Origin of the sequence: Virgibacillus sp. W0181 (genome assembly GCF_051846915.1) — a bacterium.
Taxonomy (GTDB): domain Bacteria; phylum Bacillota; class Bacilli; order Bacillales; family Amphibacillaceae; genus JBPYCR01.
Map to the genome: position 1 here is coordinate 1 of NZ_JBPYCR010000011.1, position 57671 is coordinate 57671.

The 57671-nt window shown below is 37.7% G+C and carries 65 protein-coding genes, 1 rRNA gene, 2 pseudogenes and 2 riboswitches (1 of these 70 running past the window's edge); of the genes and pseudogenes, 24 read left to right on the forward strand and 44 right to left on the reverse strand.

All coding sequences use genetic code 11. The features are described 5' to 3' along the window. A 16S ribosomal RNA gene (locus ACLIBG_RS06625) occupies positions 1-351 on the reverse strand; the annotation flags it as partial. A 344-nt stretch (positions 352-695) separates the two neighbouring features. Beyond that, positions 696-1007 (reverse strand): rhodanese-like domain-containing protein, encoded by a 312-nt coding sequence (locus tag ACLIBG_RS06630; protein ID WP_439311970.1) that lies wholly within the window; start codon positions 1005-1007, stop codon positions 696-698. 101 nt (positions 1008-1108) lie between these two features. Here ACLIBG_RS06630 and ACLIBG_RS06635 point away from each other — a divergent pair, with 101 nt between their 5' ends. After that, complete coding sequence (locus tag ACLIBG_RS06635; RefSeq protein ID WP_439311971.1) at positions 1109-1867, forward strand: hypothetical protein; 759 nt, start codon at positions 1109-1111, stop codon at positions 1865-1867. 67 nt (positions 1868-1934) lie between these two features. On the opposite strand, the gene leuS is transcribed toward ACLIBG_RS06635, so the two are convergent. Further along, complete coding sequence (gene leuS, locus ACLIBG_RS06640; RefSeq protein ID WP_439311972.1) at positions 1935-4346, reverse strand: leucine--tRNA ligase; 2412 nt, start codon at positions 4344-4346, stop codon at positions 1935-1937. A gap of 535 nt (positions 4347-4881) precedes the next feature. Between leuS and ACLIBG_RS06645 the strand changes: the two genes are divergently transcribed. Together ACLIBG_RS06645 and ACLIBG_RS06650 are read left to right on the forward strand one after the other, a co-directional pair. Continuing rightward, entirely contained in the window at positions 4882-5448 is a 567-nt protein-coding gene (locus tag ACLIBG_RS06645) for a class I SAM-dependent methyltransferase (protein WP_439311973.1), read from the forward strand. Between the two features lie 40 nt (positions 5449-5488). Next, a complete protein-coding gene (locus ACLIBG_RS06650; protein WP_439311974.1) occupies positions 5489-6016 on the forward strand; it encodes a gamma carbonic anhydrase in 528 nt (175 codons plus the stop codon). A 280-nt stretch (positions 6017-6296) separates the two neighbouring features. Here the strand turns inward: ACLIBG_RS06650 and metK are convergent, their stop codons facing one another. Continuing rightward, positions 6297-7496, reverse strand: coding sequence for a methionine adenosyltransferase (gene metK, locus ACLIBG_RS06655; RefSeq protein WP_439311975.1), 1200 nt, complete (start codon positions 7494-7496; stop codon positions 6297-6299). A 127-nt stretch (positions 7497-7623) separates the two neighbouring features. Continuing rightward, positions 7624-7729: riboswitch (SAM riboswitch) on the reverse strand. A gap of 208 nt (positions 7730-7937) precedes the next feature. Between metK and pckA the strand changes: the two genes are divergently transcribed. From pckA to ACLIBG_RS06675, 4 genes are all read left to right on the forward strand, one after another. Continuing rightward, entirely contained in the window at positions 7938-9527 is a 1590-nt protein-coding gene (pckA, locus tag ACLIBG_RS06660; RefSeq protein WP_439311976.1) for a phosphoenolpyruvate carboxykinase (ATP), read from the forward strand. A 181-nt stretch (positions 9528-9708) separates the two neighbouring features. Continuing rightward, the gene (locus tag ACLIBG_RS06665) at positions 9709-10698 is read left to right on the forward strand and encodes an ABC transporter substrate-binding protein (protein WP_439311977.1); all 990 of its coding nucleotides are present in this window, start codon (positions 9709-9711) and stop codon (positions 10696-10698) included. Between the two features lie 12 nt (positions 10699-10710). Further along, positions 10711-11514, forward strand: a complete 804-nt coding sequence (locus ACLIBG_RS06670; RefSeq protein ID WP_439311978.1) for an ABC transporter ATP-binding protein — start codon at positions 10711-10713, stop codon at positions 11512-11514. Continuing rightward, complete coding sequence (locus ACLIBG_RS06675; protein WP_439311979.1) at positions 11504-12310, forward strand: ABC transporter permease; 807 nt, start codon at positions 11504-11506, stop codon at positions 12308-12310. Before ACLIBG_RS06670 ends, ACLIBG_RS06675 begins: the two co-directional genes overlap by 11 nt. Before the next feature lie 46 nt (positions 12311-12356). Here the strand turns inward: ACLIBG_RS06675 and ytkD are convergent, their stop codons facing one another. From ytkD to ACLIBG_RS06710, 7 genes are all read right to left on the reverse strand, one after another. Continuing rightward, positions 12357-12830 (reverse strand): RNA deprotection pyrophosphohydrolase, encoded by a 474-nt coding sequence (ytkD, locus tag ACLIBG_RS06680; protein WP_439311980.1) that lies wholly within the window; start codon positions 12828-12830, stop codon positions 12357-12359. A 116-nt stretch (positions 12831-12946) separates the two neighbouring features. Next, on the reverse strand, positions 12947-13267 hold the full coding sequence (locus ACLIBG_RS06685) for a hydrolase (RefSeq protein WP_439311981.1): 321 nt from the start codon (positions 13265-13267) through the stop codon (positions 12947-12949). Positions 13268-13336: 69 nt separating this feature from the next. Beyond that, the gene (locus ACLIBG_RS06690) at positions 13337-14785 is read right to left on the reverse strand and encodes an o-succinylbenzoate--CoA ligase (protein WP_439311982.1); all 1449 of its coding nucleotides are present in this window, start codon (positions 14783-14785) and stop codon (positions 13337-13339) included. 88 nt (positions 14786-14873) lie between these two features. Further along, positions 14874-15692 (reverse strand): 1,4-dihydroxy-2-naphthoyl-CoA synthase, encoded by an 819-nt coding sequence (gene menB / locus ACLIBG_RS06695; protein WP_439311983.1) that lies wholly within the window; start codon positions 15690-15692, stop codon positions 14874-14876. A 15-nt stretch (positions 15693-15707) separates the two neighbouring features. Continuing rightward, complete coding sequence (menH, locus tag ACLIBG_RS06700) at positions 15708-16523, reverse strand: 2-succinyl-6-hydroxy-2,4-cyclohexadiene-1-carboxylate synthase (RefSeq protein ID WP_439311984.1); 816 nt, start codon at positions 16521-16523, stop codon at positions 15708-15710. Further along, positions 16510-18264 (reverse strand): 2-succinyl-5-enolpyruvyl-6-hydroxy-3-cyclohexene-1-carboxylic-acid synthase, encoded by a 1755-nt coding sequence (gene menD, locus ACLIBG_RS06705; protein ID WP_439311985.1) that lies wholly within the window; start codon positions 18262-18264, stop codon positions 16510-16512. The genes menH and menD overlap by 14 nt, the downstream gene beginning before the upstream one ends. Further along, on the reverse strand, positions 18264-19655 hold the full coding sequence (locus tag ACLIBG_RS06710) for an isochorismate synthase (protein ID WP_439311986.1): 1392 nt from the start codon (positions 19653-19655) through the stop codon (positions 18264-18266). The genes menD and ACLIBG_RS06710 overlap by 1 nt, the downstream gene beginning before the upstream one ends. Before the next feature lie 213 nt (positions 19656-19868). On the opposite strand from ACLIBG_RS06710, the gene ACLIBG_RS06715 reads away from it, so the two are divergent. Both ACLIBG_RS06715 and ACLIBG_RS06720 read left to right on the forward strand, forming a co-directional pair. After that, positions 19869-20798: a 1,4-dihydroxy-2-naphthoate polyprenyltransferase gene (locus ACLIBG_RS06715; RefSeq protein WP_439311987.1), complete on the forward strand. Its 930-nt coding sequence runs from the start codon at positions 19869-19871 to the stop codon at positions 20796-20798. A gap of 13 nt (positions 20799-20811) precedes the next feature. Further along, a complete protein-coding gene (locus ACLIBG_RS06720) occupies positions 20812-21198 on the forward strand; it encodes a hotdog fold thioesterase (RefSeq protein ID WP_439311988.1) in 387 nt (128 codons plus the stop codon). A 92-nt stretch (positions 21199-21290) separates the two neighbouring features. Here the strand turns inward: ACLIBG_RS06720 and ACLIBG_RS06725 are convergent, their stop codons facing one another. Both ACLIBG_RS06725 and ACLIBG_RS06730 read right to left on the reverse strand, forming a co-directional pair. Next, a complete protein-coding gene (locus ACLIBG_RS06725; protein ID WP_439311989.1) occupies positions 21291-21875 on the reverse strand; it encodes an ECF transporter S component in 585 nt (194 codons plus the stop codon). A 166-nt stretch (positions 21876-22041) separates the two neighbouring features. Further along, positions 22042-22189, reverse strand: a riboswitch (FMN riboswitch). A gap of 65 nt (positions 22190-22254) precedes the next feature. Next, positions 22255-23313, reverse strand: a complete 1059-nt coding sequence (locus ACLIBG_RS06730) for a M20/M25/M40 family metallo-hydrolase (RefSeq protein ID WP_439311990.1) — start codon at positions 23311-23313, stop codon at positions 22255-22257. A gap of 148 nt (positions 23314-23461) precedes the next feature. On the opposite strand from ACLIBG_RS06730, the gene ACLIBG_RS06735 reads away from it, so the two are divergent. Both ACLIBG_RS06735 and yugI read left to right on the forward strand, forming a co-directional pair. After that, positions 23462-24019 carry a thioredoxin family protein gene (locus ACLIBG_RS06735; protein WP_439311991.1) on the forward strand — a complete coding sequence of 186 codons (558 nt, stop codon included), beginning with the start codon at positions 23462-23464 and terminating at the stop codon, positions 24017-24019. Positions 24020-24156: 137 nt separating this feature from the next. Further along, positions 24157-24543 (forward strand): S1 domain-containing post-transcriptional regulator GSP13, encoded by a 387-nt coding sequence (yugI, locus tag ACLIBG_RS06740; protein ID WP_439311992.1) that lies wholly within the window; start codon positions 24157-24159, stop codon positions 24541-24543. A 146-nt stretch (positions 24544-24689) separates the two neighbouring features. On the opposite strand, the gene ACLIBG_RS06745 is transcribed toward yugI, so the two are convergent. Then, a complete protein-coding gene (locus tag ACLIBG_RS06745) occupies positions 24690-24935 on the reverse strand; it encodes a DUF378 domain-containing protein (protein WP_439311993.1) in 246 nt (81 codons plus the stop codon). A gap of 503 nt (positions 24936-25438) precedes the next feature. On the opposite strand from ACLIBG_RS06745, the gene ACLIBG_RS06750 reads away from it, so the two are divergent. Further along, positions 25439-26620 (forward strand): MalY/PatB family protein, encoded by a 1182-nt coding sequence (locus tag ACLIBG_RS06750; RefSeq protein ID WP_439311994.1) that lies wholly within the window; start codon positions 25439-25441, stop codon positions 26618-26620. Between the two features lie 147 nt (positions 26621-26767). On the opposite strand, the gene ACLIBG_RS06755 is transcribed toward ACLIBG_RS06750, so the two are convergent. The 3 genes from ACLIBG_RS06755 to ACLIBG_RS06765 all read right to left on the reverse strand — a co-directional run bounded on the left by ACLIBG_RS06755 (position 26768) and on the right by ACLIBG_RS06765 (position 27789). After that, a complete protein-coding gene (locus tag ACLIBG_RS06755; protein WP_439311995.1) occupies positions 26768-27340 on the reverse strand; it encodes a superoxide dismutase family protein in 573 nt (190 codons plus the stop codon). A gap of 87 nt (positions 27341-27427) precedes the next feature. Next, positions 27428-27556: a hypothetical protein gene (locus ACLIBG_RS06760; protein ID WP_439311996.1), complete on the reverse strand. Its 129-nt coding sequence runs from the start codon at positions 27554-27556 to the stop codon at positions 27428-27430. 32 nt (positions 27557-27588) lie between these two features. Next, positions 27589-27789, reverse strand: a complete 201-nt coding sequence (locus tag ACLIBG_RS06765; protein WP_439311997.1) for a hypothetical protein — start codon at positions 27787-27789, stop codon at positions 27589-27591. Between the two features lie 131 nt (positions 27790-27920). On the opposite strand from ACLIBG_RS06765, the gene ACLIBG_RS06770 reads away from it, so the two are divergent. The 3 genes from ACLIBG_RS06770 to ACLIBG_RS06780 are packed head-to-tail and all read left to right on the forward strand — an operon-like array spanning position 27921 to position 29570. Next, positions 27921-28310 carry a kinase-associated lipoprotein B gene (locus tag ACLIBG_RS06770; RefSeq protein ID WP_439311998.1) on the forward strand — a complete coding sequence of 130 codons (390 nt, stop codon included), beginning with the start codon at positions 27921-27923 and terminating at the stop codon, positions 28308-28310. Between the two features lie 28 nt (positions 28311-28338). After that, positions 28339-29049, forward strand: a complete 711-nt coding sequence (gene deoD / locus ACLIBG_RS06775; protein WP_439311999.1) for a purine-nucleoside phosphorylase — start codon at positions 28339-28341, stop codon at positions 29047-29049. Positions 29050-29099: 50 nt separating this feature from the next. Then, the gene (locus tag ACLIBG_RS06780; RefSeq protein WP_439312060.1) at positions 29100-29570 is read left to right on the forward strand and encodes a divergent PAP2 family protein; all 471 of its coding nucleotides are present in this window, start codon (positions 29100-29102) and stop codon (positions 29568-29570) included. 205 nt (positions 29571-29775) lie between these two features. On the opposite strand, the gene ACLIBG_RS06785 is transcribed toward ACLIBG_RS06780, so the two are convergent. The 3 genes from ACLIBG_RS06785 to ACLIBG_RS06795 all read right to left on the reverse strand — a co-directional run bounded on the left by ACLIBG_RS06785 (position 29776) and on the right by ACLIBG_RS06795 (position 32138). After that, positions 29776-30465, reverse strand: coding sequence for a 3D domain-containing protein (locus tag ACLIBG_RS06785; protein ID WP_439312000.1), 690 nt, complete (start codon positions 30463-30465; stop codon positions 29776-29778). An 86-nt stretch (positions 30466-30551) separates the two neighbouring features. Further along, positions 30552-30863 (reverse strand): YuiB family protein, encoded by a 312-nt coding sequence (locus tag ACLIBG_RS06790; RefSeq protein ID WP_439312001.1) that lies wholly within the window; start codon positions 30861-30863, stop codon positions 30552-30554. Positions 30864-30920: 57 nt separating this feature from the next. Beyond that, the gene (locus tag ACLIBG_RS06795) at positions 30921-32138 is read right to left on the reverse strand and encodes an NAD(P)/FAD-dependent oxidoreductase (RefSeq protein WP_439312002.1); all 1218 of its coding nucleotides are present in this window, start codon (positions 32136-32138) and stop codon (positions 30921-30923) included. A 329-nt stretch (positions 32139-32467) separates the two neighbouring features. On the opposite strand from ACLIBG_RS06795, the gene ACLIBG_RS06800 reads away from it, so the two are divergent. Next, positions 32468-33454: an NAD(P)/FAD-dependent oxidoreductase gene (locus ACLIBG_RS06800; RefSeq protein ID WP_439312003.1), complete on the forward strand. Its 987-nt coding sequence runs from the start codon at positions 32468-32470 to the stop codon at positions 33452-33454. A gap of 337 nt (positions 33455-33791) precedes the next feature. Here ACLIBG_RS06800 and ACLIBG_RS06805 read toward each other — a convergent pair whose 3' ends face one another. Beyond that, positions 33792-34088, reverse strand: coding sequence for a hypothetical protein (locus ACLIBG_RS06805; RefSeq protein WP_439312004.1), 297 nt, complete (start codon positions 34086-34088; stop codon positions 33792-33794). A 158-nt stretch (positions 34089-34246) separates the two neighbouring features. On the opposite strand from ACLIBG_RS06805, the pseudogene ACLIBG_RS06810 reads away from it, so the two are divergent. Together ACLIBG_RS06810 and ACLIBG_RS06815 are read left to right on the forward strand one after the other, a co-directional pair. After that, a pseudogene (locus tag ACLIBG_RS06810) lies at positions 34247-34336 on the forward strand (helix-turn-helix domain-containing protein); the annotation flags it as partial. 61 nt (positions 34337-34397) lie between these two features. Next, positions 34398-34751 carry a hypothetical protein gene (locus ACLIBG_RS06815; protein WP_439312005.1) on the forward strand — a complete coding sequence of 118 codons (354 nt, stop codon included), beginning with the start codon at positions 34398-34400 and terminating at the stop codon, positions 34749-34751. Here ACLIBG_RS06815 and ACLIBG_RS06820 read toward each other — a convergent pair. The 11 genes and pseudogenes from ACLIBG_RS06820 to ACLIBG_RS06870 form a co-directional block, all read right to left on the reverse strand. Continuing rightward, a pseudogene (locus ACLIBG_RS06820) lies at positions 34726-34848 on the reverse strand (helix-turn-helix domain-containing protein); the annotation flags it as partial. The gene ACLIBG_RS06815 and the pseudogene ACLIBG_RS06820 overlap by 26 nt on opposite strands. Positions 34849-34858: 10 nt before the next feature. Next, a complete protein-coding gene (locus ACLIBG_RS06825; RefSeq protein WP_439312006.1) occupies positions 34859-35335 on the reverse strand; it encodes a DUF2975 domain-containing protein in 477 nt (158 codons plus the stop codon). Positions 35336-35635: 300 nt separating this feature from the next. Beyond that, complete coding sequence (locus ACLIBG_RS06830) at positions 35636-36571, reverse strand: SDR family NAD(P)-dependent oxidoreductase (RefSeq protein ID WP_439312007.1); 936 nt, start codon at positions 36569-36571, stop codon at positions 35636-35638. Positions 36572-36661: 90 nt separating this feature from the next. After that, positions 36662-37234, reverse strand: a complete 573-nt coding sequence (locus ACLIBG_RS06835) for a TetR/AcrR family transcriptional regulator (RefSeq protein WP_439312008.1) — start codon at positions 37232-37234, stop codon at positions 36662-36664. Positions 37235-37531: 297 nt separating this feature from the next. Next, complete coding sequence (locus tag ACLIBG_RS06840) at positions 37532-37828, reverse strand: TIGR04104 family putative zinc finger protein (protein ID WP_439312009.1); 297 nt, start codon at positions 37826-37828, stop codon at positions 37532-37534. Positions 37829-37898: 70 nt separating this feature from the next. Further along, positions 37899-38222 carry a hypothetical protein gene (locus tag ACLIBG_RS06845; RefSeq protein WP_439312010.1) on the reverse strand — a complete coding sequence of 108 codons (324 nt, stop codon included), beginning with the start codon at positions 38220-38222 and terminating at the stop codon, positions 37899-37901. A 166-nt stretch (positions 38223-38388) separates the two neighbouring features. Then, the gene (locus tag ACLIBG_RS06850) at positions 38389-38556 is read right to left on the reverse strand and encodes a DUF3951 domain-containing protein (protein WP_439312011.1); all 168 of its coding nucleotides are present in this window, start codon (positions 38554-38556) and stop codon (positions 38389-38391) included. 1036 nt (positions 38557-39592) lie between these two features. Continuing rightward, positions 39593-40180, reverse strand: coding sequence for a reverse transcriptase domain-containing protein (locus ACLIBG_RS06855; protein ID WP_439312012.1), 588 nt, complete (start codon positions 40178-40180; stop codon positions 39593-39595). A gap of 727 nt (positions 40181-40907) precedes the next feature. Continuing rightward, a complete protein-coding gene (locus ACLIBG_RS06860) occupies positions 40908-41522 on the reverse strand; it encodes a hypothetical protein (protein ID WP_439312013.1) in 615 nt (204 codons plus the stop codon). After that, complete coding sequence (locus tag ACLIBG_RS06865; RefSeq protein WP_439312014.1) at positions 41519-41728, reverse strand: helix-turn-helix transcriptional regulator; 210 nt, start codon at positions 41726-41728, stop codon at positions 41519-41521. Before ACLIBG_RS06865 ends, ACLIBG_RS06860 begins: the two co-directional genes overlap by 4 nt. Before the next feature lie 693 nt (positions 41729-42421). After that, a complete protein-coding gene (locus tag ACLIBG_RS06870) occupies positions 42422-42778 on the reverse strand; it encodes a HesB/IscA family protein (protein WP_439312061.1) in 357 nt (118 codons plus the stop codon). 328 nt (positions 42779-43106) lie between these two features. On the opposite strand from ACLIBG_RS06870, the gene ACLIBG_RS06875 reads away from it, so the two are divergent. Further along, the gene (locus ACLIBG_RS06875) at positions 43107-43331 is read left to right on the forward strand and encodes a NifU family protein (RefSeq protein WP_439312015.1); all 225 of its coding nucleotides are present in this window, start codon (positions 43107-43109) and stop codon (positions 43329-43331) included. 106 nt (positions 43332-43437) lie between these two features. On the opposite strand, the gene ACLIBG_RS06880 is transcribed toward ACLIBG_RS06875, so the two are convergent. Together ACLIBG_RS06880 and ACLIBG_RS06885 are read right to left on the reverse strand one after the other, a co-directional pair. Then, complete coding sequence (locus ACLIBG_RS06880; RefSeq protein ID WP_439312016.1) at positions 43438-44403, reverse strand: 2-hydroxyacid dehydrogenase; 966 nt, start codon at positions 44401-44403, stop codon at positions 43438-43440. 21 nt (positions 44404-44424) lie between these two features. Further along, positions 44425-45396 carry a hypothetical protein gene (locus ACLIBG_RS06885; RefSeq protein ID WP_439312017.1) on the reverse strand — a complete coding sequence of 324 codons (972 nt, stop codon included), beginning with the start codon at positions 45394-45396 and terminating at the stop codon, positions 44425-44427. 171 nt (positions 45397-45567) lie between these two features. Between ACLIBG_RS06885 and ACLIBG_RS06890 the strand changes: the two genes are divergently transcribed. Continuing rightward, positions 45568-46080 carry a phosphatidylglycerophosphatase A family protein gene (locus ACLIBG_RS06890; RefSeq protein WP_439312018.1) on the forward strand — a complete coding sequence of 171 codons (513 nt, stop codon included), beginning with the start codon at positions 45568-45570 and terminating at the stop codon, positions 46078-46080. A 68-nt stretch (positions 46081-46148) separates the two neighbouring features. Here the strand turns inward: ACLIBG_RS06890 and ACLIBG_RS06895 are convergent, their stop codons facing one another. From ACLIBG_RS06895 to ACLIBG_RS06905, 3 genes are all read right to left on the reverse strand, one after another. Then, complete coding sequence (locus ACLIBG_RS06895; RefSeq protein ID WP_439312019.1) at positions 46149-46916, reverse strand: TIGR01457 family HAD-type hydrolase; 768 nt, start codon at positions 46914-46916, stop codon at positions 46149-46151. A gap of 122 nt (positions 46917-47038) precedes the next feature. Next, complete coding sequence (locus ACLIBG_RS06900) at positions 47039-47671, reverse strand: helix-turn-helix transcriptional regulator (RefSeq protein WP_439312020.1); 633 nt, start codon at positions 47669-47671, stop codon at positions 47039-47041. Between the two features lie 14 nt (positions 47672-47685). Further along, a complete protein-coding gene (locus ACLIBG_RS06905) occupies positions 47686-48126 on the reverse strand; it encodes a DUF86 domain-containing protein (RefSeq protein WP_439312021.1) in 441 nt (146 codons plus the stop codon). A 197-nt stretch (positions 48127-48323) separates the two neighbouring features. Between ACLIBG_RS06905 and ACLIBG_RS06910 the strand changes: the two genes are divergently transcribed. Together ACLIBG_RS06910 and ACLIBG_RS06915 are read left to right on the forward strand one after the other, a co-directional pair. After that, complete coding sequence (locus ACLIBG_RS06910) at positions 48324-49751, forward strand: amidase (RefSeq protein WP_439312022.1); 1428 nt, start codon at positions 48324-48326, stop codon at positions 49749-49751. Between the two features lie 68 nt (positions 49752-49819). Further along, a complete protein-coding gene (locus tag ACLIBG_RS06915) occupies positions 49820-50092 on the forward strand; it encodes a hypothetical protein (RefSeq protein WP_439312023.1) in 273 nt (90 codons plus the stop codon). A gap of 46 nt (positions 50093-50138) precedes the next feature. Here the strand turns inward: ACLIBG_RS06915 and ACLIBG_RS06920 are convergent, their stop codons facing one another. Beyond that, positions 50139-50411 (reverse strand): YutD family protein, encoded by a 273-nt coding sequence (locus ACLIBG_RS06920; RefSeq protein WP_439312024.1) that lies wholly within the window; start codon positions 50409-50411, stop codon positions 50139-50141. A 132-nt stretch (positions 50412-50543) separates the two neighbouring features. Here ACLIBG_RS06920 and ACLIBG_RS06925 point away from each other — a divergent pair, with 132 nt between their 5' ends. Together ACLIBG_RS06925 and ACLIBG_RS06930 are read left to right on the forward strand one after the other, a co-directional pair. After that, entirely contained in the window at positions 50544-51113 is a 570-nt protein-coding gene (locus ACLIBG_RS06925) for a YhcN/YlaJ family sporulation lipoprotein (RefSeq protein ID WP_439312025.1), read from the forward strand. A 273-nt stretch (positions 51114-51386) separates the two neighbouring features. Further along, on the forward strand, positions 51387-52358 hold the full coding sequence (locus tag ACLIBG_RS06930; RefSeq protein ID WP_439312026.1) for a M23 family metallopeptidase: 972 nt from the start codon (positions 51387-51389) through the stop codon (positions 52356-52358). A gap of 353 nt (positions 52359-52711) precedes the next feature. On the opposite strand, the gene ACLIBG_RS06935 is transcribed toward ACLIBG_RS06930, so the two are convergent. From ACLIBG_RS06935 to ACLIBG_RS06960, 6 genes are all read right to left on the reverse strand, one after another. After that, the gene (locus ACLIBG_RS06935) at positions 52712-52819 is read right to left on the reverse strand and encodes a MetS family NSS transporter small subunit (RefSeq protein WP_439312027.1); all 108 of its coding nucleotides are present in this window, start codon (positions 52817-52819) and stop codon (positions 52712-52714) included. A gap of 20 nt (positions 52820-52839) precedes the next feature. Next, entirely contained in the window at positions 52840-54354 is a 1515-nt protein-coding gene (locus ACLIBG_RS06940) for a sodium-dependent transporter (protein WP_439312028.1), read from the reverse strand. A 377-nt stretch (positions 54355-54731) separates the two neighbouring features. Next, entirely contained in the window at positions 54732-55517 is a 786-nt protein-coding gene (yunB, locus tag ACLIBG_RS06945) for a sporulation protein YunB (RefSeq protein WP_439312029.1), read from the reverse strand. A gap of 58 nt (positions 55518-55575) precedes the next feature. Next, positions 55576-56658, reverse strand: a complete 1083-nt coding sequence (locus ACLIBG_RS06950; RefSeq protein ID WP_439312030.1) for an HD-GYP domain-containing protein — start codon at positions 56656-56658, stop codon at positions 55576-55578. 85 nt (positions 56659-56743) lie between these two features. Beyond that, positions 56744-57046 (reverse strand): YunC family protein, encoded by a 303-nt coding sequence (locus ACLIBG_RS06955; RefSeq protein ID WP_439312031.1) that lies wholly within the window; start codon positions 57044-57046, stop codon positions 56744-56746. A gap of 101 nt (positions 57047-57147) precedes the next feature. Beyond that, on the reverse strand, positions 57148-57671 hold the final stretch of the coding sequence (locus ACLIBG_RS06960; RefSeq protein ID WP_439312032.1) for a bifunctional metallophosphatase/5'-nucleotidase. 874 nt of this gene lie beyond the right edge of the window; the window shows 524 of its 1398 coding nt (coding positions 875-1398); the start codon falls outside the window, past its right edge; it ends in the stop codon at positions 57148-57150.

Here is a 57671-nt window from a genome sequence, read left to right on the forward strand (position 1 = left end):
CGTGTCTCAGTCCCAGTGTGGCCGATCACCCTCTCAGGTCGGCTACGCATCGTTGCCTTGGTAGGCTGTTATCCTACCAACTAGCTAATGCGCCGCAGGCCCATCTGCAAGTGACAGCTAATGCCGCCTTTTACCGAGCAATCAGGAGATTACTCGGATCATCCGGTATTAGCTCGCGTTTCCGCGAGTTATCCCGGTCTTGCAGGCAGGTTGCCTACGTGTTACTCACCCATCCGCCGCTCGTTCCACAAGCTTCCTCCCGAAGGATTCCGCCTGCTTCCCGCGCTCGACTTGCATGTATTAGGCACGCCGCCAGCGTTCGTCCTGAGCCAAGATCAAACTCTCCATAAAAGTTTGTGCGATGATTAACACCGGTTAATCACCTTTATATCTTAGCTTGTTTCGTTTATAGTCAGCTTTCTTAATAGAAAGATCTGACTTGTAGAGGAAAAACACGGAGGTGTTTTTCCTCTGACATACGAGTTGTTTTGTTCAGTTTTCAAGGAGCAAATAGCAATCTACTATTTTTAGTAGGATAATTATTATATCATTGTATATTTCAAAAGTCAATTATAACTTTCAAACAAGATAAAAACTGTTTATTCACTAATGGGTGATCGCTTTTGAACAACAAACTCTACTATACAGCAACAGCAAATTCAAATCAATGGTAGTTTATCCCATTTATATCATAGTTAAGCAAACTCTAATCTTCCTTTCCACTCAAGCATTCCCCCACGCAGATTTATCGCGTCATAGCCATGTTCATTTAAATAAGAAGCTGCAAGCATACTTCTATGACCAGAGCGACAAACAATAACATAATGTTTCTGTTTATTTAATTGATCAAGAGAAAAAGGGATTTGTTGTAACGGTATATGATATGCGTGAGGAATCATCCCCTGATGTAATTCATCCTCTTCTCTTACATCGATAACTACCAACGCTTCTGAATTCTTTTTTAACGTCTGTTCAACTTCATAACTAGTGATTTCTTTAATATTCATATGCAACATCCTTACTAAATCGTCTTAAAGCCAGTCTGAATAGATGACTGGATTTTAGCAAAAGCTAACAACACTATATTTTTCAAGGGGGAGATTATTAAGTGACCTTTCTATTCATAATACTAAGTATGATACTATTACCCATTGATAATGGTGATTATACATTAACATCATCCGACAACTCCATTCAATCAAAAGTAATTGAAACCTATGAAGAAGATGTAACAGGGGATGGCATAAAAGAAACTATCGAACTTAAAGGAACCCTTCTATCAGAAAATAATCCATATTATCGTCAAATATGGATCGACGTCATTACCCCTCAAGCTAAAAAATGGAAAATATCCTTCGGCGGTGGCTATGAACCAACATTACAATTTGTTGATTTAAACCACGATGGTCACAACGATGTCTATTATCAAAGTGCTGCTGGTGGCAGCGGAGGATTGTACCATTATTATGCGTATACATTGAAAAATGAAAAGGTAAATAAAATCAATTTACCTAAAGATCAATTTATAAAAGGGGAATTTGCAACCAATTATAAAATAAATCTTCAGATTAATTCTGACCAACACCCTATTTCAATTGATGTAAAGGAAAGAGCTACAAATTATGAACGATTAAATATTTATGATGCAGATGGGAAACTCTTAAAAAATAAAAAAATTATGATCGACCCCATTGCTTTTTTTGAGCCTAAACGAATAAGTGACACCAAAGGCTTTGGACTAAAAGGCTACCGGCAAATAAGTGGTGCATACCATGCCGATCGAATCGGGACAGTTGAAACTCTCTGGTATTACGAAAATGACAAATGGATTATTTTAAAAAATGAATGGATCCCCTCCAATTCATAACTACATTGGATTATCCAAGTGCAAAAATTCCGCCCCATTATATATTGAGGCGGAATTTTTTATATTGTTAATTTGCTACAATATTAACGAGTTTTCCCGGTACTACAATAACTTTACGAATTGTTTTCCCTTGAAGCCAGTCTTGAATCTTTTCATCCTCCAACGCTTGTGCTTCAAGCGCTTCTTTGGAGATATCACGCGGGACATTAATTTTTGCTCGTACTTTCCCCATTATTTGTACTACTACCTCTACTTCATCTTCTACAAGGCTAGATTCATCATATACTGGCCATGCTTCATAAGTGATTGTATCTTCATGGCCTAGTCGATTCCACAATTCTTCACAAAGATGCGGGGCAATCGGGTATAACATTTTCACAAAACCCTCTATATGTGACTTTGAAACTTCATCCGCTTTATACCCTTCATTAACAAACACCATCATTTGTGAAATAGCCGTATTGAAATGCAAGTTTTCAAAGTCGTTTGTTACTTTTTTAACTGTAGCATGATATATCTTATTAAAGGTAGGTACATCATGCTCTACAATCTTATCGGATAGTGAGCCATCATCCTTGATGATTAAACGCCATGCACGATCCAGAAAGCGTCGAGCGCCATCTAGACCATTGGTGGACCAAGCGACATCAGCATCGAGTGGACCCATAAACATTTCGTATAAACGCAATGTATCCGCGCCATGAGAAGAAACAATATCATCCGGATTAACGACATTTCCTTTTGATTTACTCATTTTTTCATTATTTGACCCAAGAATCATTCCTTGATTAAATAGTTTTGTAAAAGGCTCTTTCGTTGGAACAACATCGATGTCGTATAAAAACTTATGCCAGAATCGAGCATATAATAAATGCAGCACGGCATGCTCTGCCCCACCGATATAAATGTCTACCGGAAGCCACTGTTTAAGTAACTCTGGGTCTGCTAACTGTTCTGAATTATGTGGATCAATATATCGTAAATAATACCAACAGCTGCCCGCCCATTGCGGCATCGTATTTGTTTCTCTGCGTCCTTTCATACCAGTTTTCGGGTCAACGACATTTACCCAATCACTATTCGCCAAAGGAGACTCTCCCGTGCCGGATGGCTTGATTTCTGTCAGCTCAGGAAGAACAAGTGGAAGTTCCTCTTCTGGTAGAACAGTCATCGACCCATCTTCCCAATGAATGACTGGAATTGGTTCTCCCCAGTAACGTTGTCTTGAGAAGAGCCAGTCACGAAGCCTGTACGTTACTTCTTTATTCCCTTTTTCATTTTCTTCAAGCCATTCTATCATTTTTGTTATCGCTTCATCTTTTTCCAATCCGTCCAGAAATTCCGAATTAACATGTTTTCCGTCGCCAATATAGGCTTCTGTGGAAATATCTCCGCCTTCCACTACTTCTACAATTGGCAAATCGAATTTAGTTGCAAACACATAGTCACGCTCATCATGGGCAGGAACCGCCATAATCGCACCTGTCCCATACCCCATCAATACGTAATCCGCAATCCAGATCGGAATTTCTTTCCCGTTAACCGGATTAATGGCATAAGCACCTGTAAATACACCTGTTTTCTCTTTTGTTAAATCCGTTCGTTCGATTTCAGTCTTTTTCTCCATTTCATCCAGATAATCCTGAACGACCGTTTTCTGTTCATCCGTGACAATCATATCAACAAATGGATGCTCCGGAGCAAGTACAGCATAAGTTGCTCCGAATAACGTATCTGGTCTCGTTGTAAATACAGTAAATTCTTTATCATGTTTGGCAATGGTGAAAGTAACTTCTGCACCTTCTGAACGGCCAATCCAGTTGCGCTGCATATCCTTAATGCTTTCCGGCCAATCGAGTTCTTCCAAATCTTCCAAAAGACGATCAGCATATGCTGTAATTTTCAATACCCATTGTCTCATAGGCTTTTTAACGACCGGATGGTTCCCGCGTTCACTTTTTCCGTCGATGACTTCTTCATTCGCTAACACTGTTCCAAGTGCAGGACACCAGTTAACATTTACTTCATCCATATAGGCGAGTCCTTTTTCATACAACTTTGTGAAAATCCACTGGGTCCATTTATAATAATTCGGATCGGTCGTATTTATTTCTCGGCCCCAATCATATGAAAAACCGAGCTCCTGAATTTGTCTTTTGAATGTTTCAATATTTTTCTCAGTAAATGCGGCAGGACTATTTCCAGTATCCAAAGCATACTGTTCAGCAGGCAAACCGAAAGCATCCCACCCCATTGGATGAAGCACTTCATATCCTTGCATTCGCTTCATCCGGGATATAATATCTGTCGCTGTATAACCTTCCGGATGGCCAACATGCAATCCGGATCCTGATGGATAAGGAAACATATCGAGTGCATACACTTTTTCTTTATCGGAATAAGCATCCGTCTTAAACGTATTATTATCGAGCCAGAATTGTTGCCATTTCTTTTCTATCTCATGGTGATCATAACCCAACCTATTTTCCTCCTTTATTCTTCACGTGTCCAATCATTATTTAGTATGTAAGTGAATTAATTGCGCATATGACTAAAAAAGTATAAAAAAAGCTACTCATCCCAGCAAAGGAACGAGAAGCTGCATCTCCCAGAGTACCACTAAACCTATCCAAATCGTAAACCACTACATTTAATATTCTTAATACAGATTTACGGCAAGCGACCATAACTTGCTATATTTTAGAGGTGTGTTGTAATATTCAGGAACAGCTCGTCCTGCCAACTGTATCTAACCTGAAAACATGCTAACATTGTAATTCTTTCGCTATTCGAATTGTAGTTAAAACAGCTACTTTTGTCAAGGTTGTCGCTATACATATTACAACATTATCCATCTCCTTATTACCCAGTTTATCCATATAAGAGCAATTTAAACAACTGAAAGAATGTATAGTTTCTCAAACACGACCCTTCCATGCTAAACTATATTAGTAAATTCCATAAATAACGTTACAAACTAGCAAAATCCAATACACCAAAAGTGAGGCTATACAATGTTAAAAGGGGTTATACAATATTCACATTATTTACTCGAAACAGCGATTAATAAAGGAGAAATTGCAATTGACGGCACGTGCGGAAATGGAAATGATACCCTCCAACTTGCAGAAATTGTTGGGAAAAAAGGCCATATCTACGGCTTTGATATTCAATCCCAGGCCATTCAAAATACACAAACTCTTATCAAGAAACATGGATGGGACAATGTAACATATATTCACGACAGCCACGCAAACGTAGTTGATTATTTGGTTGAAAATCATATTACATCTGTAGGCGGAGCAATTTTTAATCTTGGTTTTTTACCAAAAGGCGATAAATCGATTGTCACAAAAGGTGATTCCACAATCGCTGCCATTGATGGAATATTAGCCTATTTAAAAACAAATGGTATTATTGTGCTCGTCGTATATCATGGACATGAAGGTGGGAAACATGAAAAGGAATGTGTATTGAAACATGTCGTTTCACTTGATCAAAAACGTTATAATGTTTTGCAATATCGATTTATTAATCAAAAAAATAACCCGCCATTTATAATTGCAATTCAAAAAAAGTAAAGTAAAGTAAATTTTCATTTTATGACAGGAGGTCCAAACGATGATTCATGATTATAAAGGGAAATCACCTGTAATCGATCCTACCGTATTTGTTGCCAAAAATGCAGTCGTAATCGGTGATGTTACCATTGGTGAACATACGAGCATCTGGTTTAAAACAGTGATTCGAGGTGACGTGGCACCTACAACAATCGGAAAACGTGTCAACATTCAGGATCTTTCACTCATCCACCAAAGTCCGGATATGCCGGTCATTGTTGAAGACGATGTTACCATTGGCCACCAAGTAACATTACATGCTGCAACCATTCGAAAAAATGCCCTTATTGGTATGGGCAGTATGATTCTAGACGGGGCAGAAATAGGAGAAAATTCTTTTATTGGAGCTGGAAGCCTTATTCCGCCTGGGAAAATCATTCCACCAAACACGCTTGCTTTTGGACGTCCTGCCAAAGTAATCCGCGAACTGACACAAAAAGACATCGAGGAAATGGATCGTGTTCGAAAATCTTACCTCGATAAACGGGATTATTATAAAAACCATACAGAACTTGGACACGAACTTTAATTAAGAAAAGCGCTAGCGCCCTGGTAAGCCCCAGGCATAGCTTAAGCAAGAAATCGTAGTGACGAATTTGGCACGAAGAGTTATTGCTTAAGACCTCGAGGGGCTGGCCGCTAGAGCTAGACAGATATACGGAAAATTATATGTATTCTTATCTTCTAAGAAATACGCTAGCGCCCTGGTAAGCCCCGATGTACACTAAGCACTATACTTTGTTAATCCGTGAACATGGATTATAATAGCCCCCTGCTCAATAAGAGCAAGGGGCTGTTTTTGTATGTGCTCATTTAACTGTAATCGCAGTAAGTTCCTCTACTTTATCTGTCTTTTCCCATGGAAAAATTATATCCGTCCTACCAAAATGACCATAGGCAGCTGTTTTTTGAAAAATTGGACTTTGTAAATTCAACATCTTTATGATGCCTGCAGGTCTAAGATCGAACAATTTTCGAACCGCTTCGACAAGCATTTCTTCTTGAACAGTGCCTGTTTCGAATGTATTAACCGCAATAGATACTGGTTCTGCGACTCCTATAGCATATGCCAGTTGCACTTCACAAGCATCCGCAAGACCGGCTGCTACAATATTCTTTGCGACGTAACGAGCCGCATAAGCACCTGAACGATCAACCTTTGTTGCATCCTTTCCACTAAACGCTCCACCACCATGCCGTGCATAGCCACCGTACGTATCGACGATAATTTTACGGCCGGTTAATCCAGTATCCCCTTGAGGACCGCCAATCACAAATCGTCCAGTTGGATTAATAAAGTATTTCGTTGTCTCATCTAGTAATCTTGCCGGAACGATCGGTTCGACGACATGCTGTATAATATCTTTTTCAATTTGTTGAGATGTAATATCCTGATGATGTTGTGTGGAAACTACAATAGTATCTACGCGAACAGGCTCACCATGTTGATCATACTCAATGGTAACTTGCGTTTTACCATCCGGACGTATATAACTCAACGTTCCATCTTTTCTTACATCAGCTAACCGTTTTGCTAATTTATGCGCCAGAGAAATAGCAAGTGGCATCAGCTCCTCTGTTTCATTGCACGCATAACCGAACATTAAGCCTTGATCTCCAGCGCCTATTGCGGCAATTTCCGCTTCCGACATATGTCCTTCACGAGCTTCCAGTGCCCGATCAACCCCTCCAGCGATGTCTGGAGATTGTTCATCGATGGCCGTTAATACGGCACAAGTTTCTGCATCAAATCCATATTTAGCACGTGTATATCCAATATCTTTAATCGTCTGTCGAACGATTGCAGGAATATCTACATATGTATTCGTCGTAATTTCACCCGCAACTAAAACTAGACCGGTAGTAACCGTTGTTTCACAAGCGACCCGAGCAAACGGGTCTTTTGTTAATATTTCATCCAAAATAGCATCTGAAATTTGGTCACAAATTTTATCTGGATGTCCTTCTGTTACAGATTCAGATGTAAATAACCGTCGATTAACTGTCATCATTGAGTCCCTCCTCTAAAGAAAACTATATTTCGGTACTCTATTTTCATTCATTTTTAAATTATTTCTCACAAACACAAAAAAATTCCTCCCTACAATCATGAGGAAAGGAAAATATAGCCTTTCGCTCTTATTGTTCAAGGAAAATCCTTGCACCAGGTTAGCACCTTTTCACTGCCGTGATGGTTGCTGGGCTTCATCGGGTCTGTCCCTCCACCGACTCTGAATAAGAGTATCCGCTTCAAATTTATCCTAACGAATTAATGGTTGTATGTCAACTGCCGTAATTGCTTATAATATGCACAACTTCACAATTTTGTCATTAATGTTAACAAACATATATGTCAAGTAAAATTTTAAAACATTTAATGTGCACCATTTATATAATGTGTTATACTAATAATCAGATTTAAGAAACTGAACAAAGGAAGGTATCTTAATATGAATTCGATTAAACATACATCCGTATTAAATGAATTTAGCAGGAAAACTAACGTTTACGAAAATTTATCTGTCCCAACATTAATTGAAAATATTTTATCACATAATGAAGGGGAATTAACAGTTACCGGATCCATCCAGGCGACAACAGGGAAGTATACGGGACGTTCTCCAAAAGACAGATTTATCGTACGTGATGATGTTTCCGATGCTGATGTTGATTGGGGTGCTGTCAACCAAGCTATTGATGAAGAATCTTTTGATAAGCTACACAATAAAGTAATGCACCATCTTCAAGAAAAAAATGAAGTTTTTGTTTTTAAAGGCTTTGCCGGTGCGGATAAGAATTACCGCCTTCCGATACAAGTGATTAATGAGTATGCATGGCATAACTTGTTTGCACGACAAATGTTCATTCGACCTACAGAAGATGAGCTTGCCGAACATGAGGCAGGATTCACCGTTATTTCAGCTCCAACTTTTAAAGCAGATCCGACGATTGATGGGACAAAATCAGAGACCTTCATCATTATCTCCTTTAAAAGACGCACGGTATTAATCGGCGGAACGGAATATGCTGGTGAAATTAAAAAATCGATCTTTTCTGTCATGAATTATTTATTACCAATGCAAGATATTTTATCCATGCATTGTTCAGCTAACGTAGGACAGGAAGGCGATGTCGCCCTGTTTTTCGGCTTATCCGGAACAGGTAAAACAACACTTTCTGCTGATCCATACCGGAACTTGATAGGTGATGACGAACACGGTTGGGGACCTAACGGCGTCTTTAATATTGAAGGCGGTTGTTATGCCAAGTGTATTGACCTATCAGCTGAAAAGGAGCCACAGATATTTAATGCCATCCGATTTGGTTCAGTTCTGGAAAACGTTGTATTGGATGGAATATCGCGAATACCTGATTATTCCGATACTACGTTAACGGAAAACACACGAGCAGCATACCCATTGGAAAACATCGATAACATTATATCACCAAGTATCGCGGGGCATCCTAACACTATTTTATTTTTGACAGCTGATGCTTCGGGAACATTGCCTCCAATTAGCAAGCTGACGAAGGAACAGGCAATGTATCACTTTTTAAGTGGATATACGAGCAAACTGGCAGGCACGGAGCGTGGCATTACGGAACCACAAGCAACTTTTTCCGCATGTTTCGGATCACCATTTTTGCCATTGGCACCAGCAACGTATGCCGAAATGCTCGGTGAAAAAATAGATCAATTTGAATCAAATGTCTTTCTAGTTAATACAGGATGGACCGGCGGGTCATACGGAGCCGGCAAGCGTATGAAATTGGCCTACACACGAGCAATGGTTCACGCAGCACTCGAGGGTGAATTAAATACGGTCGAAACAACGAAAGATGAAATTTTCGGTTTAAATATTCCGCTGCATGTACCAGGTGTTCCAGACGAAGTTTTGGTCCCTAAAGAAGCTTGGGACGATAAAGAGGCATATGATAAGACAGCGAAAGCACTTGCAGAAAAGTTTCACGAAAACTTTACTAAATTCACAAAAGCAAGTGATGAGATAAAGCAAGCGGGTCCAACATATAAAGGGTAATCGCATTATCGTCTTAAAATCCGGATTCTCTATAGAGAGTCCGGATTTTTGTGTTTTTAGCGGTAAACGAATCATGCTAACCCTCAAGCATTTCTGTATTTATATAGGCATTCACACATTTCTCTAAAAAAGCATACGCTATTTTGACACGATATCAAGAGTTATGGAGGAGTTGTCTACTATGAAGAAATATGGCTTCATCGCCTTTATTGTTGGCAGTTTACTTATCTTCACTTCAGCATGCAGTAGTAGCAGTACTACAAATATTCAACTAGCTGAAGTTACCCGCTCTGTGTTTTATGCACCACAATATGTAGCATTAGAAAATGGATATTTTGAAGAAGAAGGGTTAAATGTAGAACTGAAAACAACCTGGGGCGGCGATAAAACAATGACTGCCTTATTATCGGACGGTGCGGATATTGCATTGGTAGGGTCAGAAACATCGATGTATGTTTATGGGCAGGACGCAACAGATTATGCAGTGAACTTTGCCCAACTAACCCAGACAGATGGAACATTTCTTGTTGCCAAAGAGCCAAAGCCTGATTTTTCCTGGGATGACTTAAACGGAAGCATCTTTTTAGGTCAACGTAAGGGCGGCATGCCGCAGATGGCAGGTGAATTTGTTTTAAAGAAACACGATATTGATCCGCATGCTGATTTGGAATTAATACAAAACATTGACTTTGCTAATATTCCTGGTGCGTTTTCTTCTGGAGATGCTGAGTATGTTCAATTGTTTGAACCAACTGCAAGTATTTTCGAAAAGGAAGGTAAAGGTCATATAATTGCCTCATTCGGTGAGGAGTCCGGTCATGTTCCTTACACGGTGTTTATGACAAAACAGAATTACTTGAAAGAAAATGAAGATGTAATTAAGAAATTTACAAAAGCCGTTTATAAAGCTCAGCAATGGGTGGAAGAAAATGAAGCAGAAGATATTGCTAAAGTCATACAAGGCTATTTTGAAGATACAGATGTAGATATGCTAGCAGCATCAGTCGAGCGTTACAAAAGTCAAGGTTCCTTTTCAACTGATCCAATCCTAGGGGAAGAGGAATGGAATAACTTACAGCAAATTATGGATGAAGCCGGTGAACTTCCCGAGAATGCACCATATGAAGAGCTTGTAAATACGAAGATAGCAGAGGAAATTATTTCCGAATAAGGAGGGGTCCTATTGTCATACCTAACTTTGGATAAGGTTTCCCACCATTACTTTTCAAAGAAGAACTTTACAAAAGCGTTAGATGAACTATCGTTTTCAGTTGACAAAGGAGAATTCGTAGCAATATTAGGCCCGAGCGGTTGTGGAAAATCCACTATTCTGTCCATTATCGCTGGGCTTATTGAACCGACGGAAGGTGATGTTTTACTGAATAAGCAAAAAATAAATGAATCCAAATTGGCTATTGGCTATATGCTACAGCAGGATTACCTGTTTCCATGGAAAACGATTGTAGATAATGTGTTGATTGGTCCTACAATCGGAAAAATGATGAATGAAGAATCGAAAAATGAAGCAATTAAACTACTAGAGGAAGTCGGTTTATCTGAAGTAATCAATGATTATCCGAGTTCATTATCCGGCGGAATGCGGCAGCGAGCTGCTTTAGTACGTACCTTAATGACAAACCCTGAAGTATTGTTACTGGATGAACCCTTTTCGGCTCTAGATTATTTAACAAAACTAAAGCTTGAAAATCTTGTTTCCAAGCTGCTGAAAACTTATAAAAAAACAGCGGTCCTTGTTACCCATGATATTGGAGAAGCCATTTCCATGAGTGATCGGATATTGCTCATGGATGCCAATCCGGGGACTATTTCTAATACATTTGAAGTTCCCTTAGAACTGCGAAATGAAAAACCATTTTACGTTCGAAGACATCCAAAATATCAAGTGCTTTTTGATAAAGTATGGGATGAGTTAAATAAATCAGACCCTGCTTCTGTAAAGGAGTTGTCTAATAACTATGAATCATAAGAGCGATAACGCTATTTTTACACGATTTCAAAAAAAATTAAAACGCGAGAGAAAAATCGTCTTCTTTTGGCAACTCATTATTTTTATTAGTTTCTTCAGCTTATGGGAGTTCGCTAGTCGTATGTATATTGTTGATCCTCTACTTTTTAGTTCACCAGTTAAAATCTTCCGTCTACTAGTCGATAAGTTTGCAGATGGTACGATATTTGCTCATCTGCAAGTTACCTTATTTGAAACGTTACTCGGATTTATTATCGGTACCGTAATGGGGATTATCATTGCATCTATTTTATGGTCCTCTTTACGCTTTTCTAAAATTATGGATCCTTATTTAGTCATTATGAATGCTATGCCAAAAGTTGCTTTAGGACCAATTATCATTGTTGCTATCGGTCCCAATTATTTATCAATAATTGCAATGGGAGCGATTGTATCCGTAATTATTACAACACTCGTTATCTACTCAGCGTTCAGGGAAGTGGATCCAAATTATGAAAAAGTATTAAAAAGCTTCGGGGCATCACGCTGGCAATGTTTTAAAGAAGCGATTTTCCCAGCCACACTTCCTACCATGATTTCAACATTAAAAGTGAACGTTGGTTTATCTTGGGTTGGTGTAATCGTCGGTGAATTCCTCGTTTCCAGTGATGGGCTCGGCTACTTGATTATATATGGCTTCCAAGTATTTGATTTCACGCTCGTTATGTCTAGCCTCATTTTAATTGCGATTTTTGCAGCGATTATGTATAAAGTGGTGGAAAAAATAGAGAAAATATTGATTAAACATTCAACATGAAACATGGGACAGAGGTTTTAGATATTACGGAACCTCTGTTTTTTGTTCATTCAAATCTTATTTTTTCCACTTTTTGCAAACAATACGACAGCACATCATCTTTCATCATAAAGCTAAATAAATGATGTTGTTTTATGTTAGCAGGTAATGCTTTCAATATTACAGGCCCATTCGTTTCATAATACGTTGGTTGTTTGATTAGCTCGGGAACTTCTGCATAATAAACATTTTTAATAATGTTTCCGCTTTTACCGGTCACATAATATTGCCCCACATAAGTTATCCGATCAACCACACCACCGGTTTCTTCTTTCACTTCACGAATCGCCGCATATTCTGCTGTTTCACCAGGTTCCACTTTACCACCCGGAAACTCCATACCGCGGTCTTTATGTTCTGTTAAAAGCCAGCTTGAATTGTGTTTACATATCGTCCAAACATGTTTCGGTTTTTTTGAAAAAGGATGATCATCAAAGGATAATTTCACTTCATTATTATAATAGTCTTTAAATATGTACATTTTTTCAACTGCCTTCGTCCAAATCGTTTTCCTTTACTATACCTTAAAAAGGTATATAGTAAACGATCATTGATAAAAAAATTCGGGATAAGCTCAAGGCCTATCCCTTTATTTTGCTACATGTGATGATCGCTTAGGATACCCGTACTGTTAATATACTCTTTCGCCTGTTCATCTCCAAGCTTATAAAGCATTTGAAACGTATTCGTAATTTCATCGTCATAAGTCTCATTCGCTTTATCATTATGATAGGGCTTAAAAGGTACATGAGACCGCCAGAACGAATTAAAATCAGCGTGATACATATTGTCAATCCTAGTTCGTAACTGACGAACTTCTTCTTCTGTTGCGTAAATCGTGAAATCATCGTTATTATGGTATCTACTTCGTGATATTTCTCCTGAAGCAATACTAACATAAAATTTTTCCTTCTTCATACTGCACCTCCTGCTTTTAATTTGTCTCATTTTTTAAGATGCATGTATGAAAAAAAAAACGATATGATTTTATTTGCAAGGTAACTGATTGAACAGTTCACTTCGAACAAGTTTATTGGACGCATTTCTCGGCAATTGTTCAATAAAATGAATTTCTTTTGGTAATTTATATTTGGCTAAATACTTTTTGGCAAATGTTATAACCTTTTCTGCGTTCACGGAAGGATCTGTAACAACGACAAAAGCAACAGGTACTTCTCCCCACATTGTATCTTTTTTACCGATTACACCAGCTTCCCTGATTTCGGGCATCCGTGTCAACGTTTGCTCTATTTCCGAAGGGTAAATGTTTTCACCACCCGAAATAATCAAGTCTTTCCTCCGGTCTACTACAAATAGATACCCCTCTTCGTCAAAGTAACCTAAATCTCCGGTTGCGAGCCACCCTTCACTATACACTTGTTTATTAATCGACTCCCGCTTGTAATAGCCATTAGAAACCATTGGCCCTTTCACAAATATTTCTCCTACCGAATCATCATCCGGATTGTTAATTTTTACTTCCGCTGACATAAGTGGCTTCCCCGAGGATCCGATTTTGTCCAAGGCATTCGCTGGGCTTAATGCAACGATTTGTGATGATGTTTCTGTCATTCCGTAAGATTGGAATACAGGCATGTTTCTATTTTTTGCACGCTCAAGTAAAGTTTTTGGAGCCGGACCTCCACCGAGCAGCATGACGCGTAGTGTTGGCGGATATTTATCCTCCCCCAATCGTTCCACTAATTTTTGCAGCATCACCGTTACAACAGATATCATTGTTACGTTTTTTTCCATAATTGCATGATGGACCGCAGCTTCATCAAATTTTTCCATTAATAAAACAGCCGTTCCATAAATGACACTGCGAATAAAGATGGACATTCCACCAATGTGAAACATCGGTAAAACAGCCAGCCATTTATCATGAGACACCACGCCGAGATTTAAGGACGAGTTGATAGCACTCCACCAATAATTCCCATATGTATGGATGACAGCTTTCGGTTTGCCAGTCGTACCGGAAGTGTACATCATTGTAAAAGGATGATTTAGGTTCATCTGCTGTTCCAGCTTAATAGGTGTTTCTTTGTAATGATTAACTTCCTTAAATACTAATGATTTTTCCAGTGACTTATCCACTTTTAAATCAGCTGTCGTGAGCAACAAAGTTAAGTCAGCATCCGTGATTTGACTCTGTAGTTCTTCCCTAGTTAATCGTGTGTTAAATAAAACGGCAACAGCATTCAAATAGCTTAGTGCATATATGGCGATGATCATATCTATACTATTTGTAGCTAATATTCCAACATGCGTGTTTTCTTTCACCTGTAGGCTGGCTAATTTTCTAGCGAATGACTGACTTTTTTTCATTAATGTTTCATAAGTCATCGTTTTCCCATTTTCTTGTTCAATTGCGGTTTTGGCGGGAGCGAGCATTGCTTGCTTCGTTAACCAATGTGGTACCGTTTGTTGCATTTGTAAACTCCTTTGGCTTGTTATTTCCATCATAATTCCGTAGTGTAAAAAACCTTTGCTGTTTGTTAGCAAAGGTCTTTTCTCAAATTTAAGGAAATCTCGGGAACTGATCAAAATCAGGTTTGCGCTTTTCCTTGAATGCATCCCGTCCTTCTTTTGCTTCTTCCGTTGTATAATACATAAGCGTTGCATCTCCACCCATTTGTTGAAGACCGGCCAAACCGTCTGTTGCTGCATTAAAAGATGCTTTTAACATGCGCAAAGCAGTCGGTGACTTTTCTAGTATTTCATTACACCATTGAATGGTTTCTTCCTCAAGCTTGTCCAAAGGTACAACCGTATTTACAAGACCCATTTCATAGGCCTCTTCAGCATTATACTGACGGCATAAATACCAGATTTCTCTTGCGCGTTTTTGACCGACCATTTCTGCAAGCAGTCCAGCACCATATCCAGCATCAAAGCTTCCAACTTTCGGACCGGTTTGCCCAAATAGCGCATTGTCCGCTGCAATCGTTAAGTCACATACAACATGGAGTACATGGCCGCCGCCAATCGCATAACCTGCTACCATCGCAATGACTGGCTTTGGAATGGTTCGAATAAGTCGTTGCAAATCCAATACGTTTAAACGCGGTACGTGATCGTCGCCAACATATCCTCCATGCCCTCTGACGGATTGATCGCCTCCAGAACAAAATGCCTTTTCTCCTGCTCCAGTTAAAATGATGACCCCAATGCTCGAATCATCACGAGCATTTGCAAATGCATCAATCATTTCATTCACCGTTAACGGTGTAAATGCGTTGCGTTTTTCCGGACGATTCATTGTGATTTTGGCAATTCCATCATATTTTTCGTATATAATTTCGTTATATTCTCTTACTTTTTCCCAAACTGCTGTCATATAAATTCCTCCTCGTTAATTTGCGTTAATAAATGATACTACCAGTTTACCAAAAATTTCAGGTTGTTCCACGTGAATTGCATGTCCGCTATGTTCTACCTCTGCATACTTAGCATTAGGCAGTGCTTGTTTCATCTTTAGATTAGTTTCTATAAATTTTTTATCTTCACTACCTGTAATCAACAACGTCGGTACGTGCAACGCGGATAATGTATCCCACCATGACGGCTGTACACCTGTCCCCATATACTGAAGCGATTGCGCCAGTCCTTTTTCCGTATGAGACAATCTTTCTTGCCGAATTGATCGCTTGATTGCGTGCGGCAATGTTTTTTGTGTTTGAAACAATGGAACGCTTTCCCAATAGTCAACAAACCATTTTAGTCCATTCTGTATTACTTTTTCCGCTAATTGATTATCATGTAAGCGTCTTTTTGTTCTATCAGTTTCATTTTCCAGTCCGGGTGAAGCACTTTCAAGTATTAGTGTGGACACTCGGTCTGGGTACAACATTGCAAAGTTTAATGCCGTTCTTCCTCCGAGTGAATATCCGATTACATGTACATCCTCTAGCTTTATGTACTCCAGAAATTCAACCAGATCCGCACTAAAACTCTCCATTGTGCGAGGGGACTTAACAACCGTTTTTCCATGGCCGGGAAGATCGATAGTTATAAACATGAATTGGTGTTTCCAATGATCAATAACTGTTTCCCAAGTCGAACCGCTTCCGGTAAACCCATGTAGCAACAATACCGGTTTACCGTGACCTTGGACTTCATAAGCATACGTTGCATCATCTACAGAAAAATATGAGCTATCTCGAGTCATAGGTTAATAAATCCCTTTCGATTTGATTCCACTTGTCCTGGTGCCACTCCGTATTTTCTGTACGATTTGTTTGGACTTCTATCACTGTTATACCTGATGAAGCGTAACTGTATGAAAGGTAATTTTTTAGTTCTTCTAGTGTATTTGCTAGGTAATATTTACCGCCATACATTTGAACAGCGGGCTGAAAATCAATATGAAGCGGCGTCCCAAACAATTTTTCAAAGTTGTTTTCATTTTTGGACTGTGGTAAAAAGGAAAAAATGCCACCACCATTATTATTTAACAGTAATATTGTCATATTTAATTCGTATTGCTTGGCTGTCAAAAGACCATTTAAATCATGATAAAATGACAAATCACCCAACAAAAGTGTAACAGGTTGATCTGTTGCAGCTGCCGTGCCAAGTCCACTAGATACAACTCCATCTATTCCGCTCGCACCCCGATTGGCAAGTAGTGTTAACGTTTTTTCAGTAGTCATAAAAAAGGTATCAACATCTCGAATGGCCATGCTATTTCCTACAAACAAACTACTGGAATTCGGTATTTCATCTAATAGACATTTGACTGCTGTTCCTTCCGTTAAATCTGTATTTCCTTCATCCATTAGAATGGTTTTCGACCGTTCATTTACTTGTTGCCATTTAACGAGCCAATCGCTATCCGATGCTTTCCTTTCTGGAAGTACAGTAAGTAAATCGTCGCATAAAGAATTTGGTTCACTATATATAAAATTCGTAGCATTCCCGACAGGATCCCGTGAGCCGGCATGTTCTTCCACAACGAATTGCCTTACATCCTGCATTTCTTTAACATAAAAAAGAAAACTTTTAGATATTGGCATGGCACCAAAACGAATAATAAAGTCTGGTTTTAATTGTTCACGGATCGTTGGATTGCGCAATATCGCGTCATATCCTTCAACAATCTGTTCTTTTTCATGTCTTCCCGCACGAAGCTGGGACAGCGGATCAGCCAGCACAGGTAAATGCCATGCAGCAGCCAATTTTGTTATAGAAGAAGCAAGTTGTTGATCCACTTGAGGGCCACAAACAATGAGCCCTTTCTCTTTCCCGTTCAGGAGTGCCGACAGTTCGGCAATATTTGTTTGATCCAATCTTCTTTTACCGCTTGCGACCGGATGAAAAGCACGCAACGAATTTTTTTCCTCTCCCCACATATTTTCCAAGTTAAAATCTGGGATGAGTGGTTCACGAAATGGAAAGTTCAGATGAACCGGACCTTTGTTTCCCGTTTGTGCTTCGTAAATAACGCGCGATGCTTTACTCCGTGCATAGGCCAACATTTGCGGAGAAGCTTCCGGAAGTGCCATGTCATGAAACCATTTCACGTAATTGCTATACATTCTAATTTGGTCAATCGTTTGAGAGGCTCCGATATCGCGCAATTCATGCGGTCTATCTGCTGTCAAAACGACTAATGGAATTCGACTGTAATACGCCTCAACAATGGCCGGGTAATAGTTGGCTGCTGCAGTTCCGGAAGTACAAAGTAATGCCACAGGTTCCATCGTTTGTTTAGCGATCCCCAAGGCAAAAAAAGCAGCCGATCGTTCATCAATGATTACCCAGTCCTTTATACGCTCATGCGCAGCAAGCATCATCGCGAGCGGTGTGGAACGGGATCCTGGAGAGATGACAACATCACGAAGGCCACTTGTAGAAAGCTCATCTACAAAATTCCCGGTATATCTTGTTAACTTTTCCGTATAATTCATCAGGCATCCTCCAAAACAGATAGCATCGGAAGTAGCTTCACATTTGTTTCCTCAAATTCCAATTCCGGATCAGAATCCTTCATTACGCCACATCCTGCAAAAAGTGAAACTTCATCTCCTTGAATTAAACCAGAGCGAATCGCAACGGCAAATTCTCCGTTCTCATTACTGTCCAGCCAACCGACAGGGGCGCCATACCAACCTCTATCCATTTGTTCATGTTCTCGTATGAAAGCAAGTGAAGCATCCCGAGGAACACCACCTAGAGCCGGTGTCGGATGCAATTTTTCTATAATATCAAAAATACTGGCGTCTTCTTTTAATTTCGCTTGAACAGGCGTATATAAATGGTGTAAATTTTTCAAATGATATACAACGGGTTGTGCTGGGATATCGATATCAGTACAGTAGGATTTCATGCTTTTTTTAATCATTTGTACGACGTATTCATGCTCTTCCCGGTTTTTTTCATCGTGGAAAAGCTCTTCACTTATTTGTTTATCCTCTTCGGCAGTGTTTCCTCTCGGAGCAGTTCCTGCCAGACATGTGGATAATAAATCTTTTCCTTGTATTTTCACAAGCCTTTCCGGCGTTGCACCAATAAAGCAATCCTCGTCTTGTTCAAATGCAAAAATATAACTGTTTTTTTGTTTTTCAATTAATTTTTTTAATATAACACTTACTTCTGCTTGTTTATCCAATTTTACACGCATTTCACGGGCAAGAACAATTTTTTTTGCGCGGTTATTTTTTATTTCATTAATTGCTTTTTGCACACTATCAAGCCACTTGCTGATGCCTATTTCATGTTTGGATTCAATTACAGCGGCAGTAGGAAATTTAGTCACCTCATCAATATGGATTAGTTCGTGTATTTGACCCCACTTATTAATGAAATCATCGAAGTAATCGTTTTTCGTTACAACAGTAATCATCGTTAAATAATAATTGTTTTTACTTTTAAGTAATATAAATTCAGGTACGGTAAATTGACTTGATTGGAAGTTTTTCCATAAGCTTTTCTGTTCACATTGCGGATCAAAGGACATTCCGCCCAGTGCAACAACTCCCGTTCCTTCTTCTCTATATGGATCATGGATAATCGCTTCATCAAGCAGCTCTTGCCACTCTTTTTTCGTCACTGCAAACCGAGATTCATCGGCTACAATCTCCAATGCATTTCCAATACCAACAAGAAAAAAATCGTCTGCAGTGCTTGTCCAGAATGTGCGATTTTTATTAAGTCTTTTAGCTGCTTCAAAAAAATGTAATGGATCCGTCGCCTCAATGCGTTTTGTATAACTGGCTATTTTTGTTTGTTTATCTTTGTCAGCTTGTTGAATGGCACGATTAAACAACGTTTCCATCGATTTTTCTTCTACTTCTATCATTTCCTAAACCTCCGATATGCTACTTGAGGACTCCTTCTCCATTTTATGCTCTTTTTCTTCGTTTCTCAAGGAAAGGACTATTAATTTCATGTTTGTATTTCTTATATTGCATTTTCATACGTATATAATGACGATTTTGCCATGAAATTGACACCGCACCCCTAATTCTCTAAAATGAATCTGATATGCACAATTCCAAGGAGAGAAACAGATATGCAAAGTAAAACAGATATAAAAAAAGCTTTAAACGAACGAGATGGTTTCCAAATATGGTGGCGACTATTAAGGCCACATACATTAACCGCCTCTTTTATTCCAGTATTTATTGGCACAATGGCAGCACTACTGGAAGGCTCCTTTCAAGTCTATTTATTTATTGCCATGTTAGTTGCCTCCATACTAATTCAGGCTGCGACAAATATGTTTAACGAGTACTATGACTTTAAGCGAGGATTAGACAATGAGAAATCTGTAGGCATCGGTGGTACGATTGTCCGCGATGGTATTTCACCAAAGACCGTTTACAATTTAGCAATTACATTTTTTGGAATAGCACTTTTTCTTGGTATTTATATATGCATGGAATCCAGCTGGTGGATTGCAGTTATTGGATTGGCTTGTATGCTTTTTGGTTATCTTTATACAGGCGGTCCCATTCCAATCGCTTACACCCCTTTTGGAGAGTTGTGTGCGGGTTTGATTATGGGAACTGTTATTATTGCAATTAGTTATTACATTCAAACGTCTGCACTTTCTGTCGATGTTATTCTTATCTCGGTGCCTGTTGCACTCTTTATAGGAGCCATCCTTCTTTCAAATAACATTCGTGATTTGGATGGTGACAAATTAAACGGAAGAAAAACAATTGCCATTTTATTAGGCAGAAAAAACGCCATTCGCCTGTTAGCATCATTTTTTATATTTTCCTATATTTTAACGATTATTTATATCGTCATGAATATCCTTCCTGTTTGGTCGTTGCTAACACTGTTAAGTGCGAAAAAGGCAGTAGATGTCATTAATGGATTCTCTGGTAAAAGTAACCCAATAGAAATGATGCCCGCCATGATTGCGACAGGAAAAACGAATTCAATCTATGGTTTTTTGCTTGGTTTTTCATTATTACTAAGTGAATATTTCTAAAAGGAGCAATAGAATGGAGAAAATAAACAACACATTGATGAAAGCTCTAGGAATAGAAGTTGTTGCGCTCGATCGCGATTTGGTGGAAATGACAATGCCTGTGGACGATCGAACTCATCAGCCGGCAGGTTATTTGCACGGTGGAGCAAGTGTATTACTCGCAGAAACTGCTGCTAGTGTAGGTGCCTATATAAATGTTGACCCGGAACTGTTTAACGTTTTCGGTATGGAGATTAATGCGAATCATATTAAAAGCAAAAAAACAGGGCTTGTTACTGCCCAAGCTACGCCACTTCATATTGGTAGAACGACAATGGTCTGGAATATTTCAATTAAAGACGAAAAGGACGAATTAGTCTGCTCCTCACGATGTACCATTGGAGTTGTTCCAAAGAAATAATATGACAAATAAAAACTCGAAAAGCGGAGCATGTCCGGCTTTTCGAGTTTTTTTAAAAAGTATAAAACTTTGCACATAGCTGTCTAACTTAATTACCCAAATTTCATTTGTTTTTGTTCAATCCAGCTTCTCATTCGAATAAACAGTGGAACAAAGAGTATCCCAACAATAATACCTTTAATTAAGTTAAATGGCAGCACACCGGCCATAACCGAAACCCATTTTATCTGCTCATTCATTTCCATCCCAATAAGCCATGAATACGCCGGTAAAATAATAATATAATTTAAAACGCTCATTCCGACAGCCATAATGACCGTGCCGGAAACAAGACCAGAAATGACACTTTTTACACCTTTATATTTATGATAGAGTACAGCAATAGGAACAGTAAACATGACACCGGCCAAAAAATTTGCTGTAACTCCGATCGGGTCACTTGCGCCTCCGATCACCAAATATAAAATGTTTTTTATTGCTACAACGAGCACACCGGCAAAAGGCGAAAATATAAATGCTGCCATTATTGCAGGTACATCACTAAAATCAATTTTTAAATAAGGTGGTAGAAACGGTAGCGGGAAATTCAAAAAGAACAACCCGAGCGAAATAGTCCCCAGTAGGGAAATAATAATAAGCTTTAACAATTTTGATGATCGCATTGTTGAATGCATCATCGATCTCCTCCTTCATCCTATATCGATCCATATCTATTGATGAAGGATAAGCCGTATTTGAAAATCATTTTTTTCTAATGAAAACTAAAAACCCTAAAACCATTTGGCTTTAGGGCATAATTATACATAGGAAAATGGAATGTGTTTACATCCATATCAAAAACGGCTTCATCTTCTCCCATCCAGACTGTAACTGTCGGCCCCAGACTTACACTGGGTCAACCGCTAGGCAATATGCCGTCGCGGGTCACGGGCTTGGAATGATTACACTCCTTACCGTCGGTCGGGAATTTCACCCTGCCCCGAAAATGGAATCGATATTTAATTACTTATTATTATACAGGTTTTAAAAAATTATGCAACATATCACCGTAAAAAATTAATCTTCCAGTGGATTTAAGCTTTCCTCTCCAGTTAAAGAGGCAATCATTGTGACGAGTAATTCAATGACTTCTTCCATATCTTTAAAACTTGCTGTTTCAACTGGTGAGTGCATATAACGCAAAGGTAATGAAACGAGAGCTACTGGAACCCCTTTACCTGTCACACGCATTTTATCCGCATCTGTACCTGTCGCACGAGGCGTTAACTCGTATTGAACTTTTATTTTTTTCTCACGGGCGGCACTTTCCAGCAACTTATTTATTTTAATATTAATTGGAGCACCCTTTGCAATAACGGGGCCTTTTTCCAGACGTATGTCGCCATGTTTATTTTTATTCACACCAGGATAATCTGTAGCAAACGTAACGTCACAAGCAATCGCCATCGACGGTTCTATTGCTGCAGCAGCAAAATAAGCTCCGCCCATATTCGTTTCCTCATTCACCGTACTTGCCGCATACACCCCTACATGACAATCTTTTTTCGAAAGACGTTTTACGATTTCTGCAACAATAAATGCACCCGTACGGTTGTCCAATCCTCTACCGGAAATATAACGGTCCATTAATTGTTCCGGGTCTGTTTTATATACAGCCAAATCACCTATTTGTACTTGCTTTTCGGCTTCCTCTTTAGATTTAAACCCACAATCGATAAATAAATCGTCCAAGCCGAAGTCATTTTTTAATCCACCGTGATGTTGGGCATTTACTCCAATTACACCGACGGGTTTTCCACTATAACCAAGCACAGTCACCTTCATCCCGACAGCCGCTTTCGGATTAATCCCTCCCATTTTATCAAAATGAAGAAATCCTTCTTCATCAATTCGATTAATAACGAGCGCAATTTCATCGCAATGTCCTGCCAGTAAAACTTTAAAAGGATTATCCGGGTTCAATACTGCAATGGCATTACCTGCATGATCAGTTCTTATTTCATCTGCATATGGTTGTATATTTTTAATCCACTTTTTTTGAATTTCGATTTCATTGCTTGACGGTGATGGTGTTTTCAATAGTTCATACAAAAACGGTTTGTTTAATTGGATCAAATTTATTTCCTCCCACATTCATTCTTTTTCTTATCATAGCATTATAGCGTTAAATCATAAACAGAGCACTTCTATTTACGATTAATTATTCGTCAGATAAACTGTTATTAAGTTATCGCACATTCATTTTAAATAAGGAGGCGTTTGCATGCATTTAAATGATTGGTTTGAAAAAGGCGCTGCACCCGACACGTATATGGATTCGTTGGAAAAGCATAAAGAAGGGTTTTTCCATATTTATAATCATTTCAAGCTCCCAAACGATGATAAGGAATTTTTGCAGAATCTACAAGAAAACAATCTGCGTGTTATTGTATTGGCAGAACCTTGGTGCGGTCATTGTATGCTTAATATCCCAGTCCTGCTTCGGCTTTCCGAGAAGGCCGAAATGCCAGTAAGTTTTTTAGCACGTGATAAATATCCTGAATTAATGGATCACTATTTAACAAATGATAAACGTATTATTCCTATTTTTGTGTTCATTAATGAACATGGAAAAGAAATTGCAAAATGGGGGCCGCTTGCACCAAAGACAAAACAATTTACAGACGAATTAAAAAAAGAACTACCGCCGAAAGATGACACTAATTATCAGGACAAATTCCAGGAGGTTATCACGCATTTATCAAAAACGTTTATAGAAGATGAAGCGTTTTGGACTGCTTCCTATGAAGATATTAAAAAGGAATTGCAACAAACCCTTTAAATACCGGGATTTAACATACATATAATGTTAAAGCCTGTATTTGCTGAATTAACAGTTTTTTGATTGACTTCGTTATCTATGCTACTATAAATGAATCTGTTTAAATTGCTTAAACTAAATATAGGAGCTGTTCAACAATGATAAACAACCTTGAAGTAGGTCAAGTGACAACTGGAAAAGTAACTGGAATTCAGTCTTACGGTGCTTTTGTTGCCATCAGCGATGAAATACAAGGACTCGTTCATATTTCCGAGATTACACATGGTTTTGTAAAAGATATTAACGATCATTTAAGCGTTGGTGATGAAGTAGACGTAAAAATTGTAAAAATTGATGAAGCGAATAATAAATTATCGCTTTCCATTCGTGCAACAGAAGAACAACCGGATAAACAACCTAAATCAAAGAAAGCGCCAATGAAACAGGAACAACCACAGGAAGATACAGGTTTTAATACGTTGAAAAATAAATTGGAAGAATGGATTGAACAATCCACCGAACGTGAAAATATATACAAAAATTAACCCTAATTCCATGGTTAACGAAACGAAAGCTTTCTCCGTTAAGTGCGGAGAAAGCTTTTTTGATTTTTTCTTTTGACGAATGATTTGATGTTTGCTCAAGTGAAGTCACTCATCCGATTAACGTGTGCATTTTTCAGGAACCTAAATTAAATATCTGTTCTTGGTTCTTGTTCCTTATTGCTGATAAAATCCCGATCCGGTCTAAATAGTAAGGATAAACTAATTAAACCGCTAATTCCGACCAATGTATAAATAACCCGCGCAAAACCTGCTGCCTGGCTACCCTGGCCAAAGATTGCCGCAACTAAATCGTATTGAAATAAACCAATCAAGCCCCAATTTATTGCACCTATAATCATAATTGCCAACGCAGCTCGTTGCAATCCACTCATTCTATCCAACCTCCTTTTTCATTAGTCTACCTATACAAACGTCAACAAATCCAAAATCAGAATTTAGGATTTGAACATCTGCATAATTCACCGGCAAAAACTATATTCACCAGTGTATAATATTCTTTACAAAGAAAAAGGAATTATACGAGTCGTATTTAAATCTGATTCAAACAGATTGAGCAAAGGATTATCTCTTAGAAAATTAATTCAATAGTCACTGAATAAATAATCATACTGCGGAAATATATATTGGTGTTTCAGTTATACAAAATCAAATAAAAAAGTGATAATTGATGTTTAATATTTAATTACGAGGGTATACTAAATATCGTAAGACTTTCTCGTATTCCCCCTGTAAGCAAAGCGATTAATCGCTTTGCTCTTTTTTTATGTTTATTTGCTATGACCCTCTCACACTTTTAATAGACAAACTGCCATCCATGTACATTTGTTGTATATTCGTTATAATATTCATATAAGGACTATAAAAGGAGAATTCAATGAATTTATTTCATGATGTATACAATCGAAAAATGACAAAATCATTTAAATGGGATGCGATTGATACCATTTTCAAATCGAATGATGTGCTGCCTATGTGGGTTGCCGACATGGATTTCAAAGCACCGGAGGCAGTAAATGAAGCGATCAAACAACGCGCAGAACATGGCATATATGGATATACCATAATTGATCAACCTGTGAAGGACTCCATTATTGACTGGATTTCTAATAACCATAATTGGCCCATTAATGATGAATGGCTTTCTTTTAGTCCAGGCGTCATTACCAGTTTACATGTCGCCATTCAAAATTTCACGGAACCAGGTGATAAAGTCCTGCTTCAAACACCCGTTTATACGCCTTTTTTTCAAATTATTAAAGGCGGTAATCGTCAAGTTGTAGAAAGCCCACTCACCTTAGAAGAAAACTACTATCGGATTGACTTTGCAGACTTTGAAAATAAATTAAAACAAGGAGTAAAAGCGTTTATCCTATGTTCGCCTCATAACCCTGTCGGTCGGGTCTGGACTAAAGATGAATTAAACGAAATGGCAAGGCTATGCTTGAAATATGACGTCCTTATTTTAGCGGATGAAATCCATGCCGATTTAATTTATCCGGAGTATAATCATATTCCAATTGCGTCTTTGAGCGAGAAAATTGCTGACAATACGATTACTTGCATGTCGCCGACAAAAACGTTTAACTTAGCGGGATTGAAAGCATCCTACATTATTACAAGTAATGAACAGAAACGAGCAATCATTAATGAAGCACTGGCTCGACAAGGGTACAGCATGCTAAACACGATTGGTGTTGTAGCAATGGAAGCAGCGTATAAACAAGGTCTACCATGGCTCGAAAAGTTAATGAAACTGTTGGCGACACATAAAAATTTTGTAACCGAACAGCTGGAAGCAAACACAACGTTAAAAGTAATTCGTTCTGAAGGAACTTACCTGCTATGGATTGATTGCAGTTCGTTAGGTATGAATAATGAGGAGTTACAAAAATTTATGATTGAAAAAGCCAAGGTAGGTCTAAACCCTGGGATTGCTTACGGGGAAAACGGCGCATCCTTTATGCGAATTAACATCGCTTGTCCGCGTAAAACACTAGAAGATGGAGTTAACCGAATTATTCATGCAGTCGAACAGATTGAACCAAGAAAATCTTAGTGTACTTATCCGTAAGAAACTTTCACCCAAAAAGTACGTATGTGAGTAAATCCTATATAGAAAAAATCGCGTCTTTTCCACCGCGGTCTTGAAGTATAAAATTACCCGACTGCAAAATTCCAAAAAGCCTGGCTAATCCAGGCTTTTTTATGCTTCTTCCTGTTCTTCATTGAAATCGGTCGGATCACTCGGCTCTTCCTCTACTTCAGCACTCGCTGCAATTTCCCCACAAATAATTCGTTCCCCCGAATCCCCGCCTGGCTGACTAACTCCATCATCTTGCTTTTCTGTAATAATTAATGAAGTACCTTCTCCCTTTAACAATGACTTTTTTCCATCAAGAAGAGTAGCTTCCGCCAACATCAAATCACCTTCAACAAGACCACCGGCATCTGCTTCAATATTCGGAAGATCACCTAAATGAGCCCCTTCCGGATGCATTAAGCCATGTTCTTTCCCATCCGGATTCAGATGGTTGCCTGCGCTTTTATAATCGGGACCTTCACATTTTGGATACTCATGCACATGAATACCATGGAAACCAGGATTTAATCCTTCGAGTTTCAATTTGATATTCACACCCCCGGTCGTTTCAGACAATTTCGCTGTCCCGACCATATCTCCGCCCGTATTATACATGTTTATTGTTTTTACCGTTTTTGCATTCGTCTGACAGGCGGATAAAGCAAATACAAGAATAAAGAGATAAAGAAAACGCATATATGTTGCTCCTTTAGGTTTGTTAAATGGATGTTTATACTTTTTAGTATCCACCAAAACAGCTGTGCATAAACGTCATTCACTTATCTATTTATCCGGCTCGACCACAAAGGTTTCCAGGTCAAACCTCGCAATTTCTTTATCATTAATTATTAAAATAAGTTCAGCCTCGTAAGCGTGTTGTTTCAGTTTATTTATTTCAACTTTCAGAGCCAAACAAAAAGCCCCTCATGAGGGGGGCGGGACATTTAATCCTTTGATTTATCATTATCTATCATTTGATTAAAATTTTTATCATCATATTTTTCATCAAATAGCTGCTCTTCTTTTTTTGATTTTTTATAAACCAGATACATTGCTGCGATTGCGCCAATCATAAATATGACAAGCATAATAAAAGCTGGAATATAATCGGATTTATCTTCCGGAAAATATAAAAATTCCATCATAATAATCACTTCCTTCATCACTGATTATAGCAAATTATCCCTATTTAAAAAATAGAACAAGGTATTATTCGCCAATTTGTTCTTTTTTTGACACAATAGATAGAAGAGATAAAAAAGGAGGTTAAAGGGAAGTGTCGAATATAAATATTGGAGATATCGTACGAGCGGGTTACAATTCCGGGGAATACATCGGAAAAGTTATGGAAGATCGCCGAAACGCTTACCTTGTTGAAGTACTTGCTGTTTTAAACCATCCCAAACAAGGAGATCTGCACAATCCCGGAAGCGTGAACGGTGTTGCTTTCCATGAGCGAAAAGCTTTAGCCTTCTCCGAAAAAATGAATGCGGGAAAACGAAGAGTTAAACCGTATGACGGAGAAATCCCGAATTACAATGATTCGCTTAAAAAAGCAATAGCGAAATTAAAGCAAGATCTGAAGACATCCGATACTGCATATAATCAAGCTGCGTTGACAAAACTAACAGATCTCGAAAAACATTTTTACAGTAAAATTTTATAAAAAACTCATTTGAGATGGAGGACGTAATATGAGTATACATATTGGTGCCGAACAAGGTGCTATTGCCGAAACGATTTTGCTTCCGGGTGATCCATTGCGCGCTAAGTATATCGCCGAAAATTATTTAGAATCAGTTGAACAATATAACGATGTTCGAGGAATGTATGGGTTTACCGGGACCTATAAAGGAGAACGTATATCTGTACAAGGTAGTGGGATGGGCGTTCCATCAATTTCTATTTATGTAAATGAATTAATCCAAAGCTATAATGTAAATAAATTAATCCGGGTTGGTACATGTGGTGCACTGAAAAAAGAAGTCAATATCCGCGATGTCATTTTAGCCCAAGGCGCCACAACGGATTCCCAGGTAAATCGCATGATCTTTTCCGGTATAGATTATGCCCCGCTTGCTGATTTCAAGCTGTTAAAAACCGCTTATGAAATTGGGATGAACAAAGGGAAGGACATACAGGTCGGCAATGTTTTCACAAGTGACACATTTTACCGGGATAATGGAGAGCAAGTGAATGACCTGCTGGCCAAATATAATGTATTGGCAGTGGAAATGGAAACAACAGCATTATACACATTAGCAGCAAAATACAATTGTAAAGCATTGTCCATTTTAACCGTTTCCGACCATGCGGTGACTGGTGAAGCCACTTCAGCGGAAGAACGACAAACAACGTTTCATGAGATGATGGAAATTGCCCTTGAAACAGCTATTCAACCCTAATATTCGGGACGATTTTTGCCTCATCTCGGCAGAAAGGATGATGCCCTTTGATACATTTGCTTTTAAATTTCCCTTTGTTAGCCGCAATTACCGCAATCGTTTTTGCTCAAGTCATAAAAGTGCCAATCAGGCTCATTCTTACAAAAGAATTTGTACCGGGACTTGTTTTTAGTACTGGCGGGATGCCAAGCAGCCATTCCGCAGCGGTTGCAGCTTTAACAACCGGGGTTGGAATTTTAGACGGAGTGGCTTCCACTTCATTTGCAATTTCATTTGTATTTAGCATCATTATTATGTTTGATGCAACGGGTGTACGCAGACAGGCAGGCGAACAAGCGATTTTATTAAATCAGCTGATGAAAGATTTTCAATATTTCATAGAAGAAGCGAAAGACTGGAATAAAAAAGCAGAGTATGAAAAAAGAAAAGAGTTAAAGGAATTACTCGGCCACCAACCGATTGAAGTACTCTTTGGTGGATTATCCGGTGTGGGTATCGCATTTCTGCTTTACCATATCTAAAAAACCCCCTTGTCCATTTGAGATTGCTTAAATGGATAAGGGGTTTTTCGTTTATCACGCATTAACGGGCTGTAATACCCCCACCTCTATACGTGAAAAAAGTTAAACGTGAAGGTGGGGGATAAACAGCCCGTAAATCCCTGATTCTGTTCAACTAACATTCAGTGGGGGAGGAAAGGAAACCCCCACTGAATGAAGTTTCACTTTATTCTGCTCTAATTTTATCTCTGAATACTTGCAATGCTTTATTTTCATTTAATAAAGCGAGATCATCTTCTGTTATTTCACCATTTCCGCTTCTAACGACATATACTTCCACTTCTTTCTTGCCCCACTCGGAATAAACTTCTTCAGTCGTTGGATAGTATAAATCGATTTTGTTGCCTTTTATTGCTCCACCTTTGTCTGCAACGACACCATAACCATAATCAGGAATATACAAAATCGTTCCCAACGGATAAATCGACAAATCGGCTGCAATCGTGGAGTATAAATCACGTTTAACTTTCACTCCGGAAAATGTTATTCCATATTGCGGGTGATCTGGTGTCTTCCCCGTTGATTCCACGCCTGCTGTGTAACCCGTTGCAACTACAGTTTCGCTCGGATATTGCTCAAAATTCACTGCTTCCTCCAACGTTTTCGGTCCTTCTATTTGTTCACTAGAAATATATTGCTTCGTTTCCATCCTATGATTCAACTTTTTTTCTTCCAACTGAACAGACCGATATTGCCCCTGATTATCGATCTCAGCAGATGCGAGCTTTGATTCGGCTTGAGCCCATTGGTGAATATCGGTAAAGTTAATGTTGGAAACTGAAGAAACAGTTACATAAAAGGCCCCAAAAAATAGCAGCGTCATGGTAAACCTGCGAATAAACTTGAATCTATTCATAAATAACACCTCTTTGGATGTCATCTTTTCCAATAGAACACAAGTTTATTCATATTTTATAACTTTTTATACCAAGAAACGCACAATTAAAACATTTGATACCCACTTTTACGTAGAAATTTAATTACAAATCCCGAGACAATTGTCCCTGCAAACCCAGAAGCCAAAATAATAATATCAACAACTGTTAAGCTTACAAGTCGGGAACCGGCAGTTGCAAAAGAATCAACTGGATTGGTAATATATTCTATCGTGGATATCCCATCCACAATCAAAACAACAATAATTGGATAAATAATTGCCATGACCCACGTACGGCGGATTAGCATATTTAAAATAAATGAAATACCAAAAAATATAACAAAATATAAAAGTATGGAAACAATCAACTGAACCAATGGCTAAACCCCTTCCGTTTCCAATCATATCGTAAAACCGGTAAAAAGCAAAAATAATTACGTGAAGATATTAAACTTACCTTTTCGCATCATTAATCTCAATCCGCCTATTTTATATAAATAACGATTTTCAATAATCTTTTTCATTACCATCGCTTTCCATCCGAACAATTTATGGTCATTCAAGATAACACCTACTGCATCATCTACACCTAAAGAAGCAACTGTACCGCGTAGGTTTGGTTCAAACAATGCAAGTTCATTTCGATCAATCAATGCTCTTATATTACGAGCAACGAGCTCTGCTTCCTGAATAGCAAGTTGTGCGGTTGGCGTGCAAGGCTGATTTGTTTGTTCATTCATAACGAGCGCACAATCACCGACTACGAAGACATCCTCATAATCTGGGGTAAGCATATCGTTTCTTACTTTAACTTTTCCTTCATCTGTTTTAAAACCGGACTGCTCGACAATTCGATTTCCCCGAGCACCTGCCACCCATATCGTAGTCATCGTCGGAATTTCTGTTTCTATTCCATCTTTTTCATATACAACCTTATCTTTGTGGCATTCTTTGAGTAAGGCTCCAGTTACAAATTCTACACCGCGTCCTTCCAACGAATTCATTGCATACTCAACCAGTTGCGAATCAAATCCGGGCAAAATAGTTGGTGCTTTTTCAATATTAATAACACGAACCATTGCTTTATCAACATCGTACTCTTTGCAAAGTTCAGGTACACGATTAGCAAGCTCACCCAAAATTTCTATTCCTGTAAGATTACCTCCACCTACGACAATGTTTAGGCGTGCTTGTGTTTTTCTTTGTTCATTATTATACAATGCAAAATTATATTCAATATGTTCCCTTACTAATCGAGCGCTGTTTATACTATTAATTGTAAACGAATGTTCCTTCAATCCCTCAATACCAGATGTAGCCGGTTCAAACCCTAATCCTATTACAAGGATGTCATATCCCACTTCCCTATCGCTTAACTTTACCCTTTTTTTATCTGGATCGATTCCACATACCGTATCCTGCAGGAATCGAACGCGATTTTCCTGGATAATATCTTTAATTAATATCCTCATATGATCATGGTGAACCGTCCCTGCCGCACTTTCATGCAACCAGGCTGACTGGTAATGGTAATCATGTTTATTTATCAATGTAATGTTAGCGTCATCTGTATGGAGTAGCCTCTGTAATTTAACAGTAGTCATAATACCGCCGTATCCCGCGCCTAAGATTACAATATTAGGCTTATTCATTCCCATCCTCACTTTCATATCTTTATTATTAATCTATTAGGTAAAATCAGACCGTTTATAAAGCTGTATTTTTTTATGCCTATATACTCTTTGCCTGAATTAAGCTGTACTTCTTCAACATTGTAATAAAAAAACATCTATTTGTAATGTATATGAAATGTTTCGTTATTAATAGTAGTACTTTTATGTAGCAAATACAAGCATATAAAGTGATTTTTAACTACACCCATTGGGAATTGCCTCGGGTGAAATGCATCGTTACACGTTGAGCAATCATTTATGATACTATAGGAATAGTGTTCCTTTTTTCATGAATTGGGGGTAATAACATGACAGATAAAATATACGACATTACAATTATAGGAGCCGGTCCCGCTGGGCTTTTTACCGCTTTTTATGGAGGTATGCGCCAAGCAAGTGTAAAAATCATTGAAAGTTTACCACATATTGGCGGACAGCTAACTGCTCTTTATCCAGAAAAATATATATATGATGTTGCTGGATTTCCTAAAATACGTGCACAGGAACTGGTCGATAATTTAGGAGAGCAATTAAAAACATTTGATCCAACGATTATTTTGGGACAATCCATTGAAGAAGTCGAACGGCTGGATGATGAGTCTTTTAAAATACGGGCGTCTAACGGTGAAATGCACTACACAAAAACAATTATTATAACTGCCGGAAACGGCGCTTTTCAGCCACGCCGGTTAAACATAGACAGCTGCGCTCAATTTGAAGGCATTAACCTTCATTATTACGTAAAAAATATGGATCACTTTAAAGATCAGCATGTCCTTTTATTGGGTGGCGGTGATTCGGCAGTTGATTGGGCCTTAATGCTTGAACCGATTGCAAAAAAGGTTACATTAGTGCATAGGCGTAATGAATTTAGAGCACACGAGCATAGCTTGAATCAATTGTTCGCTTCAGATGTGGAAATTTTAACACCGTATATTCCGGTTGAAATGGATGGAAATGGAAAAATTGAACATGTCACATTGCAGGAAACCCGAGGAGATAATCAAGTTGAACTGCAACCAGATTCCATTTTATGCAATTACGGATTTATTTCTAAATTAGGACCGATTAAAAATTGGGGACTAGACATTGAAAGAAATAGTATCGTTGTAAACTCCAAAATGGAAACAAACATTCCAGGTATTTATGCGGCCGGAGATATCAACACGTATCCGGGGAAAGTTAAACTAATTGCAACCGGTTTTGGTGAAGGTCCAACAGCGATTAACAATGCTATTCAATACATTGATCCATCTGCTCGCAGACAGCCAAAACATTCGACAAGTATGTTTTAATAAGGATGTGCATGTATAATTACGCTTCATACGCAATCCGTTTATCTTTCCATCAAGTATCCCTTTGAAAAATAGTACCCGGACTACGGAATAACGGGGCTACTTGTGGAAGTGCATAACGATAAGCCGCACAATAACACCAAGGTTCACAGCTTAATCCAATGTATGATCTCACTAAAAGGGCTAAGAGAAATAATTTCTCCTGGCCCTTTTTACGATTACTTATCCCCGCTAATCTTAGTACATTACTTCATATGGACTTTTTATACCTTCCTCGCGCTTTTTTAAGTAATGTTTATAATAACCTTTTCAAAATTCAATTGCTTTTTAATCTGCCTTAATTTGAATAAAACCAAGGGATTGCGGGTGGAATATTTCCTTCAGGTAATAAATAAATTACGATAAACCATAGGCACGATAATAAGCCAAAAATAATTACAAATATTGTTCGTTTTGACCAAACCTTAAGAATTAAAGCGACTATACCCAAAGTTAAACTAATAATACTTAAAGTTAATTCAGTGTATGCAACAGCATAAATACCAAAATGCTGTAAGATCAATGTTCTAATTTGTAATAAGTAAAACAATACGTAAATAAGCTGTAATGACAATCCTAAATTTGCTATTTTCATAATTACTCCCTTATTACTCACCAAATATAAATCGATAACTTTATTAAGCAAAATGGCGTAATTTGAGGCACAAACCTTATGCGCCTACAGCGATCGACTGATAATTTCCCGAAGCAAATGATACTTACATTTCTCCTATTCCGTAAGCAAGGACACTAGCAAAAGCGATTCGATTATCTACTTTAGAATCGATTTGCCAGGCACTGGATTGTCAGCCGGGGGATATTCTTGAATATCGAAGGGATTAGACAGTCAAGATCGGCGGATGAAATGAAAGCCAGTATTTGTTATGTATATTGAAAGGAAGTGATGATCATAACAATTTCATTAATATTTTTAGTAATTGTAGGTGCTGTTGTACTTACAATGTTTGTTGTGCCGACAATTATGTTCATTAAAAACAGTGGGAAGGGAAAACGCCCCTATAAGATTTCTTATGCAGTAGTAGGACTATTGATTTTTCAATGGGTGTTTTTCTTGACTGGCGGTTACACTTTACTACCGGCGAACGTTGCGGATGCATGGTTTGTGCCTATATGGTTGGTGCTTAGTGTAGGGAGTGCAATCACAGCTATCGTTGAATTTAAAAACAATAAAATTTTTTCTATTCCCGTTGGAGGCTTAACAATCATTAGTTTTTTATCTTTCCATTTTTTAAAATAGATATGTTAGCCATTGTGATTCCAACCTCTTCGGATAATTCTGTTACACTCATTTTTCTTTTTGCCAACATCACATCAATATTGATTATAATTGCCACTGTTTTCACCTCAGACCGTTAAATCATTTTCCGATTTTATATCTAAAGCACTTTTCAACAACTTTTGAAGAACCATAGCGAAGACTGCAATAACAACAGAACTAAAAATAATTGTTAATACGATAATTGCTATTCCAGGATGTAAAGCGTTTTGTGTCAATAAGAATGTAGCTCCTAATGCATATAAGATACTAATTGTTATTGCACAGTATTTTATTTTTTTTAGTGCATTTACAGGCAGGTCCGAGAAGGCATTGTTGTTATCAATGAGGGTTATAAGTTTCAAAGCCTTATACAATGCAAAGTAAAACGGTATCCCTATTACATACAAACCAATTAAAACGGGAAATTGTAAATAGGAAAATTCCGGAAACATCTCTGCCGTATCATTCGCCAAGCTCGGCAACCAAAATATAAATAAGGTAAATACCATAACGGCAATAAGATAAATGACTATTTTTAACAAGAGTGTTGTTCCTCGTTGCACTAAAAGCACCTCACTTATTTATCATTAGTATAATATTAACACACATATATATCGTTATACAATAAACAATTATTCATTAACAACATATTAATATTGATATAATGACATAAAAAAGCATCTTTGAGTAAACAAAGATACTTCAAAAAATATTGCGAGCCTAAACAAACCTGCTCATTGTTTCAACATAGCCCTACTCCACGAAATGGTCCGATTTCAAAATAGATTTTTTATGCGAGGATTGAGCCTGATTGTTTTAAGTTGGATAAAAATTATGTCCCTTGCATTAAATGTGGAATTCCACTATATCTTCTCTTTCATCCAATTTAAAGTATTCTTAATACCTTCTTTATACGGTGTTTGCTGTACAGGTCCTATTTTCGCTTCGTACTTCTTACCACTCAAAATTACAGGGTCCTCTGTCAAGTACATCATCTCTACCATCTCTCTCATGAACGGTTGGAAAATTCCAATAAATCGAATCATTGTTTTTGATACAGAACTGATTGATTTTTTATATCCTAATTCATTACGTAATATCTCAATAATTTCTTGACCTGTTATTGGATGTGCAGATGGAATATTCCAATTTTGATTATAAGTATCCTCTAGTGAAGCTAATTTTACCATCGCCTTTGCGCCATCCAATGTAAAAATAAACTCTCGAGCCACCCTGATGTTACCAACGAAATTTGCAGATTTATTTAGAACCACGTTTTTTAGTGTTTCATGAAGTAGTGTATTTTCTGCATTTGGACCGTATAGATCTGGCATATGCACAATCAACCAAGGGACATTACTTCTCTTTAATTTATTTTCCATTGCGAGACGGATCTTTCCCTTTTTTGTATGTGGCTCCTTCTTTGTATCTTCAGTTACTTCTATTTTGGATTGCTTTCCATAAGCATAAATATTATCAACAAGCGCAATTTTTGTTCGTTGTATTTCGGCAGCTCGGACTATTATCTCTATGCATAAAGGGTGCTTATCCTTCCACTCCTGATAAGGAAAACTAACTGCATGAAAGATTACATCTACACCATCGGCTGCCTCAAGTACATCCTTTTCCACTAATGCATCTCCTGAAAAAATGTATACCTTTGATTCATTCTGATAGAGAGCATACAACTTTTCCTTACCCCTTGAAAAGGCAACTACTTCCACACCTCGTTCAACCAACTCACGAACCAATGCATAACCTATTCCACCTGTTGCACCTAATACCAATGCTTTCTTCATTACTAACATCTTCTCCTTCATGTTTGACCACTGGTCAATTATAATTAAAAAAATATGCAAGCTCTAAATCTGTTCTAATTTGGAGTTGCGCTATTCATTTAATCCTTTAATTATAAAATTCACGTGTGATTCGGCTGCTAACCTCGCTTCGTCAAAATTATCAACATATCCACGATAATGAGAAACAAAGCCATGCAATGCTAAAAATGCGGACCAAACGTTAATAATCTCCAATTTTTTCTTTGACAAAGATTGTATTGTTTGAGCAAAAATTCGATAACTGTGATTGGCTGCTACTTGGGAGAGACTGTCTACTTCTGTATTTCTTACCATAAACATGATTTCATACTGACTTTGATTGTTTAACCCAAATTCAATAAAGTTAATAAGTATATTATAAAGTTTTGTAGAATCATTTTCAGGTCCTTGAATGGTTTCTTCTAATCGATTATTTAGTTTAGAAAAATCTTCTTCTACAATTGCATAAAACAGTTCTGCTTTATTTTTAAAATGGTAATATATTGCTCCATGACTACAGCCCAGTTCCTTTGCAATGCTGCGCATGGAAATTTGCTGAAAACCCTTTTCAACAAATTGGGTTCGTGATTTCTCTAAGATCCTTTCTCTTGTCAGCTCTTGAGAGGTTGTTTTACGGGGACACATTTTCTAACTCCTTCTATTGACCATCGGTTAATAAAACTATAACACTGTCATCTTCATAATAACAGTAAAAAGATATTTTATTTTATAAATTTAACCTGAAGCTCCTATTCAATAATTTGAATAATTTGGTCCGATTCCAATTTAATTTTTATTATAATGATAGGTAAGCCTTTGAAGTTGTCGCCAGTTTTTCCCCATTCCACACCGTACGTAAAATTTTCACTAACTAGCCGTAGAAAGCAAAAGTGGACGCAATTCCTATTCCATTCTTGTGCTCGTTAATAGAAGTACATTATTTCAAAACGATTTTTTATAAGTTACAAAAAATGGAGTCAACAAAGAACCAATAATTAAAATTAGTATTCCTATTGTAAGTGTTGCAATAAGATTACTAAAAGGTGAAAGGAAATTGGCAAAGATTAGCATTGGTACAATAGTCAAAGAGACGAAAATAATCCTGCCGGGAATTGTTATCTTATGTATCGTGCCACATTCGCTACATTTAATAGGTTTATAAGTCCACAAAAACGATTTATAGATTTTGCTCCAGCTAAATTGCGCATTACAGTTTTGACATTTTTGAATGAATAGCACCCCCTATTACTATTTAACCAACCCAGAAAAATAGTCTAAGACAGCAGGCGCACTCTTGCACCTGATTGTTTTATAATGCGCTCCTATTCCGATATAAAAACAACGTAAGTGCATTTAATAAAATGGTTATAATGACAAGTACCGTTGAAGCAACAGCTACACCGCGCATTGTATCCCCCAGAGCAGACCAGTCTTCAATGTTTACCAAGTAAAGGTTATAAAAAAATTGGAAACATATTGCGATAGCGCAAGCGCTGAAACTGATGATAATGGCAAGAGCAATCCACTTCTTATTCTTCTGTTTTTTATCTCCCAAAATACTAACAATAGGAATTATCCAAGCTACTAATCCAAGTACTAAACTGCCGATGTTAAGCCAACCAGCATCAAACATATTTCATCCCACCTTTATTTTTTTAAGCGCCGGTTTGTTTAAGTGTAATATCTCACAATTCACTTCTCTGGAGTTGAACTTTTTAAGTTCAACAACCGACGTAAACCATAAATTAGACAAATAAAGGTAGCCAATAAAATCACCCCAATTGAAAGTCGTTGGAATCCTAATCGTCCTCTTGTTTGTCGCCCTCCTTAAACTTTAAACTACTTTGCCCAGTAATATGGTCATATGGTATATAACTATTGTCAGATGAACCTTTTCCAGAAAAAAACTTATAGATTATCAATATAACTACAAGAATTATTAATAATGAAAAGATAATTCCCGCCATTTTTAGTCCCTCCTTAATCACAAAAGCATCTTCCATTAAATGACCGATGTATGCAAGGTGGTTGTTAATCTTTATTAAAGAATTCCGCACAATTAATAAAGATGCATTAATTTGTATAAGCCCGCCTTTATACAGTTTATTTATGATACAATGATTACAGTAGACTGGCTTCGTATGAGGGGTTTGGCGGCACTGTAGATCTTCCATTCGTATCGTTAGGATACTTCCTGGGAGGGAGGTGATTGCCTATGGACATTGTTAGTGCGCTAACGCTCATGATATCCTTTGGGATGTTAGTGGCGTTTATCGTTTCTGATAAAAACCATAAAAAATAACCTCTCATGCGCTTTAGCAGGTACGTGAGAGGTTATTTTCCTTAGCTACCGTTCCCCTCTTGTTGGGGTTCAGTCTATCGTGACCGTTCCATGTTTCAGCATGGGCGGTCTTTATTACTTTATGAACATTCTACATATATTATACCACGAATGATAGGAATGTACACATCCTAATTTCTAATTTTAAAGCTGTTTTGTATTGCATAATTGTTTGCAATAGGTAAGCATTTGAAGTTATCTCCAGCTTTTCCCCTGCTCCACACGGAGCGTGCAGGTTTTCCCGCACTCCGCGTTCCATCTAATAAAATATACTAAATTATAAGTTCCTCGTTACTTCATGTTTGGGCTTTTTAAATCGTTTCAAGCTCACATTTCCTTCGGAAACGATTGATTTTATTTATCATGTCTCCAGTAAGCTGAAACACTTGTATAAGTCTATCAATCATCTTTTTATTAGTGGCATGAATTAATTTGTGTATCCCTTTATGCAGGATACGAAGAAGCTGGTGGCGGATTAGCTGGAAGACCATATTTACCTACTAGTCCAAGACGATTGTAGATGAACGCACCTAAGTCATAGGCAAGACGTGAAAACTCAAGATTAACCTTGGTAGCCCTTTTGAAATATTGATGAATTCCTAAGACAAAATTATTGAAAAGCAACGCATTCATAGCCGAGGGTGAATTTCTAATTCTTCGAATTAGTTTCTTTGCCTCTTCTTTAATTTTCCGATTTTTATTCGTTTTAATGCCAGTACGCGCAATTCAAAGAAACCCTTTATATCAATATCGACCACAAAGTGAAATAGGGCTTGATTGATTAAAAATTGAATTCTTGCCATGGCATGATGCGCCGACCGTAGTGGTCTAAAACCATAACTATGGTTATAAAACTGGGCTTCCGCAATTGGTTCAAGTACTTGTTTAAAACATTGTTGAATAATTCTATCCAACATACAAGGGATGCCAAGGGGTCTCCACTTGCCATTATCTTTTTCAATCCATTTTCGTCTAACCTTTTTCGGACAATAGTTTTTAAGCTGATTTCGGATTTCCATCAATAGTTTTTCTTCAGACCATTTTTTCATATCGTTTATCGTTCTTCTATCCGTTCCGGGTGTCTTAGACCCTTTATTGGATTTGATAGTACGATAGGCGAGCAAGATATTTTCTCTGGATGTGATAATATCGTAAAGATGTGAAAAAACTTGTTGCTTCGCGCTTTTATCATACAAATCCGTAAACGTTTCCGTCATATCGTAGTAATCCCAATATCGCAAAGCTTGCACTGTGGCACCCCTCCTATTGGAATGATGTTCCCAAGTTCCTACCCGGCCGGTGCAATGCACGTGTGGAAAATAACTTTTCATTTCATTAGACTTGGGGCTGTTCCTCCATTCCCATCACAGGAAATTCATCAGTCATGCCCCTACCCTCACAAGGATGAATACCTTTTGGCATAAGCCTTATGGTAAACGTTTTGGATGACAGTCCTTGTCTCAACGTTCCTTGCTTTCTAAGTCCCTTACAACCTAGCTATCCGTACTGAACTTAGGTGTCCCCTGGAAGCCTGTGAGCTGGATACCGCCTTTGTCCGGTATAGCGTGTTTCATAGGGCGCATTTTTACTGCACACCACTCACGTCATCGTAGGATGACACATAAGTTTCCCTATGTTCAATCTTTAGACCTGTATATTCGGTTATTCGTCAGCTCTATATCTTTGAAGCCATTCTCACCATACCCAGTTTTTCAGCCGTGCGGCATATTCGTTGGCATACCTTCTACAAAGGAGTGGCTTTAGCCTTCGTTCTGCCGAATGTACCTGTACTTCATACCCCGTGACCTGTCAGTCACGACGCACGCAGGAGTATTGACGGGATGGTTTTAGGAAACATGGTTCCGTCATTCCCATCCTCGATTGTAAAGTTAGAATTAAAAATCCTCAACTTTTCACGCTATAAAGCGTTTATAGTGGAACTTGTCGCGCGCGCCCGATTGCGGCAAATACATTATTTTATGACTCCTTCCCTTGCCTATTTCTTACAGCAAAAAGAAAAATGAATGGAATTAAACCACATACCAAAAAGATTAATCCTATCAGTACACCGTTAATTGCATTAAATCCATCACTAAACGAGGTGAGTGCGCCTATGACGATACTGATTAACGTAACAGCTATGGTTGAAAATGTTAAACCTTTTTTTGCAGAAACTTTATCATCTTCGTAATCTACACTCGTGTTCATTGATAAGAATGCCAACACAACCGTGGATAATATAAATACAATCCACAATGGATTTTGCTTCACTCCATTCATACCATCAGCAATAAAATCAAATCCCAATATACCCACGATGCCAATTATTTGAACAGCATATGCTATCCGTATCTTTTGAAGATTTTTTGATATAAGTCGTTCATCGGTGGTCAATGACAAAAACGCTAATATAACTGTTGAAGCTATAAATACAATCCACAACGGACTTTCTTTAATCCCATCTATCCCATTAGTAATAAGGTTATATCCTAATATAGCCAGCATCCCAAGTGTTTGAAGAGCATAGGCAATACGTATGTTTTTTAAATTTTTTATTGCTAGACGTTCGTCACTAATTCTTTGCAATTTCATTTATCTTGCCCCTCCTTGTTTAACCAAAAGATTTCATCCAGCGTTTTATTCACTGCATAACAAATATTCAAACAAAGCCTTAAAGTCGGGTTATATTTCCCCTTTTCAATCAAACTAATTGTTTGACGAGTAACACCTACTTTTTCAGCTAATTGTTGCTGGGTTAAGTCGACTTGTACACGAGCGACCTTTAAATTATTTTTCAATGTCTCAAACACCTCCTTTCAGTAATATTGTAACATATAAATTACATAAGTCAATTTATATGTTGCATAATTTAATATATAAGCTACATTTTGACGCGAAAATAGCCACCTTATTTAAGATGGCTTATAAACGTTGCATATAACTTTAGATTATTCCATTAAATTGCCCGATTGCGGAATAAAGGATTATGCATGCTCCATCATAATCCTGCGCTTAAGTTTAAGTTCACTTATCTACAAAATGTTTTGGTAAACACAATACATTACATATTTCCTCCTGCAAGGATAGACTGAACATTTGATATGTGAATTTTATATAATAAAGCAAATAAGCTTTGATGGACAATAAAAAATCACACGATATGTTTTGTTGTAAAATACCGTGCGATTTGTTTTAATATTTAATTATTTGCGCGCTGTAGTAACCCTTATGCTCAACAATGGCGATTGACACTACCAAAACTTTAAAATTTTTCCGCGAAACTTATCCTTTTATCGCAATTGTGAACGAGTCGCATCGCGATTTCTTTTTCGATTTTACTGTTCTTTATCAAACTGAAGCTTGGTATAAGTGTTGTTTCAAGGTGGGAAGATGGGATATTCAAGGCGTAATTAGGAAATGCTAGACTTTATAAATCCTTATAAATAAAAAACCAGAACACGTCTAGTAGCGTTCTGGTCTTTGTATTTGTATTAACATTTTTCCGGTGTACCTTCTGTATCTTTTGCTCTGAATGATGATCCACAACCGCACGATACGATCGCATTCGGGTTATTTATGCTGAAACCCCCGCCCATCATATTTTGTTTAAAGTCGATAACGGTATTTTCAACTATAGGCATATCTTGTTTAAACATAACAACTGGTACCCCGTTTATCTCATCAATTATATCCAATTCCTCATTAACATCATATTCAAAACCTAATGAATAAGAAAGTCCGCTGCATCCTCCACCCTTTATTCCAAAGCGGAGCCGCGTATGTTTCGGTTCATCTTCCATCATTTCTTCTATTTGGTGACGAGCATCATCGGTAATTGATATTGAAATTGACACTTATGCTCCTCCTTTAAGTTTCTAAATTTATCTAATTACTTACAAGTATACAAACAGTTTTCTTTCGTTACAACCATTTTAATTATCCAAAGCTTTGGGCTGAATGATTTTCATCTTATCGTTATTTGCTTTTCCGCTTCACTAGCGTTATGATTCGAAGAGCAACCTATTTTGTTTCACCGTGAGCAATGTCACACAAACAAATAGTAATTATTATTTTACAAAATCCAGTAATCATTATAAAATAGAAAAAGATACAGTGATAATTATTTTCAATTAAATTCATATAAACCATGCTGAAAAGAAAAGGAGTGGATATATAATGAAGGATCAAGTGCAAGAAGTACTCAATAAATTAAGACCTTTTTTATTACGTGATGGTGGCGATGTTGAACTTATAGATGTTGATGAAGATGGAGTAGTACTGCTCAGACTTATGGGTGCTTGCGGGAACTGCCCAAGTTCAGCAATTACATTAAAAGCAGGTATTGAACGTGCATTGACGACAGAAGTTCCTGGTGTAAAGGAAATTGAACAAGTCTTTTAAAACAATCATGCAGACAGAAAGAGTCACTTTTCTGTCTGCATATTTTTTATAAACTTTTCGTCGCATAAGATTTCAATACGGCGTTAGATAAAATTTGGAATATATCTTAATTAACAGGCGTAAGCGGTTCATCCCCAGTTAATACCGCTGCAATATTTTTAAAACAAAGTGAAATCATATCTTCCCTCGTTGCCGTACTCGCTGAACCTATATGTGGCAAGCAAACAGCGTTTTCCAGCTTCATAAGAGGGTGATCAGCAGAGATTGGTTCTTTTTCAAATACATCCAATCCTGCAGCAGTAATCTCTTTGTTTTCCAACGCCTGTATTAATGCCGCCTCATCTACAACTCCGCCACGGGACGCATTAATAAATATAGCCGAACGCTTCATTTTTTCAAACGCCTCTTTATTAAATATCTGTTTTGATTCAGCCGTAAGCGGGACAAGTGAAACAACAAAATCAGCGGTCTCTAACAATTCATCAAAAGCTAGATACGTGGCGTCTAGTTCTTGTTCAGCATTTGGTTTTCTTGACCGGTTATAATATTTGACTTTCATGCCAAAGCCTTTTGCTCTTCTTGCAACAGCCTCTCCAATTCTTCCCATACCGACAATGCCAATCGTCTTATGATGAATATCGGAGCCTGCAAGCATAAATGGCGACCAATGATTCCATTGATCTTGTTTTATGTAATCACTAGCCTCCGTTATTCTTCGAGCAGTGGCCATTAATAAAGCAAATGTTAAATCAGCTGTCGTCTCCGTTAAAACGTCAGGTGTATTTGTGACAACGATTCCTCGTTTCTTTGCTTCGTTGACATCAATATTATCAAAACCTACAGCCATATTAGCGACTATTTTTAAATTGGGAACCTGATCAAGAAAATCAGCATCAATCTTTTCAGAAAGTAAACATAATAATCCGTCAGCGTTTTTTGCTTCAGTCACCAAAACATCTCTCGGTACAGGCTCATCTGCTTTATCCCACATCCTGAACTCATACGTATCTTCATAAGGTTCTACTAGGGTTCGCGGTATTTTTCGTGTAATATAAATGACCGATTTTTGCAACATTATCACTCCAATTGCCATTTACAGCCATTGTAACACAGGAATTTGTAATCGGTGAATATCAACTTCTATGATCTCGTGGAATTGTCGTAGTTTATCTTCGTAATTTTTTTGTTGCTGCAACATTTGTATGAACGAATCAGCCGATACTACATCTTCATCTTTACTTATTTCCCTTTCCATCATATCAAATAGATGGATCGGAAAAATTAAGCGTGCATACAATAGGCGTATAGTAAAAATAGTTAGTGGCCGGACTGCTGTATAATCGCGTATGAATTCCTGAACATAACGAACATCAAGATCTGTTTGCAGAAAATATGCTCGAATTTGTTCCGCTAAATCGCGTGCAGGATGGTCATATACTAAATCATCCGCCCAAATGATTTCTTTGGTTAAATTATAATTATACCGGTAAAAGACAATTGTGCCCTGATCACTCTCATCATGTCTCATCTCTGCTTCACTTTCCTGCATGTACTGAATGGCATTTTCACTTAATCCAATGATGTATGGCATTATATTCATTAATTTACGATAAAAAGAAGTGGAATATTGAACAGCTTCCTCTTTAATTGTATGCTCAAATGCGTCCAATTTTTGAATCCATAATGATTTCCATTGTCCGTAGCTGGATATTGCTTGTGGTTGAAATCGGTAAGCAGTATTTCTATCGTGAAACATCGCCAATTCCTGTCCATGATTCAGTACTGAAGTTGTTTGCAGTGCTAAAACACGATAAACAATATAATGATGGTCGTTATGACGGGTTATCCATTCCCCATAATTATTTTGAATTGGGCAAGCGGTTTGTTCATACCCCATTTCCAGCAAAAAATGAGCGAGTGTTGCCTGCTCCATATGTATTATTTCCTTGTTTGTCATTAAAATGGTAAAATAATGATATACACCGTCAGAAAAACCTTCTTTGCCATTTACCTTTATTTCTCTCACTGCGTCAACACCATAACTTGATTGCAGCATTCTCTTCATGATCCGTCTCCTTTCCGCACTTTGTATAGTCTATGTAACAGAAAGGGTACTCTTGCGTTTTTCTTCTTTAACATCAGCAGAAAGATAATAGGAAAACTCGCCAAAGACAGTTTAAGTGCGAGTTTTTTATAATAACATTTAATATAAAAATAGAAAGTATTGGTGATTAAAATGGATGAAGTAACAAAACATGATGAATTGGAAATAAAAGCTAGAACTTGGCTAAAAGAACGTGGCGTTTTACTAAAGGATATTGCTGAACTAGTTTTTTATTTACAATCAAAGTATATCGAGGATTTAAAGATGGATAATTGTCTATACAATGTCAACCGTGTGCTGGCCAAAAGAGAAGTTCAGCATGCCATTTTAACAGGGATTCAACTTGATGTTCTTGCTGAACGTAAACAATTGGAACAACCTTTACAAAAAATTGTCGAACGAGACGAAAGTTTGTATGGGATTGACGAAGTTGTTGCTTTTTCCATCGTCAATGTATATGGTTCCATTGGGTTTACAAATTATGGATTTATCGACAAACAAAAGCCAGGAATACTTAAAAAACTAAACGATAAATCGACAGGTGAAGTGCATACATTTCTCGATGATATTGTCGGCGCTATTGCTGCAGCAGCATCAAGCAGACTTGCACATGCCGCTACAAACGATACGAATCTGGATGACTAATGTGGTTCAAATAAAAAAGAAGTCAAGCAGGTATACCAATTGCTTTTGACTTCTTTTTTATATGCATGTCAGTTCTCAAACCAATCTGCCAGATTTCTTACATAATAGGTTGGTTTTTGTACAATTTGTTCCAATTCTTCATATTGCGTAACCCCGGTAAAAACCATTAATGTATCGATACCGGCGCGAATTCCCGCCTGTATATCGGTATAATAATTATCTCCAACCATAATGATATCTTCTTTCTTCATTTTTAATTGCAATACCGCCTCTTCCATAATAATGGATTCTGGTTTTCCTATAAAAGTTGGCTGAACTCCAGTACTTACAGTAATTACAGAAGTTAGTGCTCCATTTCCCGGCAGCAAACCGCGCTCAGTCGGAATTGCAGTATCACTGTTTGTAGATATAAATTTTGCCCCATTCCGTATCTCGATGCATGCTTTAGCCAGTTTTTCATATGTAATATAGCGGTCAATTCCAGTTACTACAAAATCACAATCCTCTTCTACTACTGTTAAATTTTCATCCTGTAGTGCACGTACTAATCCTTCCTCACCAATAACAAAACATCGGGCTTTTTCTTTCCGCTGTTTAATAAAACTAGCCGTTGCATTGCTGGAAGTAAATACGTGTGCTGGACTAGAGGGAATCTTCATTTTATTTAATTTATCGGAAATAAATGACCGTGTATACGCAGAGTTATTCGTAACAAATAAATATGGAATATTATTTGTATTTAAATGCTCGATAAATTCTGCTGCAGCTTCGATTCGCTCATTCCCACGATACATCGTTCCATCCAGATCAATTAAATACCCTTTGTAGTTTTTCAATTAACAAATACCTCTTTTCTTACCCGATTATTTTCATAAAGTTCGAACTGTCATATACTTTTCTGTCCATAGAGGGTCCTAATCATAGAAAAAAAGATGACATTCTCCTATCATCTTTTCATTTATTCAATCGGTTTTGTAATAATCCATTTGCAACAATGGTCACCTGCTGTAATATTTTGTTCAGAAATAACTTCACTATTTTTGAATAGTTTTGCAAATACTTTCTTTTCATTACCGCACACATGGTTGTATGAATGGGCTAAATTCATAATCGGGCAGTTATAATTTTTGATAATATAATCTCCATCAGCGTTTTTTTCATATTCGATCATATACCCTTTTTCATTTTGTAGTTGGGCAATCTCCTCTATTTTTTGGTCAAAATCACCTGTTGACAATTGAGATTGATAATACTCTTCTTCCCTTTCCATACGTTTATCCAATAATTCTTCTACAGCTTCAGGACCTTGCAATCCTTCCAAATCTTTTAATAGTTCGACTGGAAGTTGCTCATATTGATTTGGAAATGTACGATGCCCTTTTCCAGTAAGTTCATACGTATGATAAGGACGACCGATATCCTGCTTATGAATATTTTCTTTTACAAAACCTTGGTTGATAAGCTCATGAAGATGTCGTCTTACAGCAACTTCCGTTACAGAAAAATGCTCCATTATTGTTTTTATTGTACACGCTGTATCTTTTTTCAATACAAATAATAACTTTTGTTTAACCGGCGTACGTGTTTTCATTGCAATCGCACCTTTTATCGTTCATTTGAAAAAGCATTGGCGACACCAAATTCATTGTCCAAATATACACGGACATGTGAACTGAATGTCTTTAACTGTTTTCTGTTAGCTGCTAAATAGCTTTCCAGGTCGGAATGATCAATGTTCAAATAATCTTTAACAATGGACGAACGTAACTGAATTAATTGTTTATACACTTGTTCATCTGCTTCCGGTAAGACTTTTTCGTCAATCAAAATATCTATAATATCGTTATAGCTTCCCGGATCGCGCATAATAAACCCATCAATCATCATATTTCCAACATCAAGGATGGATTCAATCAATAAATGCACAGCCCGTTCCAAACTTAGTTTTTCAACAAACGTATGAACTGCTTGCTGTGGGTAGATATGAAGTATCGTATCCACATATTCCAACGTTTTTTCAATTTTACTGCGATCTACAAAATACATTCCAATCACCTCAACCTTTTTTCATCTCTATCATACCACATTTCAGGTTTTGACTGAATATTATACAGTTCAAGCAACTTGAGTTAAGTTAAATTCACTATTATAGTTTATTCTTATATGTACATGCTCTAAGGCTGACATGGTATACTGAAATAGAAGCATTATTTCAGAATAATTCGAGAAAGGGTGGGTAAATGGTGAATAAAAATACCATATTGGATATGGATGCTACATCAATCGCTGCAGCAATAAAAATGCAATCTGTTACAAGTTCAGACGCTGTCACAGCTTATATCACCCATATGAAGAAAGTGAATCCACACTTAAATGCGATGGTTGAAGACCGTTTTACTTTTGCATTACAGGAAGCCGAACAAGTGGACAAGAACATAAATGACGACCAAAAAAACAAACCGCTTTATGGTGTACCAATTAGCGTAAAAGAATCTTTTCATGTCAAAAAAATGAAAACAACTGGAGGTTTAATTCATCGGCAGGATATAATCTCTTCCACTGATGCAGATGTTGTTACCAAACTAAAAAATGCGGGAGCCATTATTTTAGGGAAGTCAAATACCCCAACTTTATGTTTTTCACAAGAAACAGATAATAAATTATACGGTCGAACAAATAACGCCTGGGATGTAACACGAACTGCTGGTGGTTCCAGTGGAGGTGAAGGCGCGTTACTTGGAGCCGGGGGTGCTGCCGCAGGAATTGGATCTGATATTGGCGGTTCCATCCGTTTTCCTGCCCATTTTAACGGGGTCGTTGGATTTAAACCGGGGACAGATAAAGTATCATTAAATGGACACTTCCCTACAAATTCACATCCGCTACAAATTAGGATGCTCGGGATGGGACCAATGGGAAAATCCGTGCGAGATATGGAGCTTTTCCATAACATTATGGCATATGAACCGGTTTCGATAAAATCGTTAAATGATATGAAAATAGACATATATCCTACGAATGACAATTACCCATTATCCAATTCAACAAAGGATATCATCGAAAAAATAAGCACTAAGTTAAGTAGCTCATATGATGTGAAACGTATTTTACCGCCTTTTTTTGAAGACAGCGCAAAAATATGGCAGGAACTTATGTCTATTAATGGTGCGGCGGAAATTAAAAAACTTGCACTCAACAACAATGGATCCAGCGTAATCACTTCTTATATGAAAGAAAAGTGGGCAAATAATACAAACATGCATCCTTATTTATCTTGGGCATTAATCGGCGCGAATTTATTTAAGCCATCCTTCAAAAGATTAGCTGAAATTCAGTCTGTTCTCGAACGTGGAGATGAAATTTTGAACGCTTACTTGAAAAATCGTTTGCTCATTTTCCCTGTGTATCATACTGCCGCTTCAAGTCATAGTTCTACATTCAAGGAAATATTTTCCATTAGAAAAACATATATAAAATTCATGCCATATATCGCCTACGCAAATGTTTGGGGTTTGCCATCACTCACTGTACCCGTTGGAGTAAATGAGGAAAACATGCCGATTAGCGTACAGGTTATGAGTATAAATGGTAACGAACAAGCGATATTTCAACTCGGAAAAATATTGGAAGATGAATTCAGGGGCTATGTTCGCAGCACGCAATTTGATTAATTTCCACTTATTGGATTTATACTTCCTCTCCACTTGGCAAAAGCTATAAGGAGAAAGGAATGAGTTAAATGAGTGAAAAGGATCTTGAATTTAGAAAGGAAAAGGAAGATCGGTATTCCAACATTTCCAATGTGGACGAAAACGAATATTTAATTCCTGAAGAATTTCCTGAGGGTTCCTTTGGTTCACCAATTAATGCTGATGAAGCTGTATTCAGTAAATCAACCCCATGGCAGAAAGGACAACGCCGGCAAAGTGCTTTCGTTTACCCTGATAAAGACCGGCATGATGATCTGCCAAGACAAACGCCAGGATCCCATCCGATCCATGACGAAGAATAGTTATGTTAAATGAAAACAAACCGCTCAACTTCCAGGCGGTTTGTTTTTAATCCACTTTTTGCAATACAAAATAAGCACAACCAAAATTGCAGTACTCATATAAATAATCATCCAACGTACTTATTTTTGAATCAAATGTCGCTTTTGTGTTTTCGTCATCATAAAATCCTTTTAATCTTAATTGATTATAACCCCAATCTCCGACGATAAAATCATATTTTTTTAAAACATCTGAGTACCTTTCTTTTAAAACATCTTCCTGTAAAGCACTTTTTATATCTTCCATTACTTTATATTTTTTTCCATTTATTTCAACCATCTATCTCACCCCACTAAACTGCCTATAGTTTACCATACTTCATCCTTATACAACCAGAAATATTTATCTGTATGAATCGAAAATATAATCACAAACTAACAAAGATGAAAAAATAAAGGAGGGAAAATTAAAATGGTAAAAAAAATGTCACTGACCTTTCTCCTGATTGGCGGGTTATCTCTATTCATGATCGGGTGTTCCGAAAATAACGACGCTACAGAAGACGGTAACAAGTTGGATCAGCTTGATCCTACTCTAGAAAAATCTACAAACACTGATAATCAAATTAACAAACTTGGTTATGTGCGATATACGCAAGATGAAATCAAGGAAGATAATGAACGAAATCGGGCTGTCACAATGGACCGTGATAAAATGGCTGACATTATTGCTCGTATCATTTTAAGAAATGATGACTTTGCAGAAGTAGCCACACTCGTAACCGACGAACAAGTACTAATTGCTTATCAAACAAATGATGACCAGGTTACGGAATACACATCCGATATCGCCAGGAAATCAGCCATGTCAATCGTACCCGCCTATTACGAGATATATGTTTCTGATAATGATGTGTTAATGAATGATATTCACAGTTTGAAAAATTCAACAACAGAAAATAAAAATTACGAAAACACGGTAAACGCCATTATCAAGGAAATGAAAAAAACACCTCAAGGTCAAGAAAGGAAAACAGATTAATAATTAATCGGACTAACTCATTCTTCTAACTTCTCCCTATGATGTTAGTCCTCCTTATTAAAATTAAATGATTTTTAAGAAAAGCGCAAGCGCCCTGTTCAGCCCCGACAAGCTTAAGCAAGAATTCGTAGTGACGGTTTTTGTCACGAAGAATTATTGCTTAAGACCTCGAGGGGCTGGGCGCTTAAGCTAGACAGCTATGCGCAAATTTTTTATACTTTCTGACCTTTTTAAAAAAACAATTCGAATGTTACGCCTGGGAGTGAAAGAATATTGTTTAATAAATTAGCCTATATTTCTGTTTTGATAATTTCAATTTCTTTGATCTTATCACAAGCTGTTTTTGCCGAAGAAGATACAGAAATTTATGATAAACGTATGGCCCTTTATAAAAAGACAGAAGCAGTAACACTTGTGCCTTGGTATTATATTGCTGCGATTGATCAATATGAAAGACAGGTTAATAAAGATTTACCGGATGACCAGCTTGTCTCCATTCAAATAGCCCCGGAAAAATGGTATGGAATCGGTAATTCTTCCATGATAAGTGATGCGAGAGTTATTAAGATGTTTAACGGTATCGGAAAAGATGGAAATGGTGATGGTAAGGCAAAGAGGGATAATCCGGAAGACATTTTATACACAATGTCAAATGACTTAATCAAAACTGGACCAACTGTAGATGATTTCAAAATAGCTTTATGGAACTATTATAAACGGGATCTCTCTGTAAAAACCATTACGAATACAGCAAAGGTATTTCAAACATTCAACGATATTCATTTAACCGACAGAGCATTTCCTGTATCTCTTCAACATAATTATAGCTTTCTGAATACATGGGGGGACCGACGTGGATTCGGAGGGTTAAGAATACATGAAGGTACAGATATATTTGCAAATTACGGGACACCGGTAAAATCGACAACATATGGTGTAATCGAATTGATGGGTTGGAATTTATATGGCGGTTGGAGAATTGGCATTCGGGATATATTCAATATTTACCATTATTATGGGCATTTGAACGGCTATAGTGATGACATTGATGTCGGACAAATTGTTAAGCCCGGAGATCAATTGGGCAGTGTTGGTTCAAGTGGCTATGGTCCGCCAGGGACTTCAGGGAAGTTCCCGCCACATTTACATTATGGGATGTATAAAGATAACGGGAAAACAGAATGGTCTTTTGACCCGTATCCTTATTTAAAAAAATGGGAGCGCATGGAGAAACAAGCAAATTAAGAAAAGCGCAAGCGCCCTGTTAAGCCCCGACAAGCTTAAGTAAGAAATCGTAGTGGCGATTTTGCCACGAAGAGTTATTGCTTAAGACCTCGAGGGGCTGGGCGCTGGAGCTAGACAGCTATGCGCCAAAATTTTATACTTCCTTATCTTTTAAGAAAAGCGCAAGCGCCCTGGTCAGTCTCGACAAGCTTAAGCAAGAAATCGTAGTGGCGGTTTTTGCCACGAAGAGTTATTGCTTAAGACCTCGAGGGGCTCGGCGCTTAAGCTAGACATTTATGCACAAAATTTTATACATTCTTACCTTTTAAAAAGAGACCGGATGATCGCTATCATTTCCCGGTCCCCTTTCTTTGTTATTTATTTGCTTTCGCTTTTTTAACAGCGTTCATAATGCTTGCTGCAAATCCACCCCATAATAATATCATTCCAATAATCATTACGATAATAGCACTACCACTCATAGTTGTTCCTCCTTTAATACTTATTTGTTATTTGGAGATTTCCATTTCGTGGCTGTTAGAAGCAATCCAATAACCAATGCCGCTGCTGCAACGGCCCAGCCACCGAACGTTATGAACATATCAGGGTAACCTTCATAATTTCCTGTCTCATTACCTTCACCTGTAAATTCTTTTAACAAATTCAGCTTAAACAAACCAATCAACATATAACCCAATACAATTGGTGTGATAATGCTTAAACTTATCGTCCACCACGAACCAAGCTTGATATCGGAAAATTCGTCGGCATGCGCACGGAAATCTTTCAATTTACGCAAGAACCATGCGAGTAACACAACTTCAACAAGACCGACAAAAGCAACGCCAAACTGGTTGATGAAATAATCTGCTGCATCCAGGAAAAACATACCACCTTGTGTAGCGAATAATAAAGAAGTTATCGCGGCAATTCCACCACCTACAGCAACTGCTCGTGAACGGGACATGCCAAACTTGTCAACGAGTCCTGCAATATATGTTTCAATAATCGACATTAACGAAGTCAGCCCGGCTAATACGAGAGAGGCAAAGAAAAGAAAGCCAAAGAATTCATTAAATGCCGGAAATTCATTGATGATCGCTGGAAATACAACGAACGCCAAACCGACACCACCAGCTACAACTTCATCAACACTAACTCCTTGTTGAACTGCCATAAATCCAAGGATTGAAAACACACCGATTCCGGCTAACAACTCAAAGCTTGAATTTCCAAGCCCAGTAATGAAGGCGTTGTTTGTAATATCCGATTTTTTTGGCAAATAACTGGAATACGTAATCATAATAGCAAATGCAATTGACAGAGTGAAAAATATTTGTCCATATGCAGCAACCCATACAGATGGAGATAAAATTTGACTGAAATCAGGTTGAAAAAATGCATTTAAACCTTCCGCTGCCCCCGGTAATGTTACTGCCCGTATAACAATAATAAGAAAAATAACTAATAGAGTTGGGATCATAATTCTGTTTGCCATCTCTATCCCTTTTTTAACGCCTTGATACAAAATACCTAACACGACAATCCAAACAATAATTAATGGAATAAGTACACCGGGAACTAAGCTGCCCGTTTGGCCGGGATCAACAGCCAAATTGAGATAATCACTAAATAAAAAGCTTTCCGTATCTGTTCCCCAACTTAAATTTAATGAGAAAATGGAGTACGAAATTGCCCATGCAATAATAACGGAATAATATGTGGAGATTACAAAAGCAACGATGACTCCCCACCATCCTACCCACTCCATTTTAGGATTTATTTTTTTGAATGATAGTGGGGCTGATCCACGATATTTATGCCCAATTGTAAATTCCATAATCAGAATCGGAATACCTGCAGTAAATAATGCAATTAAGTAGGGAATAAAGAATGCTCCACCACCATTTTCATATGCCGTAGCAGGAAAGCGCCATATATTTCCCAGACCTACAGCAGATCCCATAGCAGCCATAATAAACCCCGCTCTTGTACCCCATTGAGAACGTTTATCCATGTATAAACCTCCTTTAAATATTATCCCTCAATCAACAGGTTGAGGAATGTTGTAAATTATCTGATATTTAAGTTTATTATACTTACACTGCTTGCTTTAGTCAAAAGATGCATGCAGATCAGCGTATAATATACATTTTTTTACATCACCTCTTTTCCATTAATATTAGACACGTGTCGTTGAGCATATCACCTCTTGACAATATCTTCAAGTTAAAAACTGTCACGAATTTATTCGATTTTCCTACTGTATGATGCCCCCTCATCATACAACTAGTCGATTATAGATATAACAGCATCTTGCAGATCAAGCACAAGAATTACGACGGTACTTTTTAGAAAAGTTACCATCGTAATTCTTAGGGTGTTTTCGTTTTTCTACTCTTTGTTAAATCGCTTTTCAGGTACAGATATGGAAGGACCACCATCTCCACCTTGATTATAAAATTCCGGTACATCGCCCATAATTACTCTTGAATCGATAAGCACCCTTGTGTCTATTTTGGCTACCTCCGTCGAAAAAGGAATAACGACCTGTACATTGACAGTAACAGGAATGTAAATTTCGAATAACGCGGCATTGACGCCAAATTCTTTTAGCTCGTGTACAACATCTGATTCCAGACTGCCGACGATTTCAAAGTGGACGGGTATTTTTGGCCCGAGGTTTGCTAAAATGGTATTACCTGTCGCTTGACCAATTGGTATTTCGACAACGGTTGGATCTTTTGCCGCTAAATCTCCTACCGTGTCACCAAATTCTACCGGATCCAACTCTGGATCATCCAAATCAATCTGCTCGCCTTTATTCATGCTATATAAAAAGTACTCAGCACGTTCCGTCGCTATTCGTAACGCTTGATTAACGGCGGAAGATTTCCAACCTAACGTAGCCACATTTCCGTTTTCATCCATATTCACTTCAACCAGATCTTCAAAGTTCATATTTTCAGTTGATTTTACAGCGGAGTTAATGGTTCTCGTTGCAAATTCAATTGTTTTTTCTTCCGCTATGTCCATTAATGGCGGTTTTATCTGCTTATCAATTAACCAAAGACTAAATAGTATGATAGCAAAAAAAAGAACGATCGTAATAAGAAAAAGAACGCTGGCTGGAGGCGGAGCAGCTCTTCCTCTTTTCATGCCGAATCGCCGTCTAAACATAAAATACCTCCTCACCAACAATTTATGCTTGTTTCGAGGAGGTTAGAATCGTTAATTATTAAGCTTGGCAGGAGTGAATAAGCACTTGTACATTGTACGCCATATCCACTTCATAAGGGGAAATGGATTGGTCACTTGCATCTTTTATAATTCGAATAACAGGTCGGTCACATAGCGTTTTGTTTTGTCTAATGACAACTCCCGTCCTACCGTCATTTAGCCTCACGGTTAATCCGTTTGGATAGACAGACACACTCTGCTTAAATGCCTCCACATACTGTTTCTCAAATTGCTGAATGGCACCGGCATATAAAATTTCCAGTCCTTCGTGCGGAAGCATAGCAGACCGATACACCCTGTTACTCGTTACCGCATCAAACACATCAGCAATCGCAATGATTTTCCCGAATGGATGAATAGCATCTCCTTTTATACCTCTTGGATAACCGGACCCGTCCAATCGTTCATGGTGCTGATATGCACAATGAGCAGCAACAGAGGAAATGGAGTTTTGTTTCCGCAAAAAATTGTACCCCAATTCCGTGTGGGTTTTCATAATGGCAAACTCGTCCGCTGTCAGCTTATCTGCTTTTTGTAAAATTTCTTCCTCAATAAAAATCTTACCGATATCATGCAATATAGCGCCAACTCCGAGCTCTGCCAATTGCGCGTCAGGGAGATTCACTTGTGAACCAATTGCGAGCGAATAAATGGCGACATTAATTGAATGCTGAAATATGTAATCATCCGTAGCAAAGATATTTGTTAACATGGAAATCGTTTCATTGGAATTTCGTATATCTTTCATTAGTTCATCAATAACAACAAGTAAATTTTGGCTTTTAGTTTCCAGTATGTATGCGTTGTTAAAGATGTCATCCTTTTTCAATCCGACAAAGGTTTCCTTCAACATGCCCATCGCTTTTATGCGCGTCTTTGCAGGAATCACATCTTCTACATAAATATCATCTGTTAGGGCGTCTTCGATGTGCACATAAGTTATATGTTGCTTTAATAGTCGATGGATCATTTTTTCGGTTAGTGCAGTTCCCTTTTGGATGAGCGGCAAATTGTTTTCATTATAGATTGATTGAGCAATTTTAGTTCCGGGTTTAACGGATCTCGTACTTACTAATCTCACGTTAGTACTCCTAACTTGATGATTTTATATGTTCATTTTCTATAAAGTCTGGATGAAATGCCTCCCAGTTAGGAAGACATTTCATCTAAGCAATTCTTAATAATGCTTCTCTACCGGTCATGCCAACTTCCCATCCGTACTCTTTTGAAGTATCAGTTACTTTTTCAAGTGGAGCTTCCAATAAGTCTTCGATGGTCCGGACACCTTTTGCCCGACCTGCAACAACTTGCCGATCCTTTAATGCGCTGTTTAATATATCTACATCTAACGCAGCACACATAATGTAGCCAACATCATTGGAAATAGAAAGTAAATTTGTTTTAGGCAACTCAACCCGTATAGCTGTAAAATGCATTCCTTCAATTTCCAAAGGACTAACTGTAATCATGTGAAAACCTCCTTATAACGACCACTATATATGTATGCAAGAAGGATTAAGTTGACACAGTTAAGTCATATTTTCGAAACGGAAATATCTTTGAACACGTATTAAGCGGAAAAATACTCCTTTAATGTAACCAATAATAAATCGCGAATAAATTCAGGCAAAAAAAATCTTTTTGACTTCGATTTGGCAATCTCCGGCAACAGCCTTCCAAAAGTAAAGGTATCTGCCGTCGCAACCGAATATTTTTTTTCAGGATCCAACGCTTGCCCTTGATACGTTATTACTTTTACAAACTCTTGTCCGTCGGGATGAACATCGGTTATTACATCTATTCCCGAAAAGATCATCCGTCCAAGCACTTCTCCCCGAAATCCAAAGCCTTTTAATTTTAACTCCATAAAATCTTTTGTAAGCGAAGCTCTAACTACCTCTAAAATTTCATTGCCTTGCAGTTTCACAACACATGGGTTAATTGGATGCGGACATATTCGATGGACATCTTTGTATGTCACTGTTCCTGCCGAGAAATAGTCGAGCAATAACCCAGCATTCAACATTCCAATATCGGCATCTGTCCAGTTTTTCAACGTGTGTGTCAATCGTTCCATAATTGGAGTGGGTTTAA

Bases quoted from the DNA above. Each gene is read 5' to 3' on its own strand.
- ACLIBG_RS06630 (WP_439311970.1), bottom strand. From the start codon at position 1,007: ATGAATATTAAAGAAATCACTAGTTATGAAGTTGAACAGACGTTAAAA.
- ACLIBG_RS06645 (WP_439311973.1), top strand. From the start codon at position 4,882: ATGTTAAAAGGGGTTATACAATATTCACATTATTTACTCGAAACAGCG.
- ACLIBG_RS06650 (WP_439311974.1), top strand. From the start codon at position 5,489: ATGATTCATGATTATAAAGGGAAATCACCTGTAATCGATCCTACCGTA.
- metK (WP_439311975.1), bottom strand. From the start codon at position 7,496: ATGACAGTTAATCGACGGTTATTTACATCTGAATCTGTAACAGAAGGA.
- pckA (WP_439311976.1), top strand. From the start codon at position 7,938: ATGAATTCGATTAAACATACATCCGTATTAAATGAATTTAGCAGGAAA.
- ACLIBG_RS06665 (WP_439311977.1), top strand. From the start codon at position 9,709: ATGAAGAAATATGGCTTCATCGCCTTTATTGTTGGCAGTTTACTTATC.
- ACLIBG_RS06675 (WP_439311979.1), top strand. From the start codon at position 11,504: ATGAATCATAAGAGCGATAACGCTATTTTTACACGATTTCAAAAAAAA.
- ytkD (WP_439311980.1), bottom strand. From the start codon at position 12,830: ATGTACATATTTAAAGACTATTATAATAATGAAGTGAAATTATCCTTT.
- ACLIBG_RS06685 (WP_439311981.1), bottom strand. From the start codon at position 13,267: ATGAAGAAGGAAAAATTTTATGTTAGTATTGCTTCAGGAGAAATATCA.
- ACLIBG_RS06690 (WP_439311982.1), bottom strand. From the start codon at position 14,785: ATGCAACAAACGGTACCACATTGGTTAACGAAGCAAGCAATGCTCGCT.
- menB (WP_439311983.1), bottom strand. From the start codon at position 15,692: ATGACAGCAGTTTGGGAAAAAGTAAGAGAATATAACGAAATTATATAC.
- menH (WP_439311984.1), bottom strand. From the start codon at position 16,523: ATGACTCGAGATAGCTCATATTTTTCTGTAGATGATGCAACGTATGCT.
- menD (WP_439311985.1), bottom strand. From the start codon at position 18,264: ATGAATTATACGGAAAAGTTAACAAGATATACCGGGAATTTTGTAGAT.
- ACLIBG_RS06710 (WP_439311986.1), bottom strand. From the start codon at position 19,655: ATGATAGAAGTAGAAGAAAAATCGATGGAAACGTTGTTTAATCGTGCC.
- ACLIBG_RS06715 (WP_439311987.1), top strand. From the start codon at position 19,869: ATGCAAAGTAAAACAGATATAAAAAAAGCTTTAAACGAACGAGATGGT.
- ACLIBG_RS06720 (WP_439311988.1), top strand. From the start codon at position 20,812: ATGGAGAAAATAAACAACACATTGATGAAAGCTCTAGGAATAGAAGTT.
- ACLIBG_RS06725 (WP_439311989.1), bottom strand. From the start codon at position 21,875: ATGATGCATTCAACAATGCGATCATCAAAATTGTTAAAGCTTATTATT.
- ACLIBG_RS06735 (WP_439311991.1), top strand. From the start codon at position 23,462: ATGCATTTAAATGATTGGTTTGAAAAAGGCGCTGCACCCGACACGTAT.
- yugI (WP_439311992.1), top strand. From the start codon at position 24,157: ATGATAAACAACCTTGAAGTAGGTCAAGTGACAACTGGAAAAGTAACT.
- ACLIBG_RS06745 (WP_439311993.1), bottom strand. From the start codon at position 24,935: ATGAGTGGATTGCAACGAGCTGCGTTGGCAATTATGATTATAGGTGCA.
- ACLIBG_RS06750 (WP_439311994.1), top strand. From the start codon at position 25,439: ATGAATTTATTTCATGATGTATACAATCGAAAAATGACAAAATCATTT.
- ACLIBG_RS06755 (WP_439311995.1), bottom strand. From the start codon at position 27,340: ATGCGTTTTCTTTATCTCTTTATTCTTGTATTTGCTTTATCCGCCTGT.
- ACLIBG_RS06765 (WP_439311997.1), bottom strand. From the start codon at position 27,789: ATGATGGAATTTTTATATTTTCCGGAAGATAAATCCGATTATATTCCA.
- deoD (WP_439311999.1), top strand. From the start codon at position 28,339: ATGAGTATACATATTGGTGCCGAACAAGGTGCTATTGCCGAAACGATT.
- ACLIBG_RS06785 (WP_439312000.1), bottom strand. From the start codon at position 30,465: ATGAATAGATTCAAGTTTATTCGCAGGTTTACCATGACGCTGCTATTT.
- ACLIBG_RS06795 (WP_439312002.1), bottom strand. From the start codon at position 32,138: ATGAATAAGCCTAATATTGTAATCTTAGGCGCGGGATACGGCGGTATT.
- ACLIBG_RS06800 (WP_439312003.1), top strand. From the start codon at position 32,468: ATGACAGATAAAATATACGACATTACAATTATAGGAGCCGGTCCCGCT.
- ACLIBG_RS06805 (WP_439312004.1), bottom strand. From the start codon at position 34,088: ATGAAAATAGCAAATTTAGGATTGTCATTACAGCTTATTTACGTATTG.
- ACLIBG_RS06815 (WP_439312005.1), top strand. From the start codon at position 34,398: ATGATCATAACAATTTCATTAATATTTTTAGTAATTGTAGGTGCTGTT.
- ACLIBG_RS06830 (WP_439312007.1), bottom strand. From the start codon at position 36,571: ATGAAGAAAGCATTGGTATTAGGTGCAACAGGTGGAATAGGTTATGCA.
- ACLIBG_RS06835 (WP_439312008.1), bottom strand. From the start codon at position 37,234: ATGTGTCCCCGTAAAACAACCTCTCAAGAGCTGACAAGAGAAAGGATC.
- ACLIBG_RS06845 (WP_439312010.1), bottom strand. From the start codon at position 38,222: ATGTTTGATGCTGGTTGGCTTAACATCGGCAGTTTAGTACTTGGATTA.
- ACLIBG_RS06850 (WP_439312011.1), bottom strand. From the start codon at position 38,556: ATGGCGGGAATTATCTTTTCATTATTAATAATTCTTGTAGTTATATTG.
- ACLIBG_RS06860 (WP_439312013.1), bottom strand. From the start codon at position 41,522: ATGAAATTGCAAAGAATTAGTGACGAACGTCTAGCAATAAAAAATTTA.
- ACLIBG_RS06875 (WP_439312015.1), top strand. From the start codon at position 43,107: ATGAAGGATCAAGTGCAAGAAGTACTCAATAAATTAAGACCTTTTTTA.
- ACLIBG_RS06885 (WP_439312017.1), bottom strand. From the start codon at position 45,396: ATGAAGAGAATGCTGCAATCAAGTTATGGTGTTGACGCAGTGAGAGAA.
- ACLIBG_RS06890 (WP_439312018.1), top strand. From the start codon at position 45,568: ATGGATGAAGTAACAAAACATGATGAATTGGAAATAAAAGCTAGAACT.
- ACLIBG_RS06900 (WP_439312020.1), bottom strand. From the start codon at position 47,671: ATGAAAACACGTACGCCGGTTAAACAAAAGTTATTATTTGTATTGAAA.
- ACLIBG_RS06905 (WP_439312021.1), bottom strand. From the start codon at position 48,126: ATGTATTTTGTAGATCGCAGTAAAATTGAAAAAACGTTGGAATATGTG.
- ACLIBG_RS06915 (WP_439312023.1), top strand. From the start codon at position 49,820: ATGAGTGAAAAGGATCTTGAATTTAGAAAGGAAAAGGAAGATCGGTAT.
- ACLIBG_RS06920 (WP_439312024.1), bottom strand. From the start codon at position 50,411: ATGGTTGAAATAAATGGAAAAAAATATAAAGTAATGGAAGATATAAAA.
- ACLIBG_RS06925 (WP_439312025.1), top strand. From the start codon at position 50,544: ATGGTAAAAAAAATGTCACTGACCTTTCTCCTGATTGGCGGGTTATCT.
- ACLIBG_RS06935 (WP_439312027.1), bottom strand. From the start codon at position 52,819: ATGAGTGGTAGTGCTATTATCGTAATGATTATTGGAATGATATTATTA.
- ACLIBG_RS06940 (WP_439312028.1), bottom strand. From the start codon at position 54,354: ATGGATAAACGTTCTCAATGGGGTACAAGAGCGGGGTTTATTATGGCT.
- yunB (WP_439312029.1), bottom strand. From the start codon at position 55,517: ATGTTTAGACGGCGATTCGGCATGAAAAGAGGAAGAGCTGCTCCGCCT.
- ACLIBG_RS06955 (WP_439312031.1), bottom strand. From the start codon at position 57,046: ATGATTACAGTTAGTCCTTTGGAAATTGAAGGAATGCATTTTACAGCT.